The following is a 57,671-nucleotide window of genomic DNA, read 5'->3' as shown; positions in this document are numbered from 1 at the left end:
GCCAATCTTCATCCGCAGTATTTTCGAAATTTGAAACACGACCTTGGCCTGCGTTATTAATTAAAATATCCACGCCACCAAATTCTTTTTGAACTTGATCTGCAAATTTTTTCACATCAACTTTATCTAAAACGTTGCAAGTTGAGGTAAAGACTTTGGCATTTGGGTACCGTGATAAAACCTGTGCTTTTGACTCATTCAAACGCTGTTCGTCACGACCACACCAAGCAACTTGTGCGCCTTCGGCTACCAAAAGCTCAACCGTTGCCAAGCCAATACCAGACGAGCCACCGGTGACTACTGCTTTTTTGCCTTCTAATTGGAAGCTCATTTTCCTATCTCACATCCGTGCGTCATGTAGCGACAATAAAATTTGGTTAAATTGCGCTGCTTGATCCAAATAACTCAAGTGGCCTGCAGCGGCAATTTCGTAGCATGGATTCAACTGAAACTGATCCGCCAATGCTTGAATATCCTGTGGAGGCGTTATGCCATCCGCCATGCCTTTAATCACATGAATATTGTACTGTTCTGGGTTTAAATAACTTTGAATCGCGTCATAGGCCAAAAGATACGATGCATCAGTAAAGCCTTCTAATTGAATGTTTTGCATCACTGTTTCAATCAGCGCTAATGCCTCTGCTGAAGCATTAGCAACCAAATGCGGCCCACGTGATTGCGCCATGCCTGATGCGCCTAAGGTCTGCAGCATTTTTGGACGCTTTTCAAAGACATCCTGCTGCTTTTGTGCATCACTACCTTTATAACCCTGCGCTGCATTGGCAAGGACCACTGCATCTACCATGTCTGGATAGCGTGCATTAAAGGCTGCTGCCTGCATTGCACCTAAAGAATGACCGACCAAAATCATTTTGTTTTGATCCGGAGCTGATCCTAAGTTCAGGCCTAATGCAGTCAACATGCCTTTTAAACGCTGTGCATAATCTTCTGCATTCGGCTGTTCTGGAGCTAAAGGATCTGACTGGCCATAACCCGGTGCATCCCATGCAATCACATGAAAATGATGACTCAAATCTTGCAACTGTTTGACCCATGAACCTGAACCCGAACTGATGCCATGCAGCAAGACCAGAACTTTGCCTGCGCCTGCCTCACGGTAAGATTGCTGTACACCGTCAAACTGAACGGTTTTTAATTCAAACTGTGCCAATTGCTCAACTAAAGTCATCTCTTTTCTTCCTAAAATTAACGCTTGATTTGAGACAGAGGGTGTTCAGGCGGATAGTTCGGAATCGTCGGCTTGCCAGTACCTAGCATTACGCACATTAGGGCATCTTCACTTCCTGGGTTAAATAAGCCGCGGTAAATCCCCGGTGGAATTGAAATCAAGTCACGTTCTTTTAAGCGGGTTGAAAACTTCTCGCCTTCATGTTCGATAAAAAGATCAATTTCACCACGCAGCATAAAGAATACTTCTTCTACATCGTGATGAATATGCAACGGACCTTCGCACTGCGGTGGCAAGACCATAGTTGAAAAGGTAAAGTTTTCTGCAGGCACCGTATTTCCATCATTTGCTACACCTGTTGCACCTGTCCCCATATAACGCATTTGCGCACGACGGTATTTCGGGTCGTAATCTGCTTGAAATTTGAGTGCATCATAATCGTATTGACGCGTTTCAAAGCGAGCGATGCGTCCGCCAATCCATTCTTCTAATGTTTGACCTTCAGGCTGTTTCCAAGATTCAAATTGCTGTACAGACATGATTCTCTCCTTATTTCAGCTCACTGCGATTTCATAAAAGTGGAGCTGGATCTGATCTAAATTGTTCTTACCGTCAGCACCAGTTGCTTTAAGCGTCATGACGGTCATGTATATCGGTTAAATAAAAGTAAAGGCTAATTTCTTGGCTTTAACTTTGGCTCAAGCCTTAATAACGTTTCAGCAATGGCGCGAGGAAGAAGGAACCGATCACGGCGACTGCTGCCAAGAAGGTAATGCCAATATTGAAACTACCGGTTTGCATTACGATCGCTCCAATTAATACTGGTGCCGCTGCACTGGCAAAGTTACCAAGACCATTGAAAATACCGCCTGCTGTTGCGCCTACATCTGCTGTAGTAATACGTGCTAACAGTGCAAATACTGCTGCTACACCGAAGCCCCATGCCATAGCACTTAGAGACATCGCTAGAATCACCATCACAGGATCAGTTGCAATCACCATGGCATACATGAATATCCCTGCAATCAGTAAGCCACCGCTCACTTGAATCGCACGTTTGCCCATTTTGTCCGAAAGGAATGCACCAGCGACTTCACCCACTAACATCGCAATGAATGGAAGACTTGAGTAGGCACCGAATTCTTTTAAGTTAAAGCCTTTGTCTTGAATTAAGTACGAAGGCACCCAGCTGTTTAAACCCCAGAGGTAAGTCATCAATGCAATGTTAAAGATGCACAGTAACCAGAATGAACCGTTGCTTAGCAAAGTCTTGGTATGCGCCACATGGGTACGGAAATTTACGCGTTTACCAACACCTTCCAAATCCACTGTGCGTTTCAACTGTAGGTTACGTAGGCCATACACAATCAGTATCAATACAATGAAGGTCAATGCCCCCATAACAAAGAACGTGGTGTGCCAGTCATAGTGCGCCAAAACAAATGCAGTAATCGGAAAGCCTAGGAATGCGCCAATGGGAGTTCCGAGGAGGAACATTGTCGAAGCACGCGCTTGCTGACGGTCGGTATAGGTTTGCTTCACAATGGTATAAGCCAAAGCAAACAATGGGCCTTCTGCTAAACCGAGCAGAACGCGCAGCGTCATCATCGTAGAATAATCTGTGGTGAAACCCATCAAAAACATCAATAGGCCCCAAGAGGTCACACTCCAAAACAGCATTTTTTTAGGACAGAAAATATCGCCTAAAAAGCTCAGGAACATTGACGAAAAACCGTAAGCCAGCAAAAAGCTCGTCATCAGCCAGCCTAGTTTTGCCTTGTCCTGTGCAATGCCCATCGCATTTTGGAAGGTTGCATCTGAAAACAAGACTGCAATACTGATTTTGTCAAAGAAAGCCAGTACCACGCAGATCATTAAAATGATCGCAGGGGTCCAATGCTTTAATCCTGTTTTTGCATCATTATCCATGGGTAAATCCTTTCATTCATGGGCTAATATTTTTTAAACGCTTATTTCAATTTCATTAAATTAAAGTCTGGATCTTGCAATTGAGCTGGATCCAATTCGCGCTGGCTGGCCATCCATCGTTTTGCCAGTTTGATTAATTTTGAATCATTCACTGCGATCATATTCAGCAGCTGTTGATTTGCATCTAAATAGAAAAAACTAATTTGCGTTTCTGTAGTTTTACGAATCACCACCTGATGAGTTTTTTCAGGCTGATAAGTCCCTAAAATCTGAATGTTGCATTGATACTGATCTGACCATAACCACGGAATATCCTGATAGGCTGTCATCTCACCCAACATTGATTTTGCTGCAGAAATAGCCTGATTTTGCGCATTCGCCCAAGACTGAATGCAGTAACCGAGTGATGGATGAATCGCAACATCACCTGCAGCATAGATGTCTACATCTGAGGTTTGTCCATATTCATTGACCACAATGCCGTCTTTCACATCGAGCTCGGCGAGTGCAGCCAGTTCTTTTGCAATTTCTGCACCTGCACCGACCACCACACAATCAAACTGTTTTAATTTAATGTCTGCATCAAACACTTCAACATGATGATCTGCTGTTTCGATCAGATGCAATTTGGTCGCATTTAAATGAATCGCTGTACCATTGCTTTCATGCAAGTGCTTGAGAAAATCAGAGACTTCTGGGCTGACACTGCGTGCGCAAAGGCGTGAACCGTATTCAAAAATTTCGACCTGCTTGCCCTGCTTACGCGCAGTCGCAGCAATTTCTAGACCAATCCAGCCACCGCCAATCACGGCAATATGTTCTGCAGCTTTAAATTTTTCTGTCAGCTTTTGGCAGTCTTGAATATCACGCATGGTGTATACATTCTGCATGCTCGACCAAGCTGAAACAGGAATACGCGCTCGGCTTCCTGTCGCAATCAGCAATTTGTCATAAGGCAAAACTTTGCCGCTTTCCAAATGCACGGTTTTATCCGCTTTATCTAGTTTGACCGCATGATCTGGCTTGTGCCAAGTCACTGAAAAATCATTCACCTGCTCCTGAGAAAACAGATTCAAGCTTTCTACTTCTGCTTCTTGTGACAGCACTTGCTTTGACAATGGTGGACGTTCATAGAACACCTGCTCTTCATTTGAAACTACGTGAATTTCACCGTCAAAGCCTTGACCACGTAAAGTATGTACTGCCCATCCTGCAGCTTGGCCTGCACCGACAATCACTATTCTGTTCATGCTGATCTCCTTATCACCATTTACCTTAGGCAGGCTTTACTTGACGGCGGGTTTCATGGTCCAAACCACCTTCAATTGCCCATTCGGTAAATAATTCCAAGCTGTGCTCTTCTACACGCGGCTGCCATGCTTCAGTTAGGTAATCATCATTGGTATAGTACTCAAAAGCACCGCCCAATGGTGAGTTCACATACCAAAAGTAAGCCGATGATATTGGGTGACGCCCCGGACCAATAAAGGTTGACCAGTCTTGACGATTCATACTTAAACCGCCGCCAATGACTTCATGAATATCACGGACCACAAATGCGACATGGTTCAAGCCCGCTGGTTTATTCGGCACGGACAATAAGAACAAATCATGATGGAAACCTTCGCCGCGGCAGCGTAAGAATGCACCGCGCTTACGGTAAGCATCGGATAAATGGAAGCCAACTTTCTCAATATAAAATGCTTGTGTCGTTTCCAAATCTGGTGTGAAAAACACCACATGACCAATGGCTACCGGTTCTGCTTTTTCATACACAGGACTAGCTGCATTCACACGCTGTATATTGCCAAATTGGTTAATGCCTTCTGTTTTTGCTTCTGGCAATGCATGCGTTATGCTTTTTTCAAACACAATGGTCATGCCGTTAGGATCGCGGCACTGCACATGCGATGCTGAACTTGCAAAACCCGGCTCATTGGCTAAATTTGCTTTTAAACTGTCAAAATCTTGATCATTTTCAACACCCCATGTTACTTCACGTAGTGTTGAACCGGCTTCAATGGCTGGCGGTAAACGTGCATCAGAGGTATCAAAAAGATACAGTTTGCTGCCATTTTGCGTTTGATATAAATCTGTACCATCAATATCTGTTGCCACCGACTTTAAGCCAAAATCAGCTAAAAATGTCTTTGCCTCTTGGCGGTTTTCGACACCAAATTTAAGGACTTCAATTCCTGTAATCATGTCTTGCTCCTTAATTAAATACGAAACCGCCATTCACAGGAATATTCTGTCCGGTCACAAAAGATGATAAATCTGAAAGCAGATAAATCGCTGTGCCGTTCACATCCTGCGGAAGTTGTTGACGCTGTATTGCTCTTCCATTCACATACAAATCATGGCGTGATTGCGGGACATATTCTGTGGCTTCGACCAGTGTTAAACCTGGGCTGATGGTATTCACACAGATATTATCTGCGCCTAACTCACTTGCCATTGAACGGGTCATCGAAATAATGGCGCCTTTACTTGCAACATAAGCCATCAGTTTTGGTGCGCCCCACAGCGCTGTATCGGAAGCAATATTGATAATTTTGCCCTGCCCTGACGCTTTTAAATGTGGTACGCAAGCTTGAGAAACCAACCAAGTGCCTTTAACATTGACAGTCATCACACGGTCCCAAAGCGCTTCGTCATAGCTCATCATATCTACACCGCCCACCCCGGTCGCCAAAGCAGCACAGTTGATCAAGCCATCCAATCCACCTAAAACACCTACGGCAATTTGTACGGCATTTTGAATCGAATTTTTATCGCTCAAATCAATCATGACAGATGAGACTTTTAAGCCATTTTTCGCCAAGCTTTGCGCTTCATCATGCACTTGATCTGCCAAGATATCAGCCATCACCACCGCAGCGCCTGCTTCAGCAGCCGCTTGGGCGAAATCAAGTCCTAGGCCGCGCGCAGCTCCGGTGACCAAGATGCGCTTGCCGGCTAAAATCTGCACATTAGCCATTTGACGCTTCCTTCATTTCAATGCGATTTTCATCTTTCACTTCACGCAGCGCTAAGATTTTTTTGATTTGCTTTTCCGCCTCTTTTTTCATCAGGCGGCGTAAGCGAGATAAGCCTACATCGTGCTGATAAAGGAATTCGTGTTGACGTGCATTGGGCGCCATGTTTTCTAAGATAATGCGGTCTTGTTCCAGTACATCCCAGTGCAATTGCTCAAGATGGTTACGGTACAAGAAGCGCCATACATTACGCTGCCAGCCAGAGACTTTACGGCAGCGCCAGAAAAATACGCGCGTGTTGTCGGCATCAATTGGAGTTGCAAAACCGACAATCCAAAACTCACCACCCGGACCAAAAGACTTACGGTAAGGAATTGATAAACGCAACCATGCTGCACCCGTTTGACCATATTCAACCCAGTCAAAGTTCACACCAGTTTGGCCTTCTTTTTCAAAGACAAAACCATCTTGGGTTGCGCGGTGCTTCATTTCTGCTGTACGTTCACCTTCCGCCATCGAGTGCGATGTGCAATGAAGGTATGTGCCGTGCATCGGGTCCATCACGTTATCAATGGCATATTGATGATTCACTTTCCAATCCGCCATACATAAGAATGAGCTCCACTCATCACTTGATAGCTGATCGGGCAAATTAAGTTCCGCAGGCGCTTCTGCAGCATCAAGACCAAACCAAATAAAGATTGCATCATTCATTTCTTTGACTTGATATGATTTTACGCAGTCGCTGCCTTTGAGCGGGCAATCATGGACTGCTGGCACATCTTCCACCACGCCGTCATGACGCACTTCTACACCGTGATACCAGCAAGCGACGCGGTTACCCAGATTCCAACCTAGCGATAAACGTGCGCCGCGATGCGGACAGCGATCTTCTAGTGCATGTACAGCGCCTTGCTCATCGCGCCAGACCACAATATTTTCGCCTAAACGGGTAATCCCAACTGGATTTGAGCCCACTTCCCAACTTGCCAAGACTGGATACCATTGATCACGCAGGCCAAGATCCAAATATTGTTCTAAATTAATTTCTGCAGTCATGATGAAATCCTTTTCTTAATAGCCTAGACGCTGCATTTCTTTCGAGAAGCTCTCAGTGGTCCAAACCTCTCCTGCTACTGTTCTAAACCCTTGCTGATTCAGTGCATCGGTTAATGCATCCAGTTCTGTCACATCGTTATTGAAGGCTTGAATTAAATGCTGCACAAAATCCAATTCATATTGGCTCGGCGCGCGGCTGCGGTTTTGCCAAACCAAATGTTCAACCTGACCCGGAATTTGAATATTGTTAATGCCTGCGTCATTCGAAGGCGTTGCGTTAATCCATTTAGCTAGCTTTTCGTTAAATGCTTTCATGTGAATATTTCCTTTTCTTCCTTCAGCCTTAGAGTTGAATTTGAACTTCACCGTTTTCAACGCGTACTGGGTAAGTACATAAATCTCTGCAACCAGGGCCACTTTCCAAAGCCCCTGTTTCCAAGTTGAAAATCGCTTCATGCAGCGGGCACTCAACTGTCAGTCCTTCAATGAAGCCTTCTGTCAGTAACGCAAATGCATGTGGGCAGACATTTTCAACCGCGAAATAATTTTCTTCGATAAGAAAGACACCGATCTTTTTGTCTTCGACTTCAACCGCTTTTGGCTCTTCATCAGCGACTTCATTCACTTTGCAAACAGATATCCAGTTCATATGCTCATCTTCCATGTTTTATATGCAAAACAATATTTAATATTTGAAACATTGAGAATAGGATAATGCGTGAGCAATTTAATTGTCAATTTTTATAAACTTATATATTTCATCAAGATAGTTAAAAAACACATTTTGCAATGTTTTATTTACAAATAAATGTTTTATATATAAACATTGCGATCTGATTTTTAGGCCGCTAAAATAGCCCCAATAGGTTATTTATTTTTATATAAACTTGATCAAAGATGAGCTTGGCAAATGAATTCAATTAATAACGATGCCTCTTTAGAGAAAGAAACTGAATCTTCCAATGACGAGCGCTATTTAGTCCCAGGCTTAATTCGTGGCTTGGCCATTTTAAAATTATTCGATCAACATCATCAGGAAATGACCATTTCTGAAATCGCGGAAAAAATTGATGTAAACCGTTCCAGTGCTTTTCGTTTAATTCACACCTTGGAGCACTGCGGCTACCTGCGAAAAATGTCGCAAAAAACCTATGCGCTCAACAGCAATGTGATGGAACTGGGCTTTAACAGCTTATCTAAATCATCACTGACTGATTTGGCTGCGCCGATCATGCGCGAACTGCGTGACCGAATTAAAATTGCGGTGCATTTATCGGTCTTAGAAGGCACAGATATTGTTTTCGTCAGCAATGTTCAGTCCAATGGTCCATTTACCAGTACCGTGCATATCGGCACACGCTGGCCTGCACATGCAACGGTGATTGGTCAATTGATTTTGTCGCAACTTTCGGAAGCTGAAGTCATCAAGCGTTATGAAAATATTCAAGATTGGAAAATATTTTCGGAACGTACACCGCGTAATATTGAGGCTTTATTAGAACGACTGCGTGAAGTACGCAATCAGCCATTTATGGTGAGCTGGGGACATTTCAATACAGATATGGCCGCTTGTGCTGCGCCTATATATAGTCAGGCAAGTGGGAAAATGAGCGCTATTTTGTCGGTCAGTTGCCCTTTGAGCACCTATACAGAAGCTCAATTCCGTGGAGAAGTTGCCAATACCGTCATAGAATGTGCCGATAAAATTTCAAAATTTATTTACGTCTAAATAGATGGAATCACTTTAAACATCTCGAAATCAAGCATTTTGAGATGTTTTTAAATGACGCTCAGTAGCTCAACATTTAGATAAAATTCATCAATCAATGGTGACTTTATATTGTTGTATTGCCGATACAGTCTACAGTTTCTGTCTTAAGTTTCCACGCGATAAAAATGATTTTGCATAAAGACGCCAAACATAGAAGCAAATAATTGCCGATCTTGTTCAGCTTGAAAAATGCCCCCGAAATAGTCCCGATCTGTGGTTAAAATTAAATCTAAGAATGTTGCCTGCTTGGGAACGGCACCCTTTCTTTGGCAATATGCAAAATATGCACTGACATCTTCAAATAAAATCCACCACTCATGTGGACTTCCAATCTGAACGCCACCTAATGAATGCTCTAGATCAAACATCGCATTAAGCAGATATTGAAAATTTTGCTTTGAACTTTGAAATTGAAATCTCGGATAATCTGTTGTTAGATTTAAATCGATCAAATGTAAATGGACGCTCCGAGCACGCTCTAATCTACTTTTAACTTTTAAATATTGTTGATAACGACGTCGATCTTTTGCTGTGACCAAAGTTAAGCGAGACAAATCCATATTGTCGTGTAAATCACTGAGTTTTACTTCACACGCAATTGCATTTTTAGCAGTACGCTGCGCAGCTTGAAATCGGTTCTCACCGGCTGTTTTAGTCAGTGCTAGTATCGCGTCGATAATATGGGCTTGAAAACCCATAGCACGAAGCTCATCCGTCGTTGTCGCAGTATCTTCTAAAATGTCATGTAATACAGCGACGATTTTAGCATCGGGATGTTGCACATTTTGCATCACACGAAGTGGATGCTGAATATAAGCTTGACCCGCTTTATCGACTTGTTCGAAATGGCGTTCAGTCGCCAATGAAATCGCGTTTTCTAAAGTTGAAATAAAGAATCTCCCCTTCGTGGTCTTTTTTATTTTTCTCCATCATATTAACCAATGAATACATCTATTTATAGCTCTAAGTACGCCCCTAACGACACAGATTGACTCGTAAAATACATATCTACGGTGAATTATTGTGAGCTAGATCTTTTGCAAATAGTTCTATGCCATTCGCGCCAACATTTCCAAAGTAATTTTTTTCACCTCTTCTTTACTTTGCTGAATATGGCTGCGCATTTTCTCTAATGCCGCTGTCACATTATGCCCAAGGATCAATTGTAAAATCTGTTGATGCTCTGCATAAGTGGCTTCAATTCGATAATCTTTAGAAAAATCTAAACGGCGAATAATACGGATTTTTTCACTGACGTCTCGATGCACCTTTGCCATTTCACTATTACCGATTGCTTCAAGCAATTGGCAGTGAAATGCTTCATCTTGCATCGATAAAGTTTTTAAATCATGCAAAAACTGCTCAGGCGGAATACACCACACATTTACTAAGTCCTGTAAAGCCTGTTTGAGCTGCTCTGATTCCATTTTACAGAGCTGCTCAATGGCATAGCATTCCAGCAAAATCCGTAAATCGTACAGTTCTTCGTAGGCTTTAAAATTGAGTGGCTTCACTTCCCAACCGCTGCGAAAATGCACCCTTACATAACCATCTTGCTGTAAACGGTATAAAGCCTGCCGTACGGGTGTACGGCTGACTTCATACAATTCTGCAATTTCAGATTCGGTAAAACGTGCACCAGGTTTGAGCTGAAAATCAAAGATATCGTTTTTTATTTTTTGGAAAACCAGCTCAGACAAGTTGTCTGAGCTTTTCCCAACAATAGCTGAGCTCATGTTTATTCCATATAAACTAGCGGTTCACCGCTATGTACCGTTTGTCCTGCACGGCAAATAATAGCTTTCACGATACCATCATCATCGGCATAGACTGGAAGCTCCATTTTCATCGCTTCAATAATGGCTACAGTCTCACCTTTCTTCACAGACTGTCCAGCTTCGACAAAAATTTTCCAAATGTTGCCGGTCATCGATGCATTTAAAGCTGCATACTGGCTATAGTCGGTATCATCTTGCAGGATTTCCATTTCCGCAGGTGCATCAAACTCATCTTTCCAGCGTTCAACTTCAGTTGTAAATGCCTGCTGCTGCTGTGCTTTAAATTCGGCAATACTGTCCTTCTCTGTTTCCAAAAAGGCTTGATAGGCTGCAAAATCAAATTCAGTTTCTTCAATTTTGATTTCCGCCACACCATTGGCAAAGTCGGCACGGAATTGATCCAGTTCAGCTTCAGTTACTTCATAATATTTAATTTGATCAAAGAAGCGTAAGAACCATTGCTGATCGCCAAACTGTTTGTTCTTTTTAAACTTATTCCAAATAGGCAGTGTACGGCCAATCAACTGATAACCGCCCGGTGAGTCCATGCCATAGATACACATGTACATACCGCCAATACCCACTGTGCCTTCTGCAGTAAAAGTACGTGCAGGGTTATATTTCGAGCTGAGCAAACGATGACGCGGATCAATTGGCACTGCACAAGGTGCAGTTAAATACACATCGCCCAAACCTAAAATTAAGTAATTTGCATCAAAAAGAATGTCTTTGACTTGCTCACGACTGTCTAAGCCATTAATGCGCTGAATGAAATCGACGTTATTTGGCAACCAAGGCGCTTTGGCACAGACACTTTCTTGATAACGTTCCACAGCACCTAAAGTGGCCGAGTCCTCAAATGCCATCGGCAAGTGAATAATACGGGATGGAATCTTGATTTGGCTCAAATCTCCCATCTCATTTTCGAGTCCTAATAAGAACTGGATTAAATTCGCTTGGCTGAAACGCAATCCATCATATTTAATTTGCAGTGAACGTACACCTGGTGAAAGCTCTAAGATTCCATCAATATTCGCTTCACGAATGAGCTGCATCAGTCTATAAACACGTAAGCGCAATGCAAGATCGAGGACATTTTCGCCATATTCCAACAAGATATAACTGTCACCTGCCTGACGATAGACCGCTTTTGGCGCATGTGCATCCGCTTCACGCACAGCCAATATCCCTTCAGGCTTGCATTCAAAATTGACCAACGCTGACTTTTCAGGTGCTTGAGCAAAGTTTTGGATATCGGCAATTTGCTGAACTTCCAATGCATTGGCTTGTTCAACACTCATCGGATAGAAACTAATACTGTCATCTGCCTTAAGTTGACCAATTTTCCAAAGTTCAGCTTTGGCAATCGTCACTGGGCAAACAAAGCCACCGAGGCTTGGGCCATCTTTAGCCAAAATCACAGGGAAATCACCGGTGAAGTTAATCGCCCCAATAGCATATTCACAGTCATGCACATTGGATGGATGCAAACCTGCTTCACCACCATTTTCACGTGCCCAGCTTGGGGTTGGGCCTGTTAAGCGAATGCCTAAACGGTTTGAGTTAAAGTGTACATTCCATGTTGAAGCAAAAAATTCTTCAATATATTCAGGTTTAAAGAAATCTGGTGCACCATGCGGACCATACAGCACGCCAATTTTCCATTCTTTGCCATAGCTTGGAATACGCTCTGCTGCCAAAGCTTGTGGTGCCGCTGTAGCAATTTCCAGTCCATCCAAAGGCAGGCTTGGATTAACCATTTTAATCATGTCACCTGCACGCAGTACTCGCCCTGCATGACCGCCAAAATTACCCAATGCAAAGGTTGAACGGCTGCCTAGATATTCAGGTACATTTAACCCATTGCGGATTGCAAGATAAGTACGGCAACCCGACTCAACTTGTCCAAGTACTAATGTTTGCCCTGCTTTGATGCTGATCGGCTGCCAAAAATCGACATTCACACCATCTAGAGTCGCGCTACATGGCGCACCTGCAATGGCTACAATGCTATCGGCATGAAATTTCAGGCTTGGTCCTTGTAAGGTAAACTCAAAACCTGCTGCCGATTTTGGATTACCGACAATTTGATTGGCCAACTGAAATGCATAATCATCCATCGGGCCTGATGGCGGTACGCCGATATCCCAATAGCCTACACGCCCCGGATAGTCTTGAATCGAACTTTGCGTGCCCGGTTGCAGCACTTCAATTACATTTGGCACGTATTTAAAATCATCCAGTAGACGTGTCCAGATTTGCATATTTTCAAAGCGTGCATCTGATACTACGGTATGTGCATAGTCTAAGTTGGTACTGATGCCATTCAGGCGGGTTTCAGCCAAGGCTGTTTTTAGCTTAGCAATCGCACTGTCTCGGTCTGCCGCATGCACAATAATTTTGGCAATCATCGGGTCAAAATATTGTGAAATTTCAGTGCCTGTAGATACCCAGGTATCTACACGAACGTCTTCAGGGAAATATACATCCGTGAGTACACCCGGACTTGGCTGGAAGTTTTTCACTGGATCTTCCGCATAGATTCGCACTTCAATGGCAGCGCCATTGGGCTGAATATTGCTGAGTTTTTCCCAATCTAAAGCATCACCTGCCGCCACTTTGAGCATGCATTCAATCAAATCTAAGCCAGTCACCATTTCAGTGACTGGATGTTCAACCTGCAAACGGGTATTCACTTCAAGGAAATACACTTCATCACGGGCAGCATCATAGATAAACTCAACTGTACCTGCACTGCGGTATTTCACCAATTGACCGAGCTCTACAGCAGCACGGTGCAATTTTTGACGGGTCGCTTCAGGTAAATGTGGTGCCGGTGTTTCCTCCACCACTTTTTGGTTACGGCGCTGCAATGAACAATCACGCTCACCAAAGGCAACGACTTGACCTAAACCATCACCAAAAATTTGTACTTCTACATGACGGGCTTTATCGACAAAACGTTCGAGAAACACGCCTGCATCTTTAAAGAACTGCTCGCCTAGACGCTTTACACTTTCATACGCATCTTTTAATGATTGCTCATCATCACAGCGGGTTAAACCAATCCCGCCACCGCCTGCGGTACTTTTCAGCATGACGGGATAGCCAATCTCTGCCGCAGATGCGAGTGCTTCATCTAAACTTGCCAATAAACCTGTGCCCGGTGTCATGGGCACATTGGCTGCCGCAGCCAATTCACGTGCACGATGCTTCAAACCAAACTCTAAAATTTGTTCAGCCGTTGGCCCCATAAAGGCGATACCATTTTCCTCACATGCACGGGCAAAATCAGCACTCTCAGACAAAAAACCATAACCTGGAAATATTGCTTCAGCGCCAGTTTGTTTGGCTGCTTGAATCAATTTTTCAATACTTAAATAAGTCTCTGCAGGTTTGATGCCCTCAAGTGAAACCGCCACATCTGCATCTAAGACATGTTGTGCATAACGGTCTGTCTCTGAATATACGGCAACCGACTGAACACCGAGTTTCTTTAATGTACGAATCGCACGAACAGCAATTTCACCACGGTTTGCAATTAAAACTGTTTTAAACATGATTATTTCCCCGAATTTTTTAATTTGATTTTGCTGTTGTTGCTTGCAGTGATTGGATATAGGCGCGCCAGCCGCCAAATTCACTGATATTTTTTGCACCGTTTAGGCCATAAGGTTCACAAATAAAGCCTTTCACCCAACGTCCATCGGCAAGCTCGATATTGCCCATACCCAGTGGTGTTGGAATTTCAGCAACAAATTCACCAAAGCGTGCTTTTGGAATATCCCAAAGCTCGACAATAATTTTTTGACCCGCTTCCTGACGCGCTAAACCTGGTTTTGGCGGTACTGTGCCCGGCAGTGCATAGAGGGCGTAATCGGCAGAAGTCGTTGTGGTTTCAACATGCACGGCTTGGCGTGTTGTCAGTTGGAAATTGAGTGGCATGCCTGTGAGATGTGCGCCTACGACTGCAACTCGAAAATGTTGTGCGGATGGTGCAGACATGACTGAATTTGCTTCAGGCAATGTTTTCGCTACTGCACCGAGTGGTAATTTCAAATGCTTTTGCCATTTTTCGGCAAAATCTGCTAAAGCCGTATCGTGCCAAGCCGGTGCAATGAATGTGATTCCAAAAGGCAGCCCGTCGGCACGAAAGCCTGCAGGTACAGCGATGGCACTAAGGTCTGCTAAATTGGTAAAGTTGGTATAGGTGCCAAAGTGGCTATTATTTTCAATTGGCGATTCAGCCATTTCTGCAAGCGTGTGTATGGTTGGCGAGCTTGGCACCACTAAGGCATCAAATTGCGCTAAGGTTTGCTGAATGTCTCGAGCCAATTCTTGCTTTAAATATTCGGCGTTATAAGCATCAACCGCAGTGTACTGCTGGCCTTTTTGAATAATTTCTAAAACTGTTGGATCAAAGTCGTGTACCGATGTTTCTAATAAGTCTGCAACTGCAGCAGTACGCTCTGCAACCCATGACCCTTGGTAAAGTTGGCTCGCCAATTGACTAAAAGCACTGAAATCAATTTCAGTCAGTTCTGCACCTAAGTTTTTTAATTCAATTAATGCTTGCTGAAATGCAACAACAGATTGAGCATCGCCAAAAAAATCTAATTGTTTTGGAATGGCTAAATTTAATTGTGCGCTGAACTTTGCAGGCGCTGTAGCAGGATTCACACGTGAATAACTGTCGGTTACATCAAAACCTTCCATAACTTCTGCCACTACAGTTGCATCAGCGACGATTAAGGCAAAAATTGAAATGCAATCGAGGCTCTTACAGGCAGGCAATAAGCCTGTATTTGAAAAGCGACCTTTGGTTGGCTTTAAACCAACAATATTATTAAATGCTGCGGGTATACGCCCTGAGCCTGCTGTATCTGTACCGAGCGCAATCGGGACTAAACCGCGCGCCACCACACTGCCTGAACCTGAACTTGAACCACCGCTTACAAAGTCAGAATTAAAAGTATTCGGCACTGCACCAAATGGCGAACGTGTACCCACTAAACCAGTAGCGAATTGATCTAAATTGGTTTTGCCTACAATAATCGCACCCGCTTGTTTTAAGCGTTGCACCACATAGGCATCTTCAGTTTTTATGTCCGTAAATAATTTAAACGCAGCCGTTGACGCAAAGCCCACCACATCAATATTGTCTTTCACTGCAATAGGCACACCAAATAAAGGTAAGGCCCCAGCATTTTCGATTTGTTTTAAAGCGTCAATCTGTGCAGTTAATTGTTCTATAGAGGCAATTGAAATCCATGCTGGATCTGCATGGTCAAATTGCTCAACCAAGGCATATAAGTCTTCCAATTGAATTGTGTTATTCGCGTAGCCCGCTTTCCATTCTGCTAAAGTCCAACCTAAAGTTTTTATTGGGTTCATTGATGTGCTCATTCTTGTATCCAAGTTTGAATACTGTATTGCACACATCATGCCAAAATTAATTTTTTATTATTTTTCAATATCTTATTATAAAAATACCAATCATTTCCCTATTTTATTTAGGCAATATAAAACGATAAGTGTTCTATTAAGTTTCCAAGCTCCACTATTTTGGTGCATGACTTTTATAATCGTGTTTTCAATTGATTCTTTTGATTTAGATGCAGATATAAATACAGTGAACTTGATATTGCCACTCTTAATAAGCTTTCAATTTAAATGTTTTGTATAACTTGGAATAAATAACCAGCGAAACATTTTAAATTTAATATTTTTGGAAACAGATACATCAATGATGGCGAAAGCAATAATAGTCTTAGAGATTGATAGAAGTGAATAGAAATATAAAAAAAGCAGTTGATTTGCAAAATTTAGTTGGAGAATAAAAACTAAAAAATGGTGCGCTCAGCGGGACTCGAACCCACGCCACAGGCTTCGGAGACCTGTACTCTATCCAGTTGAGCTATGAGCGCTTATTTTGGATTGCGCACATCATAACAAAAAAAACTGTAAGGTAAAGCAACTATATAGATGTTAGGTATTTTTCTGCTTAAGCTTTATACAACGTTCTATTTTTAAAATGCAGAATTCCATACGATTTACTTGGTTTATTTGCCCCGATATCGCACAATACTCACACTATTTATAGAGTGAATTATTTATGACTGATGCACTAACGTTAAAGCAGCTGTCAAAAACCTATAAAAATGGGTTTCAGGCGCTTAAAGGTATTGATTTAACAGTACCCGAAGGTGAATTTTATGCACTTTTAGGTCCCAATGGTGCAGGAAAATCTACCACGATTAGTATTATCAGTTCACTAACCCGTAAAACTTCAGGTACTGTCGAAATTTTTGGGCACAATTTAGATACCCATCCCTCGCATGCAAAGCAGTGTTTGGGCGTTGTCCCTCAAGAATTTAACTTTGGTCAATTTGAAAAAACATTTGATATTTTGGTGACTCAAGCTGGTTATTACGGTATTTCTAAAAAGATAGCAGAGAAACGTGCAGAGGAATATTTAGAAAAGCTTGGTCTTTGGGAAAAACGTAGCACCCAAGCACGCATGCTATCGGGCGGTATGAAACGCCGTTTAATGATCGCTCGTGCCATGATGCATGAACCTAAACTGCTGATTTTAGATGAGCCGACTGCTGGTGTTGATATTGAACTACGCCGTTCGATGTGGGATTTCCTCACAGAAATGAACGAAAAAGGTACGTCTATTATTTTAACGACACACTATTTAGAAGAAGCAGAAATGTTGTGCCGTCGAATCGCAATTATTGACCGTGGTGTGATTAAAGAAGACACCAGCATGAAAGGTTTTCTCAGTCAGTTAAATGAAGAAACCTTTATTTTCGATTTAGCCGAACCCATTGAACCGATCCATATTGAAATTATTGGTGTTCGTTTCAACTTAGTTGACCCCGTCACTTTAGAGGTCACTATGGATAAAGCCCATACCTTGAATGATTTATTCCAACTCATGGAATCTCAAGGTATTCAGGTTCGTAGTATGCGTAATAAATCTAACCGACTAGAAGAACTGTTTGTCCGTATGGTCGAAAAAAATCTTGAAGGTGCAGCACAATGAATTTTAACCAACTGTGTATCGCCCTCTACACCTTAGTGTATAAAGAAATTCGCCGTTTCATGCGTATTTGGCCGCAAACTCTTCTCCCACCTGCGATCACCATGAGTTTGTACTTTGTGATTTTCGGTAATTTAGTCGGTTCACGCATTGGGCAAATGGGCGGTTTTAGCTATATGCAGTTCATCGTGCCCGGCTTAATTATGATGGCGGTCATCACCAACAGCTATGCCAATGTGTCATCAAGTTTCTTTAGTGCAAAATTTCAAAAAAGCATCGAAGAATTAATCATGAGTCCAGTGCCGTTACACTTGGTGCTTTGGGGTTATGTGATCGGTGGTGTTTGCCGTGGTGTTTTAGTCGGCTTTATTGTCACTGTGATGAGCCTATTTTTTACTGAATTACACCTGACCAATATCTTCGTAACTATATATACAGTTCTCATTACTTCGCTGCTGTTTTCTCTTGGCGGATTTATTAATGCTGTTTATGCAAAATCTTTTGACGACATTTCGATTATCCCGACTTTCGTCCTGACTCCGCTGACTTATTTAGGCGGTGTTTTCTATGCCATCTCATCATTGAGTCCTTTTTGGCAAAATCTCTCTTTAATCAACCCTGTCGTGTATATGGTCAATGCATTCCGCTACGGTATTTTGGGCCATAGCGATGTGAATGTCGGCATTTCACTGACAGTAATTACTGCATGTTGCGTTGTACTTTATGGCGTGGCGTATCATTTACTTTCTCGTGGTTCAGGAATGCGTGAATAATGAGTGTAGAACAATCCCTTTTAGGTAAAGACACCAACTACCCAACAGAATATCAACCCGATATTCTGTTTCCGATTGCACGTGCCACTGCACGTGAACAATATGCCCATGTGGAAGGCATCCGCCAAGGTACAGACTGGTGGCATGTTTTTGAAATTTCTTGGTTAAATGCTTCTGGTGTGCCTCAAGTCGCTATTGGCCGTTTAACTTTGCCTGCAAGTTCAGACAACCTCATCGAATCCAAATCTTTAAAGCTCTACTTTAATAGTATGAACTTTACCAAATTTGATTCTCAGGCAGCGTTTAAAGCAACCGTTGAAAAAGACTTATCTGCTGCAGCCAATGCGGCTGTGACTATTGATCTATTTCATGTTGATGAAGTTGAAATTTCAAAACCGCAAGGCATCTGTATTGATGACTTAGAACCCACCCAGTTAGAAAATCATCCTAATGCAGCTTTACTCTCTTTAGATGAAGATGCAGCGCAAGAAGAAGTTGAAATTCAACTTTATTCACATTTATTAAGAAGTAACTGTCCAGTCACGGGTCAACCTGATTGGGGAACGGTATTTATACGGTATAAAGGTACTAAGCCTTGTTATCGTAGTATTCTGGCTTATATTATTTCTTACCGTCAGCATAATGGTTTCCACGAACAATGTGTGGAGCAAATGTTTGCCGATATTTGGCAACATTTAAAACCAAGTCAGCTGATGGTATATGCTGCCTATACACGCCGTGGTGGATTGGATATCAACCCTTGTCGTGTATCGGATTTAACATGGATGCCTCGCCCCATTCGATTGGCGCGACAATAAAAAAATTGAGGTTAGTGATGCCATTTTTTGGTTTTATTCCTTCTGAGGAACTTCTAAGCAGTATCCAAAATGGTCACGCGAAAAAAAATTCGAGTGAACCCCTTTATCCTTTACGTGATAAAACAGCTTTGCTGATTAATGAAGAAATCATTGGTGCAACTATATTAGCTCCTGTTCATCTGTTTCCTGCAAGCGATAAGCGCGACACAGCAGAAAAACTGGCTGGCTATGTCAAATCAACAGTCGCCGTATTGTTAAAGCAACTACTAGGTAAATCTCCGAATGATGTGGTGAAACAATCCATTGAATTTTCAGAACGAAGTTTATTTCAAGACGCGACTGGCACTTATCGTGTAGGTCTAAGTTTAGATGCAGGACTAGTCACTAACCTTAAAAATAGTTATGCCGAAATTAAATCGGGTGTAGATATCAATAAAGCTGCTTTTGGTGAACTGTATAAACAGTTTGCTGAAGCTGCAGTGTGTCATTTTATGAATGATTTTAATAAAACACTCGATTTAGGCATGATTAAACGTAAAGCAGCCGATATCGGTTCTTCTGCCGTGATTAAAGCTATTCATATTGCAATTGATAAGATTTTCCCAAATCTAACCAAAGAAGAGCTAGGTGCCCTTGCAGAAGCACATGATGCGATGTTTAACAAATAAATCTCGCTTTTCGTCAAAACCTAGCTTCAGCTAGGTTTTTTTATGGCTAAACGCATAAAATCGAATCCCGATACAATGACTATATAGTCATGCAAACACAGTTCTAGAATTAAACAGATTTTTATTAAAAGAAAGACAGTACATTGATATCCACAATTTTTAAAAATCTACAAAGAACAGGAAGAACCTGAATATAGATCATATTTTAATGTGAGCCGTCATTTTGGCTTAAATTTCAATGCGTCCATTTTAATATTCAATCTCTTTCTTTTTTATCATTCAGTCTATATTTCTACTATATATAGCGACGTTTTCAACAGCATTGAAGCGCTGGCGAACAAAAACTATGTAATGAATAAACCACTGCTTGCATATGGGTGTTTTAGACCGGTACCTTTTTAATCCTGTCCCTTTATTTTTAGATATAACATTGCAACTTTTGTAGCTTCTAAACAGTATTTCGCAACGCGATAAAGTTTACTCGTTCTGCGTTTTTATGACGCATGAGTTTTAGAGTCATCTTTATTTCAAATGATTTGTGAATATTTGCAAGTTATGTAAATGAATATGTCACTTTTCAATATGTTAACTGCGAAAAAACCCTTTGCTTTGTCTTTTTTTGTATATCTATTTATGAAAGCATGCACTGTCAGTGGTATCTTAGTTGCTATTGGTAACCTTTACCTTTAATTAGCTAAGAAACCAGAAGGTCATCACAATTTTCAGGACCTTTACCCCCTCGAAATTTTGTTCATACTCATCGCTAAAGCAACTGGAAATTTTTTATTTATGCTAAATCGAAATTTTTATAAAAAACTATCACATATTGCCATTATGGCCGGTTCACTTTCACTGACCAGTTTTTGTCAGGCCAACGACTTCCAATCTCATCCGGCATATGCAAGCTTTAAACAAAATGCAATGCAAACCTATGGTCTGAGTGAAAATCAAATTGATTGGGCAATGCAAGGTAGTAAAAACCTACCCAATATTATTAGCATTATGAATCGACCCGGCGAATCAAAGCCTTGGTATCAATATAAAACCAATTTTTTAGCTGAAAGTACAATTCAACGCGGCGTTCGCTTCAAAAATCAATATGCCGACACTTTAAATCGTGCAGAACAACAATTTGGTGTGCCTCAATCCGTGATTTTAGGCATTTTGGGTGTTGAAACAGGCTACGGCAGCAATAAAGGTAATTTTATTACCCGTGATGCTTTGGCGACCCTTGGTTTTGGCTATGAACGCCGTGCGCAATATTTCCAAGATGAACTTGCTGCACTGATTGCTTGGTCATATAAAGATGGTGTTCCAACCAACTCTGTCGTCGGTTCATATGCAGGTGCTGTGGGTTATCCTCAATTTATGCCAAGTAACATTCCAAAATTTGGTGTGGACTACGATGGCAATGGTCATGTTGACCTGCGTAATTCGGCTGTCGATGCCATTGGTTCAATTGCAAATTATCTAGCAAATTATGGTTGGCAGCGTAATCAACCGATTGCTTTTGCTGCTCGCTATAGCGGAAACAACCCAGATGCTATTATTGCAAAGGATTTAAACCAGCCAACACCCTATGGTGTACTCAAGGCTCAAGGTGTAACCCCTATGAATCCATTGGTAAAAATCGATGATCTCGATTTAGTCAATGTCATCCAATTGCAAGATAGTTATGGACCAATTTATTACATCACTTATCCAAATTTTCAGGTCATTACAACCTATAACAAAAGCCGTATGTATGCGACTGCACTATGGCTTTTAGGCACTGAAGTTACCAGTCGATAAGACTGGTTTTTTCTTATAAAGCAAAAAAGTCAACAAATATTTTCACCAAAATGAGCATTTATTCGACATTTTACACACCTTGTTACATTATTGATTATTTATTAACCAAATATTGTTAATTTTTTAGACATTTTCAAAGTATTTTAATTAAACACTAGACAGCCTATTAATGGCATGAATATTATCCATCTCGTTAAATATAGTTGCAAAAGTGAAATATCAGACGTGTTTACCTGGATATCAGCGACTTAGTTGAACCAGTAAATATGCCATTGGGAGATAAACAATGCAGTCATCAATTATTAAATATGCCTTAGCGGTTGCCACGGCAGTTGCGCTAAGTCAGTCACAAGCTGAGATGGTTCAGTCATCATCATTCAATCATGATAATGACAACTCTCGTCTTGCAGCTCGTGTATTGAATAAAGAAGCTCAAAGCTTCAATTCAAACTTTACGAATTTAAGTAGCCTTTCAATCACTGAGCGTTCTGGCGATAAAATTCGTCGTCAAACAATCGCTGCTAAAATCGAAATTCCTGAAGATGAGCCTTCAGTGATTGAAAAGTTAAATACTGTTGCATCGAATACTGTTCGTAAGTTCACTCAAACAGGTACTGCTTCTTGGTACGGTCGTCAATTCCACGGTCGTAAAACAGCAAGCGGTGAAACGTTTGACATGAACGCACTTACAGCAGCACATCGTAGCCTGCCACTTAATTGCTTTATTCGTGTTACGAATCGCAATAATGGTAAAAGCGTCGTGGTGAAAGTAAATGACCGTGGTCCATTCCATGGTAACCGTGTTCTTGATTTATCTTATGGTGCTGCTAAGCAATTGGGCATTACCAGTGCGGGTACTGCAAATGTGAGCATTGAGCGCGTAGACGGTCCAAATTCTTAATTCTCCAATGAAGTGACTGCATTTAACAGACCACGCCTAGCGTGGTTTTTTTATTTGTAGCCTCTTAGCCTTTCAAATCATCAGTAATCCTGATTTTGACCCTTCCTCCATTCTTGTTTATATTGGAGTCCTTCCCCATGATTAAGGACTATCATGAAAACAATCAACGAATGGTTTGATGAATACAGCGAAAGTCATCAAAATAAAACCAATAAAATGATTCACTGGATTTGCGTACCCACGATTTATTTTTCAATCGTTGGCATATTGGCGCATTTTAGCGCGCTACTTACTGCTGTCTTACTTGCTTTAGCATTTATCTTTTACGCACGTTTAGACATTGTGCTTGCTGTTGCAATGGCCGCGTTAACGTTAATCATGGCATGGCTAATTTGGGTGTTACCAGTTGGATATGGCTTTTATATCGCGCTCTTTATATTCGCATGGATTGGTCAATTTTATGGCCATAAAATTGAAGGTAAAAAGCCCTCTTTTTTCAAAGATCTCCAATTCCTCCTCATTGGCCCTATTTGGTGCTTAGATACATTTGCAGGCAAAGTACTTAGCAATTGGAAAACACGCTATAAATCGCAAATAAAGAGCATTTAGAGCACGATTAATTTCATAGATCTCTTTTTCACTTATTCCACATCGGTTTTCTTCATATTCGATGCTTAAAACCCTATTGTTTATAGGTGTATTTATCTCTGGTATTTCCAATCATTTTTTCTATTTATACGACCAAAAAGCCAGTGTTTAAACACTGGCTTTTACTCAATATGATTAATCCAATTTTATGTTGATAGCTTCATCTGAATCATGATCATTTAAATGACTAAAGTTAAAAATGACTACGTGATTTTTATTGATAGGTTTTACCTTGATGCTTTAACCAACCATCCTGATGACGTCCATTCGGATCGTGATGTGTCCAATGCATCACACCACCCTTATCTGAATATTCGTATTCACCGTAAAATTGAACTGTATCGCCTTTTTGCAAATCATCAATTCGTGGAGCAAGATCGATATTATGCGCGACCAAAAGCGTTTGACCATTATTTAAGGTCAAAATGAACTTTTGATGGCGACTACCTTCATTATCATCTCGAAGTACCGCTTTCACTCGACCTGTACCCTCAACCTGAACATTACTGAGTTTATTTTTAAATGCATGCGCAATAACATCTTCAGCACTCTGCCCTTTTTGTTGAGCATCTACAGGTTGTACTGATTCTATTTGTGGCTGTGCGTTTTGTTCCGCTGTCGTCTGAACTGGTGCAGATTTTTGTTGTTGTAAATCGATTCCGAAATAAGTGGCTGTAAGCGCAACAATAATTCCGCCGATGGTTAAATTTGTTTTGTTTGCCATAAGATAGTTTAAATCGAAATTTTCAACTCATTATAGTCATTAATATGGATAAAAATAGAATCTATGCACAAGAATGCACACAATATAAAGTTTAAATAGCTTTGAAATCAGTAAAGCTACAGCCATAAAAAAAGCCCTCTAAAACGAGGGCTTTTTTTCTACAAATAATCAGTGATTATTTTGCAGCAGCTTGAGCAGCAGCAACTTCTTCAGCGAAAGAAAGTTCAGCTTTTTTCTCAATACCTTCACCAACTTCGAAACGTACGAAGTTAGCAACAGTAGTACCAGTTGCTTTAAGAACTTCTGCAACTTTCTTATCGTTGTCGATAACGTACATTTGGTTCTCAAGAACAACTTCGTTCAAGTATTTCTGAACTGAACCAGTTACCATTTTTTCAACGATGTTTGCTGGTTTACCAGATTCAATTGCTTTCGCTTCAGCAATTTCTTTTTCTTTAGCGATAAGTTCAGCAGAAACGCCAGCTTCGTTTACAGCAACTGGGTTGAATGCAGCGATGTGCATAGCCAAACCTTTACCAGTTTCAGCATCACCAGCGTATGCAACTACAACACCGATTTTTAAACCATGTTTGTAAACTGCAAGGTTGTCGCCTTCAACGATTTGAGCACGACGTACTTGGATGTTTTCACCGATTTTTTGAACAAGCGCGATACGAGCTTCTTCAACAGTAGTACCATCTTCAAGTTTCAATTCAGCAATTTGAGCAACATCAGTTACACCAGCAGCAAGCGCAGCAGCAGCAACTTTAGCAGAGAAACCAGCAAAGTTTTCGTCTTTAGCAACGAAGTCAGTTTGACAGTTCACTTCTAAAAGGATTGCTTTGTTGCCTTCTTGAGCGATAGTGATCGCGCCGTCAGCAGCAATGTTACCCGCTTTTTTAGCAGCTTTAGCTTGACCAGATTTACGAAGGTTGTCGATCGCTAATTCGATGTCACCGCCCGCTTCTGTTAATGCTTTTTTACATTCCATCATTGCAAGACCAGTACGATCGCGCAATTCTTTAACCATGCTTGCTGTAACTGCAGTCATGTTAATCTCCTAAATACGGTAGAAAATGAATTCTTTTTTAGAACAGAAACGGCCCAGAGCTGTCTCTTGGGCCGTCTGCATACATGACGCTTACTTTGCCACCATCACGTGTCGCAAAAATGACAAGCTTACGTCAAACGCATTAAGCCTCAGAAGCAGGAGCTTCTTCGCCTTTAGCTTGTGCATTTGCTTGTGATTGAGCATATTCTTTACCAGCAAGAATCGCATCAGCCATAGCAGAAGCGTAAAGAGTAACTGCACGGATCGCATCGTCGTTACCAGGGATAACGTAGTCTACGTTGTCTGGGTTAGAGTTTGTATCAACGATACCGATAACAGGAATACCAAGGTTTTTAGCTTCTTTAATTGCAATTGCTTCGTGATCAACATCGATTACGAATAATGCGTCAGGTAAACCACCCATGTTTTTAACGCCGCCAAGAGCGCGTTCAAGTTTTTCCATCTCACGAGTACGTTCTAAAGCTTCACGTTTAGTAAGTTTAGCGAAAGTACCGTCAGTAGATTGAGTTTGAAGGTCTTTTAGACGGTTGATTGACTGGCGAAGAGTTTTCCAGTTAGTCAACATACCACCCAACCAGCGGTGATCAACATATGGTTGACCTGCACGTTGAGCTTGTTCACGAATGATTGCAGAAGCTGCACGTTTTGTACCAACGAACAAAACTTTGTTCTTTTTGCTAGCCAAGTTGTTAGCAAAGTTCAAAGCATCATTTAACGCAGGAACAGTGTGCTCAAGGTTGATGATGTGAATTTTGTTGCGCGCGCCGAAGATGTATTCGCGCATTTTTGGATTCCAAAAACGTGTTTGGTGACCGAAGTGTGCGCCTGCTTGAAGAAGGTCGCGCATGCTTACGTTGTAATCTGCCATTTTCTTTACCTTAAAGTTTGGGTTAGGCCTCCATATACCCGCATTCTCCACCTAAAAAGGCACCCAGAGAAATGTGTCGATATATGTGCGGATTTTATTGCCCCATCGCACAAAGCTCGTGAAAGATATTCACGAAAAAGCATTTGATAAAATGGGCGGCTATTTATACCATAGTCACATACAAATTTCCAAAAGTTTTTAGAGATCATGAACAGTACTTACGAAGCTCCACGTCGATTAATTAAAACGCCTGACGAAATTGAAAAAATGCGCGTCGCGGGTCGACTGGCGGCAGAAGTTTTGGATATGATCAAACCGCATATTGTTCCAGGTGTGACTACCCTCGAACTTGATACGATTTGTCATGACTATATTGTCAATAAACAAGAAGCTATTCCTGCATGTCTAGGTTATGGCGCTGCGCCAGGTCGTCCAGCATTTCAGCACGTAATCTGTACTTCAGTGAACCATGTGGTGTGTCACGGTATTCCATCTGAAAGCAAAAAGTTAAAAAAAGGTGACATTTTAAACATCGATGTCACTGTGATTAAAGATGGTTACCACGGTGATACCAACATGATGTATATCGTGGGTGGTGAAACATCTATTTTAGCGAACCGTTTATGCAAAGTTGCCCAAGAAGCCATGTACCGTGGTATGGCGGTGGTAAAACCAGGCGCAACCATGGGTGATATCGGCTATGCTATTCAACAATATGTTGAATCAGAACGTTTTGGTGTTGTACGTGAATATTGTGGTCATGGTATTGGTACCGTTTTCCATGACGAACCACAAGTTTTACACTATGGTCAACCAAATACAGGCATGATCTTAGAAGAAGGTATGACATTCACAATTGAACCAATGGTGAATGGTGGCGACTGGAAAACCAAACTTCTTGGCGATAAATGGACTGTCGTGACTAAAGATCATAGCTTGTCTGCACAGTACGAACACACGCTACTTGTAACAAAAAATGGTGTAGAAGTGCTAACTGCTCGCCCTGAAGAAGATTTATCGCGTTTTGTTCAATAAGCAAAGTATTTGAAGTATAAAATTTAATTAAAAAAGGTCACACATATTGTGGCCTTTTTTATGCCCTTTTTTTATCCGTGACTTTAAGATTTTTCCATAAAATTTGATTAAAACTTAAGTAACTCAATGTAAATTTTCTCAATTATAGGGTTAGGATGGAATATCACACTTTTTTGCACATTGTTGATTTTGCCACTCCCCATTACTGTGCATTTAAGCTAAGATAGTGTGCTTTTTATTTTTTAATCCCTATAAGAAGGAATACTGCCGTGGACGTACGTCTGTCTGATCGTGTAAATAGCATCAAACCGTCCCCTACACTTGCTGTTACTAACAAAGCTGCTGAATTGAAAGCTGCTGGTAAAAACGTAATTGGTTTAGGCGCAGGTGAACCGGATTTCGATACCCCACAACACATCAAAGATGCTGCAATTGCTGCTATCAACAATGGCTTCACTAAATATACAGCTGTTGACGGTACTCCAGGTCTTAAAAAAGCAATTATTGCTAAATTAAAACGCGACAATAACCTTGATTACGCTGCAAACCAAATTTTGGTTTCTTGTGGTGGTAAACAATCTTTCTTTAACTTGGCACTTGCTTTGTTAAACAAAGGTGACGAAGTAATTATCCCTGCTCCTTACTGGGTAAGCTACCCAGACATGGTGATCATTGCTGAAGGTACTCCTGTAATCGTGAAATGTGGTGAAGACCAACGTTTCAAAATTACGCCTGCTCAATTAGAAGCTGCAATCACTGACAAAACTCGTTTAGTGGTTCTAAACAGCCCTTCTAACCCAACAGGTATGATCTACACTAAAGAAGAATTGCTTGCTTTAGCTGACGTACTACGTAAATACCCAGAAGTTTTAGTTGCTTCTGATGACATGTACGAACCAATCCGTTGGGACGACGAATTCTACAACATCGCAACAGTTGCACCAGACCTTTACGACCGTGTAATCGTTCTTAACGGTGTATCTAAAGCTTATGCAATGACTGGCTGGCGTATTGGCTACGCAGCGGGCCCTGCTAAACTGATCGGTGCGATGAAAAAAATCCAATCTCAATCAACTTCAAACCCAACTTCTATTTCACAAGTTGCTGCTGAAGCTGCATTGAATGGCCCTCAAGACGTTCTTGAGCCAATGATTGAAGCATTCAAACGCCGTCACGACTTAGTTGTGAAAGGTTTGAACGACATCAACGGTATCACTTGCCTTCCTGCTGACGGTGCATTCTATGCATACGCAAACATCCGTCCTTTAATTCGTGCCAAAGGTTTAAAATCTTGCACAGAATTCTCTGCATGGTTGTTGGAAGAAACTGGTGTTGCAGTAGTTCCTGGCGATGCGTTCGGTCTTGGTGGCTACATGCGTATTTCTTATGCAACTGCAGACGAAGTACTTGTAGATGCGCTTGCACGTATTAAGAAAGCTGCTGATTCAATCGAAGGCGTAGATGCTGCGATTGCTTCAATTGCTGCTGAAAAATAATCTGCTTTTAAAAAGCTAGATTTAAAAAACCCGCGAATATCGCGGGTTTTTTATACTCTTCAAAAGAATAAATTAATACTCTTCACTTCAACATGCTTTTGATCAATTTTTTTCGCGGTTCAAACTAAATAACAAAGCTCATCCAGCCCATTTGACTTCCTTCAAATCGACTTAAATATTAAAAAGCCAAACGATAAAACCTAAAACTAACCTTCATATTCAAATCTTTGGTTTGCATTCTTTTTACGTTTTCAGCTATGTTATTTAAATAAGTTCCATTTTAGAACCCAAAATAACCACAAAACTAACCTATCCAGAGATATACCAATGAACATCAAAGAAATGACTGGATTCGAAATTTTAAAGGCAATGATGCAAGGCCAAATTCCACCTGCAAGCATTAGTGAAATTATTCCAATGCAACCCAAAAAGATTGAGCAAGGTAATGTAGAGTTTGTTGTAAAAGCCGATCAGCGCCATTTAAATCCACTTGGTGGTGTGCATGGTGGCTTTGCAGCAACAGTCTTAGATACAGTTACAGGGTGTGTCGTACACTCGGCATTAGAAGCTGGTATAGGCTATGGCACCATTGATCTCAATATAAAAATGTGTAGACCTATCCCTAAAAATCAAGATTTAACCGCAATAGGCCATTTAATTAATATCAGCAAAAATTTAGCAATTTCAGAAGGCAGAATTATGGATAACAATGGAAAGATATATGCTCATGCAACAGCGACATGCATGATTATACGTCCTTAATATTTTTATTTTTCTGCTCGCAATTCAATGCGAGCAGATGATGATTCAAACTTAAATTGCTGAATGTAAGGCGCGAATTAATTGGCCTTCGCTTAGATCAATGCGATTACTGCCCTTTTGAAAGCAGTAATATTTTAAAGCACTATCTAACTCAACACGAAGTTCTTGTTGTTCTGAAATAGACCATACTTTAGAACGATTTGAGCCTGATAACGCATTACCGGCCAATTGGTATAAATACAAATCTTGCTTGCGTTGCAAAGGCACACGACGGCCATCATCTTGATGTTCAAAACGTAAATGACATGGCGTGTTGATCAACCATTTTTCACTAAACCACAGTTGTAATAAATCACCCAATGCCAAGTCACGTCGACCCAAAGGCCAAACGTCAACGTACGCACCTTCCACAGGTGTTTGATATTGCTCTTGATTACTAATAATGGAAAGATAGTTTTCTTGGTAAAAAGAAAAATTTGAAAAAATCTGAGAAATAGTCAGCGTATTCATTCGCTTTCTCCTGTTTAGCCATTTTAGTGCTGGCAAGTTGGGTTTAAATCCACACTGTTTAAACATATGTTTAAACGCTCTTTTGTTGTATTCAGACTATCAATTGAATTTTTTCTTTGCAAGCCTAAGATTCATTTTTTCTAAAAAATCCTTCTTTTTGTTCAAATAAAAAACATCTATCACGCATTTCTCCTCATATTGGTATTTTTAGCTTGACCCTCTTCAAAATCTGCTTATAATCGCATTCAGATTCTCCAATAGCTCAGTCGGTAGAGCGACGGACTGTTAATCCGCAGGTCCCTGGTTCGAGCCCAGGTTGGAGAGCCAAATTCTAAAGCCCATTTATTTAAATGGGCTTTTTTAATGCCTATGATTTACATATAATCTATAAGTCATTGTCATTAAAATAAAAAAAATGTTCATTCAAGTTGATGCTGAATCAAATAAAACTGCCTTAAAACACTATCTCACTGCATTCATTTTTCTTTTAATTTTTATCAGCCCATTTGCAATTTATTTGGTGAGCTGCACACCCGAAAGTGAAATTGAGCAACATTTCAAAACGCCACCCAATTTATATAATAGTGAAACCAACACCCTTCTTGACAGCAGCCTACAATGGTTGATTCCAACTCAGCAGATTCAAAATCACAATACTATTCAGGAAATATCTGAATCTGTATTGAACGAGATGACAGAAGGACAATATTGGGCGAGCACACCGATTACACTGCAAAACCAATCTGATCAACTGTATGTTCATATTGATTTTGCAGGTCAGCAACAAATACGAAAAGATCTTGAAATTTCAGTACTTCCGTTATGCATTGTTAACGAGAAAGAAACGCCATGTATGAAAGCTGGGTTAAATGCAAGTGGACAACTTTTTAACATCTCAACTCAAAAAAATACGCAATATCGCACATTGGAGACCAATAAATCCTGGATGTTTTATGGCCATGAATTCCAAGAAAATTATATTATCCCACCACAAGCCACTCTCAAATTTTTAGTTAAAGCCAACACCCCTGAACACTTAACCCTTCAATGGCTTAGGCTAAGCATCAGTACTAGCCCCATTGTCGAGAAACAGCAAAATTTTATGTTCATGACGCAAAACAGTATGAAAATAAAATATGCACTTGCTCTATTACCACTCTTCATTTTAGCTTTGATGCACATTTTTCAAGGGTTTGAAAGCCTGCGTAATTTATCTATCGGCGCACTTGCAGCACTTTTATTTGCTATCAACACCATCATTTGGGATATCCACTATATGGTCATTGGTTGCCTGATTTTATGTTTTGCAAGTATCTGTTATTGTTTTGAGAGCCGATATTATCGATTGCTCTATTTAACGGGTTATTTACTGATTGCAGGCTATTCGCAGCAATATTATGGTGGTTTTAATAAACACTTTTTCACTCAAACCAGTTTAATTTTATTGATAGGTTTATCGATGTTTTATCTTGAACCAAAAGATAGCTAAATCATTTTGATAAAAAAAGCTCTGCAAATCGCAGAGCTTTTTCTCATTTAACTACCCTTCGCTTTAGATCACATTAAAACTCAAAGTATATTTATATCGTTTTAATGCGTCTCCCTTCATTTCAAAAGGCTGCTGATAGTCAATTTTCAGTAAATACTGACCACGATCTGCTAGATTAAAATTTAAGTTTCCATCTTGATCAGTTTTAAGCGTTTTATAAACCTTTCCTTCACGGCTGTAATCCGTCGTTTGCTGCAAAATTTCAATCTGCAAACCCGCAACCGCTTTTTTCTGATCTAGCACTTTCAGTTGTACTGGCTCATTTTGCATAATGGCATTCGGATGAGTTTTAAATTGCACATCAAAACCATCATGTAAATGATTCACCACTTGTGTAGACGTTACACGACGTGATACAAAAGTTTCAATGATTTCTTGGGTTTGAATGCTTTTGATTTGCGACTTTTTAGACAACTCCGCTGTGTAAATAACATTTGCATTCACAGTTTTTTGAATATCACGCGCACCATTGATTAACGCTTTCCACTGCTTTTGATCATAAGCAAAACGCGCTGTATTTCCCTGTTTTTCACCGCGAATACGATACGTGCCATCCTGCTTATTTTCTAAACTATAGCTGCTGACTGTTTGCGTTTTTGCCCAATCGGCATCCATTAAATGTAGCTTATCACCTGACGGTGTATGCACATGGAAATTAAAGTTTTTAATAGCTATTTCAGAGACAAACGGATTGTCATAAAAACCAGAAAGAATGGCACTGTGATTATTAAAAGTTTGATAGTTTAGAGGCGCAACATAAGGATAATGCGCTTGAGCCTGACCAACCGCACACAAAGCGATACAGAGTACAGTGAATTGTAATTTCATATTGAATAAGTGAGCTTAAATTGTTTGATTCATAGAGATCGTTTCATTTTAGATTCACCCAAGACAAATGTAAATAATTCTTATTATCGTTTATTTTAAGTGCATAAAAAATCCCCCATTTTGGAGGATTATTTTATCAAGCGGCTTTGACTGGCACACCACTATGAAAGCGGAATAAATCATCTGGGCTGCTAATCAGATTTTTTTCAACTTCACGAATATGCTCAATACGCATCTGAATATCTTCTTTCGGGTTCTTCAGCTTATTGGTCGTCGCCACATCCATGGCCAATGCTAAATAGTCCTCATAATGGCGTGATTCAGACTTTAGCAAATAGCGGTAGTACCGCCCCAACTCTTCATCCACATGTGGTGCAAGCGCATAGAAACGCTCACATGACCGTGCTTCAACAAATGCGCCAATCACCAAGATATCAATTAACGCTTCTGGCTCGTAAGTCCGCACTTCTTTACGTAGACCACCTGCATACCGACCAGCACTGATTGCAGTCCATTCCTGACCACGTTTTGCCATCAGTTCCAGCACTTGCTCATAGTGCAGCATTTCTTCACGTACTAGCTGTGCCAGTTTGATTTGTAAATCCGAGAAAAAACTATAACGAAACATCAAATTCATTGCTGTACTTGCTGCTTTCTTTTCACAATTGGCATGATCCTGCATCAGGATATCCAAATTATTTAAAGCTTCATCTAGCCATGCTTTTGGTGTTTCACACCCCAAGAAGCCAATGACTGGCTTCATTAGGGCATCGTAATCAATATTTGACATATACTTTACTTAAAAATTAACGTGCGGCTTTAATCGCAGCTTTCATTTGTTTTACAGACTGTGCCAATCCAATAAATACAGCATCAGCAATAATCGAGTGACCAATATTCAATTCATGAATTTGAGCAATGCGCGCAATCGGAGTGACATTGTCAAGATTTAAGCCATGACCAGCATTCACAATCAATCCTTTAGATGCCGCATATTCAGCACCTCGAATAATACGTTCCAGCTCTGCTTTCTGCGCTTCAGGTGTTTCAGCATCTGCATATGCACCTGTATGCAACTCAATCGTAGGCGCACCACAGGCAATCGCTGCATCAATTTGAGCAAAGTCAGCATCAATAAATAATGAAACTTCGCAACCAATCGCCGCGAGTGCTTGAGTCGCGTTTTTTACATCTTCAAAATGCCCAACCACATCTAGACCACCTTCAGTCGTGACTTCTTCACGCTTTTCAGGAACAAAGCATACATGATGCGGCTGAATCTCTTTGGCAAATTCAACCATTTCATTGGTCACTGCCATTTCAAGGTTCATATGGGTTTTTAATACAGAACGCATACGACGTACATCATCATCTTTAATATGGCGACGATCTTCACGTAAATGCAGCGTAATCCCTTCCGCCCCCGCTTGCTCACAAATGATTGCGGCATTCACAGGATCTGGATAAGTTGTCCCACGTGCATTTCGTAGTGTTGCCACATGGTCAATATTTACACCAAGCAAAGCTGCCATAATTCTTTCCTAATGACGTTGAGTTTGAGAATTCTGTATCCACAATTGACGACTTTTTAATGGACGATCGCCAAGCAAGGAAGTAATCATTTGTCGGTACAACTTAGACAGTAATTGTAACTGTTCAGAATTAAATTCCCCACCTTTTTCATAATCACACATACTTAAAATATGTTGACCTGACAATGTTGCGCGTGAGGCTTTAATGACAGGTTGAAAACCTTCGTTTAAATGAAATTGATAATTTTCATGAGGCTGAATTTGCTGTTGATTTGCATCAGTTGAAAAATCCAACGCAAAACCCAACTCTTCAAGCAGCACATGCTCAAATTGTCTAAGGATTTGCCGTAAGAATAGATCAGGGTTGGCCTGGACAGACATGCATTGAAGTTGTTCCAAGGTGTGTGCATATTGAGCAAATGTCTCATGCATCTCAACCTCTAACGGACATAGCCTCAATAAGACTTCATTTAGATAAAATCCTGAAAAAAAAGCATCACCAAAAAAGAAAATCGGTTGATTGACAATTTCAAGTTTACTGAAATTTTTAAGCTCAGACTTGCCGGATGCTTGCAAGCAAATCGGTTGATACTGGGGAGGTGGCGTTTGCCTGAGAATACCATCAATTCGACCATGCTCCTGAGTAAACAAGTGCACAATATGACTTTTTTCACGATATTTACGATGGTGAATTAAATAACCATGCAGTATCTCATTACGCATGATTTGAAATATTAATCCTTGTCTTTCTTTTTCTTGTCGTCTTCATCTTCATCCCCATCTGGAATGACTGCACCCACAACTGCAGCAGTACCTTTAACCACGCCTTTTGTGGTTTTATAAGCCACTTTGACAGGAACAGTAACGATTTTATGAATACACCCTTGTAGAAACAAAACACATGCCACTACAACTAATACTTTCATCATTACTCTTCCCTCAAAGTTTGTTATTTAACGATTAGATATCGCTATAACCTAAGCTTTTCAATGCACGCTCATCATCAGACCAACCGCCTTTGACTTTCACCCAAAGCGTCAACATGATCTTTTGCTCGAACATTTTTTCCATATCTACACGTGCATCCATACCGATTTTCTTCAGTTTGGCACCCTTCTCACCAATAACAATGGCTTTTTGGCCAGAGCGATCGACAAAAATCGTCGCATCAATATAGGTACACGCCGCTTTAGGACGACCAGTTTTTGGATTAACTGTTGCTTCTTCTGTTTTAAACGACTCAATTTGAACCGTTAAATCATAAGGAAGCTCTTCCCCCAATTGACGCATGATTTTTTCACGGATAATTTCAGAGGCAAGGAAACGCTCTGAACGATCAGTCAATTGCTCAAGTGAATACAGTGGTGGTTGAAATGGTAAATATTTCTCAATCGTGCTGCGCAAATGATCTAAATTTGCACCACGTAATGCTGATACAGGAACAATTTCTGCAAAATTCATTAATTTTGCACGCTCTTGTATCAATGGTAATGCATGGTTTTTATTCTCTAGTGTATCAATTTTATTGATCACAAGAATCACTGGCATATCGGCATTTTTTAGCTTTTCTAACACTAAATCATCATTCTGTGTCCATTTGTCTGCATCAATCACAAACAAAACTAAGTTCACATCACGAAGTGCAGAATGTGCCGCACGGTTCATCATTTTATTGATGGCACGGACTTCTTTTTTGTGCATCCCCGGGGTATCTACGAATACCGCTTGAGATTTTTCGCGTGAGTCAATACCCACAATTTTATGACGTGTGGTCTGTGGTTTACGAGAGGTAATGGAAAGTTTTTGACCCAAAATATGGTTCATCAACGTTGATTTACCCACGTTTGGACGACCAACAATCGCCACAAACCCACTTTTAAAATCGGCTGGAATTTCAGTGCCTTGTGCACTAAAAAACTGACTAATTAAATCGTTACTGTCGCCTTGCGACTCGTGATCAGCATCTACGTGATCGGAATGAGTAGTCATTAAGACTTTTTCTCCAAAATTTCTAAGATTTCTGCCGCTACTGCCTGTTCAGCAAAGCGACGGCTTGAACCTTCACCGTATTTAACAGGGAGCCCTTCAACTGTACATTCAACTTTAAAATGTTGGTTCGGAGCATCACCCTGAATATCTACAACCTCGTAAACCGGGAGAGGTTTTTTACGTGCTTGTAAATACTCTTGCAAACGTGATTTAGGATCTTTCAGTTGATCAGTTGGTTCAATATGATCTAAATATGGCACATACCATTTAAGAACAATCGGTTCCAGAATTTTTAAATCCTGACAATCGACATAGATTGCACCAATGATCGATTCAACAGTATCCGCAAGTATAGACTCACGATGATGACCGCCAGATTTCAACTCACCGGTACTCAAGATTAATTCTTGACTGAGTTTTAAGTCATTGGCAATTTTTCCTAGCGCTTCCTGACGAACCAGTGTCGCACGCATACGCGTTAGACGCCCTTCATTTTCATGCGGGTAGGCATGGTACAGATAATTGGCAATTATCATACCCAATAATGAATCGCCCAGATATTCTAGGCGTTCATAATTGTATTTATGGCTCACCGATCGGTGGGTCAAGGCCAGTTGCAACAATTCAGGTTGTTTAAACTGATAACCGATACGACTTGCTAAACGAGCTTCATTTAGCTTGGACTGAGCTTTGATCAAAACTTTTCTCGAACTTCAACACAATATCAATATTCAATAAGAAAGGTTTTCTTATTTCATAATCCGTTTTTACTTCAAGCCCCTTTTCATTAGAGACTTGAGCAATATCTTTAAAACTAACATCGCGAATACTGTTCATTGAAAATCTTTTATCCATTTCTTGAACAAATTTACTTGGACTAATATTCGCAGGTCCACTTTTTAACTGCTCCTCGATTAACCCATTAATCATTTTGTTATCGAGATACGGTCCCCAAACCGCAATAACAATTTTAGCTAAAAAAGCAAAACCAATCACAGCAATTAAAATTGCAATATAAGACGTTCCCCGTTGATGTCTCATTTTATTTTCCTGATGTAAGACTAATCAATACTGCCATTACGACTAAATGAAGGCAGTTTTAAACCAGGTTCCTTATGCATCCACTTGTAAAAAGCACGTCCAGTGAGGTTTTCTTCAGGCACAAAGCCCCAAAAACGACTGTCCGCACTTTGATCACGATTATCCCCCATCGCGAAATAGTGACCTTCAGGAACCTTAACCTCCCAATATAAACCATTTTCTGTTGAATATTTACCATTTTCAACATAGTTGATAAATGGCGCTTGGCGCGCAACATTGACGCCTTCAAGCTCACGCATGGTAAACGTATGCTTACCCATGGTTTCTTTATGATAAATCGATGTAGGTGTATCAAGTTGATCTTTTTCACGGCTAAATTCTACAGGAACTTTTGCCACCTTTTGACCATTCACACTCAGTTGACCATGATCGTAAACAATATGATCACCTGGTAAACCGACCACTCGTTTAATATAGCTGATGGTTGGTTGTGGTGGATAACGGAATACAATGACATCACCACGCTCAGGTTCACCGACATCAAGAATTTTTTTATTGACGATAGGTAAACGTACGCCATACTGATATTTATTCACCACAATAAAATCACCTGTTTCTAAGGTTGGAACCATAGAGTCAGATGGAATATTAAATGGCTCATATAAGAATGAACGCATCACCAAAACTATCGCTAGAATCGGCCAGAAATCATAAGCCCATGCGATAACGACATTTTCATTCCCTTTACCTTTGGTCTGCCGTTGCTTCCAGACAAACTTATCCAACAGCCAAATTAAGAAAAAAATGACTGTGGCAGGAACAAGGATCAAATTAAAGTCAAAATCCATGAGCTCATAAACCTCTATTTATTATCTTTCTACTTTCAATACAGCAAGGAACGCTTCTTGTGGGATCTCGACGCTGCCCACTTGTTTCATACGTTTCTTACCTTCTTTTTGTTTCGCAAGAAGTTTCTTCTTACGCGACACGTCACCACCATAACATTTAGCCAAAACGTTTTTACGCATCGCTTTTACAGTTGAACGTGCAATGATTTGTGCACCAATCGCTGCTTGAATAGCCACATCGAACATTTGACGTGGAATTAAATCTTTCATTTTTTCCACAAGTGCAATACCACGATGGCGAGCATCTTGTCGGTGGCAAATCATGGCCAAGGCATCAACCTTTTCACCGTTGATTAACACATCCACCTTAACTAGAGATGAACTCTCAAAACGCACAAAGTTATAATCTAACGATGCAAAACCGCGTGAACATGATTTCAATTTATCAAAGAAATCCATCACTACTTCAGCCATTGGAATTTCAAACGTAATGGCCACTTGGTTGGCCATAAACTTCATATTCTTTTGAACGCCGCGACGTTCAACACATAAAGTCATCACATTACCCAAGTATTCTTGCGGTACTAAAATGTGACATTCAGCAATTGGCTCACGTAAATCTTCAACTGTTGAACCATCCGGCATTTTAGAAGGACTGTCGATATAAATGGTTTGACCATTTTTCATCACCGCTTCATAAATTACGGTTGGTGCTGAAGAAATCAGGTCAAGATCATACTCACGCTCTAAACGCTCTTGTACGATTTCCATGTGCAGCATACCCAAGAAGCCACAACGGAAACCAAAACCGAGTGCATCCGAACTTTCAGGTTCAAAGAACAACGCTGAGTCATTAATTTGCAGTTTGTGCAGCGCTTCACGGAAGGGTTCAAATTCACTTGAATCGATTGGGAATAAACCTGCATAGACCTGTGGTTTCACTTTTTTGAAACCCGGTAAGCTTTCAACTTCTGGTGTAGTTGCCAAGGTAATCGTATCACCAACTGGAGCACCAAAAATATCTTTAATACCCGCAATCACGAAACCAACTTCACCTGCTTCGAGCATGTCAGTTTCTGTATGTTTAGGATTAAAAATACCTACTGAGGTGATGATGTGCGTTTGACCAGTTGATTTCATCAACATTTTATCGCCTTTACGCACACGACCTTCTTTAATACGAACTAAAGAAACCACGCCCAAATAGTTGTCGAACCAAGAGTCAACAATTAAGGCTTGTAATGGTGCATTACGATCGCCTTCGGGTGCAGGAATGACATTGACTAGTGTTTCAAGCACCCCTTCAATGCCTAGACCGGTTTTAGCTGAACATGTAGGTGCTTCAGTCGCTTCGATACCAATAATGTCTTCAATTTCTTGAATAACACGCTCTGGCTCTGCTTGCGGCAAATCAATTTTATTTAAAACAGGTAGTACTTCTAAACCTTGTTCAATTGCTGTATAGCAGTTAGCAACAGACTGTGCTTCGACACCTTGTGCAGCATCGACAACCAACAGTGCACCTTCACACGCAGCCAATGAACGTGAAACTTCATAAGAAAAGTCAACGTGCCCAGGTGTGTCAATGAAGTTGAGTTGGTATTCTTCACCGTTAGGATGAGTGTAATACAAAGTCACAGACGTAGCTTTAATCGTGATACCACGCTCACGTTCTAATTCCATAGAATCTAGAACCTGTGCCTGCATTTCACGATCTTGCAGGCCACCACAAGTTTGAATAAATCGGTCGGCAAGCGTCGACTTACCATGGTCGATATGCGCAATGATCGAGAAGTTACGAATGTTTTTTATATCAACAGATTTTTTAGCTTGCGCCATGGGCTACCTTGGAAAAATAAAAGCGCTATGCATGCAATTCTTTATGCATAGCAAAAGCCGAATAGAAATTGCCGAGGATTATAGCAGATGGATTTTTCAAAGTATCGAAAATAATGCATTGCTTTTATGCTAAGCACTTATCCTGCGTGTAGAACTTAACTAGTCTTCGCTTTAATATGAGGATTCATTTAAAAATCAGAAATCATAAGTACTAAAATCAAGCGGATTTAGGCTATCTGCGATGGGTTGATAAGCTTGGGTAAATGTTGGCGACATGCGCTTTGGACGGCCTGTAGCAATTTCAATGCATGCCCACTGTGTATTGGCTGTAAATAATATCGCTTTGTCTTTAGGGCGATAAAATACGTACTGCCGAAACGAATACAATGCATTGATATCATTTAGCCAAGTTCGTAAAATAATCTCCTCACCTTCGAGCGCTGCTTTACGATATTGCACATGATGCTCAACAGCGACCATGGCATGCTTCAATTCAATATATTCTTTTAAGCCTAAACCCAAAGCTTCAATATGTGCTGTCGCGACATCTTGCATCCAACTGACGTACACCACGTTATTCACATGATTTAATGTGTCGATATGTTCAGCTTGAACTGTAATTTTTAAATCAAAGATATCGCTCATAGCGTCCTGCAAATTTTAAATTGTGGCCCACAGTCTACCCATTTTTATCTAAGGGTGAATTGCAAAAACGCTAAAGTTAAAAAACCACTCGCTTGGAGTGGTTTTCATTTAGTAACTCATTACTGAATACGCATGCCCACAATCGCACGCTGTCCCTGACGAATCAAAGAAACACGTGCAATGCTACCATTTTTCAACTCAGAAATAACTTTCACAAAATCTTCAGCATTGTTTACGACTTTATTATTAACTTGGGTGACAACATCCCCCGGCTGAATTCTCGCTTGTGAAGCTATACCACCAGCTCGCACATCTTGAATCAAGACACCGCCTTTTAGACTCAGTTGTTTTAATTCATCTGCGTTTAAGTTGCGGATCGACACCCCAATCACTGGACCTTTTTTCACAGATGTCGTTTCAGCTTTTGCAGGCGTATCATCTGGTGCTGTGATCAAGGTTGCTGAAATATTTTGGCGTTTATCATCACGCAGTACTTCAAGCTGAATACTTTGATTTGGACCTGTACGATTAAGATAATTCAGCAGTTCGCCTGTACGTGAAATTGGTGTGCCATTAAATTTCAAAATGACATCACCCACTTTAAAGCCAGCTTTTGCAGCAGGTGAATTTGGTGCAACTTGAGTAATCAAAGAACCTTCTGGTTTTGAAAGGTTATAAGACTCTGCAAGATTACGATCGATATCTTGTAGCATGACGCCTAAATAAGCACGTGTTACCTTGCCGTTTTTCTTTAATTGGTCTGCAACATCCATTGCAACATCAATGGGAATCGAGAACGATAACCCCATATAACCGCCTGTACCACTAAAGATACGAGAATTTACCCCGACCACTTCACCAGACTGATTAAATAATGGACCACCAGAATTACCCGGGTTCAATGCCACGTCGGTTTGAATGAATGGAACCGAGGTTTCTCCCATCATATTACGCATTTTAGCACTAACGATTCCTGCTGAAGCTGAATAGTCAAAGCCAAATGGTGAACCAATGGCCAACACTGGCTCACCTACACGTAAACGGTCAACATTGCCTGTGCGTAGCTCAGGAAAATTTGAACCTTTGACCTTTAACAAAGCCACGTCAGTCCGCTCATCACTACCCACAACTGTGGCATCAATTTCACGGCGGTCATTCAGTACAATGGTGACTTTCGAGGCATCTTCTACCACATGGTGATTTGTCAATAAATAACCATCTTTACTAATAAAGAATGCGCTTCCATAACCGGTCTTTTCTTGCGGCATTTTTTGCTGCGGAATAACCACCTGATTACCGAAAAAGCGTCGTAATATTTCTGGGACTTGTTGCTGCAAAAGCTCTTCTTGACTAAGCTTTTTAACCACATTCACGCTTACGACAGCTGGGCTGACTTGTTCAACCAAATTGGAAAAATCAACAGGACCCGCTGCCTGAGTCTGCACGCTAGCAACCGTAAACACAGCTGCATAGAGTCCCTTTTGTAAATACGATTTATTCATTGTTAGCATTCACTCAATTGTGCTTATCATTTGAAATACGTTAGTTTTTATCACAATGCAAGTCTAAGCTTCGTAATAAAATGTTTGATGATTATTTATGATAAACAATCTTAAACATTCCTTAAATATTACAGATCTATGAATATTTTTCATTATTTAGTTAATTTATAGTCATTGCGTTTTTAGGCAAAAACAGTTGTGATGATCGGACATTTTTAAAATTAGCTGATGGACATGTCTAATTTAAACACGATACATCAATTTGATGTAATTATTGTGGGAAGTGGCGGTGCAGGCCTAAGTTTAGCCCTATCGCTACCAGATCATTTTAATATTGCTGTTTTAGCTAAATCGACGCTGACGGATGCCAGCACATATTATGCCCAAGGTGGTGTTGCTGCCGTCCTCGATAAAACAGATTCCATTGAACAGCATATCAATGACACCATGATTGCCGGTGCGCATTTATGTGAAATGGCGGCGGTAAAACAAACCGTTGAAGGTGGTAAATCTTCTGTCGATTTTCTACTGAATCAGGGTGTGCAATTTACTTTAGACGAACAAGAACAGTTACATCTGACACGTGAAGGTGGTCACTCTCAACGGCGGATTATCCATGCAGCAGATGCCACAGGTCGTGCTATTTCCACAACATTGGTTGAACGTGCGCAAGAAAAAGCCAATATTCATATTTTTGAAAATTTTATTGCAATCGATTTAATCACCGCACAAAAATTAAATCCTGAAACTGAAAACCGTGCTCTCGGTCTGTATGCTTTAGATGAAAAAACCGAAAAAGTACATACCTTTTTAGCACCCTTCACTGCCCTTGCCTGTGGTGGTGCCATGAAAGCATATTTATATACATCAAATCCCGACATTGCGACGGGTGATGGTATTGCCATGGCGTATCGTGCAGGCTGCCGTGTTGCCAATATGGAGTTTAACCAATTCCATCCAACCTGCTTATATCATCCTCAAGCTCGCTCTTTCTTAATTACCGAAGCGATGCGTGGCGAAGGTGCCTATTTACGTCTTCCAGATGGTGAACGCTTTATGCTGCGCTTTGATGAGCGTGCCGAATTAGCACCACGCGATATCGTAGCGCGCGCGATTGATTATGAAATCAAACGTCTAGGAATCCGTCATGTTTGGCTTGATATCACCCATAAACCTGCAGAATTTGTCAAAGAACATTTCCCAACATTGTATGCACGCTTAATGGAACTCGGTATTGATATTACCAAAGAAATGATTCCGGTGGTTCCAGCAGCACACTACACCTGTGGTGGCGTTGTGGTTGATGAAAACAGTCAGACCGATATTCCAGGCCTATATGCCATTGGGGAAACCTCTTATACCGGCCTACATGGTGCAAACCGTATGGCGAGTAACTCCTTACTGGAATGTTTCGTTTATGGCATGAGTGCTTCAGCACATATCACTGCACAGCATCAAGGGACTTATCAGGCGCCTCATGTCCCAGAATGGGATGACTCGCAAGTGACCAACCCTGATGAAGACGTGGTGATTTTGCAGAATTGGGACGAGCTTCGCCAAACCATGTGGAACTACGTGGGTATTGTCAGAACAACCAAGCGGCTTCAACGTGCGCTCCATCGTATTGAAATGCTCAATCGTGAAATTACCGAGTATTACCAAGATTACCAAGTCAGTAAAAATCTGATTGAACTCCGTAACTTGGTACTGGTATCAGAAATGATTGTGCGCTGTGCAATGGAACGTAAAGAGTCTCGTGGCTTACATTTTACTTTGGATTATCCAGAACAAGCCGATGAACTGCGTAAAACAGTGTTAACACCACCTGATTTCACGGTTGATTGCCCTGTAGTAAATACTGAGTTAGTCCCTTAAAAACTTTTAAATCAAAAAAAGCCGCACATGAAGTCGGCTTTTTTTGATTTTACTACCCATAAATGTGTAGTGCAGCTTTGAAAGTTTCTAAGTGTAGATTGACAAGATCATTCATATTTTGATAGCCCCCAGCCAATACAAACATCAGCGGAATATCTGCACGTTTAGCCAAATTGAAGACCATTTCTTCGCGTTTCTGTATCAAAGCGGTGCTAAACCATGATGAGCCAAAAGGGTCAGCTTGATGACAATCCATTCCTGCTTGATAAATGATTAAATCTGCACCCCATGCTTTGGCATGCTGTATTCCTTCATGTATAGCCAAAGTATATTGTGCGAAATTTCCACGATCTTTATGCACATGCCGTGTTAAAGAACGTTCATAAGTAGGACAACCAAAATGTAGCCCATAAATACTAAAATTAAAAAGGTTCTCTAACCGTCTAGTAAACTCAGCTGTGCCGTTCCCCCCATGTTGATCGCAATCGAGTACAAAGATTTTTTTATTCGGATTCTGCTGTGCCACCAAAGCCAAACCATTGAATGTGCAAAATGATCCGCCATATTCATACACTGCATGATGAAAACCCTGTGCAACATTTGCTGCAATGCCTTTTTGCAAAGCCAAATCTGCTGCCATCAACTGCCCTGCATTGATTCTCAACACGGCATCTCGAAGCTGAGTATTCCAGGGCTTAAAACCTGAAAAGGTCGCAAGCTTAGCGGGCTGCCCTGTCATAAAAGCATCCACATAAACAGGATCATGTACTTGGCTTAAAATTTCAGCGTCGATACACTCAGGCTCATGTATTCTGATGTTCTGCCATTGTTCTAAAGCTGTTCCAACCGCCAATAATTTTTCCATACTATTGGTATGGGTATGAGCAAAATATTTTGGCGAAAAGCATACATCTAACATGATGGAAATACTCAAAGTTGCGCTATCGCCACATCTATTAATTGCTGAAGCTCAGTCGTACCTGGACTATACAGACCATTATCCACTTGCTGCTGAAAATGTGTACTGAATGCACGTTTTCGATTTTGTGGCGACACAGCCAAAGTCGTTAAGCGTAAAAACCACCACCCAGAAATGGCCTGATAAGGAATCACAAAGCCTTTAAACTCACGATTCCCCCGTTTTTCAACTAATTGTTCTGCATCATAATCGACGGAAAAAAGTGAACCGGCTGGAATACGGACACCATTCATGAGTACAGGTTTCAAGCTGATACAAGAATGGTTATCCCCCATATTTAATTTTTCCATAAATAAGGGCTGACCGTATTCATCTACAAAAATATTAATTTCACCGCTACGAAATACACGTCGATGTGCAATTTTTAAAAAGAAATTTTCAGCCATTGGACAAGAGCCAACTTTTGGCTTATTAGCCAGTGCTTGTACTTCAACGATTTGGTTTTCAGTTGACGATTTTGGCAAAATCAGATCTTCAATCAAGGTACAAATAAGCTTACTTTCTTCCAAATTTGCATGTTGCTGAATTTGACGCAAACTTTTTTGAAGATGTAATTCTTTCTGTAAAACCTCGTAAAAGTCTGTAAATTGTTTCAATTGCTGAATATTTTGATTTAAATTTTGATTTAAATCTAGATGACGCCAACCTGACAAATCTAAATGATAAGCACGACTTTGATCTAAAATTTTGCGTAAACCATGCGTGTCATATTGATCAAAGAGTTTGAGATCTTGAAATTCATGTGATGCACGCGGCACATTAATATATTCAGCTAACACACGTGTGGCTTGGGTATAGCCACAGCCACGCCGTTCAGTTTGATGTGAGTAATGCTCATTCAACATTTCTGTCAATTTTTCTGACAAAGGATATGCATGCTCCTGAAAGAGCCGAACAACTTCATGTGCAGTAGCAGTCATGTATTTAACCAATCAAATCTGTGATTCAATTATAGATTTAAAATAACACTTATGAGTTAATTGATTTCTACTAAGCTATTGAAATTATGCAAATAAAAATACACTACGCAGAAAATTCACCAACCAATGCACAATTTATTTAGACAGACTGCTGCATTTTAATCCAATCTAATTGATCAACTGCATATTTTCAGTTCAATATCGCTGCGGAGGAATCGAATAGCTACCGGTAATATGAGCCACAGGCTCTTCAACACCCTCTGAATAAACCAATACCTCACCATAAATTATACTTTTACCGACTTTAAGTAATCGACATTCTCCCCGCAAATCTTTATTCGCCTCAGGCTTCCTTAAAAAGTTAATATTCATACTTGTGGTGACTGCAAGTCCGACAATTCCAATCTCTGCAAGTATTGCCACATACAATGCAAAGTCCGCCAAAGTCATCATAGTCGGGCCTGAAACAGTATTGCCAGGCCGCAAATCTTTTTCAGTCACATGCCAAATTAAAGTGGCAGCCTTTTCACCAACTTCAACGATAGTGCAATGCTTTAAGCTTGGCGCAAATTCAGTCTTAAGGAAATTGATAATCTCCTGTTTTGTAGCATGCATAAAAAATCATCCATAACTTATGCTATGAATGATTTTTAAATCAATTACCTAACAAATACTATGGCATTTTAGATCTGCTGTAGTTGCGATAATGCCTGTTGGAATACATGCTCAGGTGTTTGGGTTGCGTCAAGGCGTTTCATTCGTTCAGGGTGCGTTTGATGAATCTCAGCAAAACCTGATCTTACTTTCTCAAAGAAAGTTGCTTTCTCTTGCTCAAAACGATCTAAAGCACCACGCTCTCTTGCTCTTAACATTCCTGTTTCAATCGGTGCATCAAGCCAAAAAGTAATATCTGGCATACGCGCAACAAAACTTGCATTTAAGACATTGAGCTTGTCACGATCTAAACCACGTCCTGCACATTGATAAGCAAAACTCGAATCGGCAAAACGATCACATAAAACGATTTTACCTTCTGCCAATGCAGGTAAAATCACGCGCGCCAAATGCTGTGCGCGTGCAGCATACATAAGTAACAACTCTGTATCATCACTCATTGCTTCATCATGATTGACGGCCAGAAGTAATGCACGAATTTGTTCAGCCATAGGTGTACCACCCGGCTCACGTGTAAGTACGACATTTTTACCCAAATTTTGGAAATGATCATGTAGTTTACGAATGAGTGTAGTTTTACCCACACCTTCCGTGCCTTCAAAACTAATAAACATGCTCACTCCTTAGTTTTTCGCACGAATTACCGATAAATACTCTTGTACCGCTCGGTTATGGTCTGACAAATTACTGCTAAATTTATGACCACCGTTACCTGTTGCCACGAAATAGATGTTATTTGACGCATCTGGATGCATCGCGGCTTCAATGGCTTTTTGACTTGGCAAAGCAATCGGTGTAGGCGGTAAGCCATTGATCGTATAAGTATTATATGCTGTAGGTGTACGTAAATCTTGGCGAGTGATATTGCCTTGGTATTTATCACCCATACCGTAAATCACAGTTGGATCTGTTTGCAAACGCATCCCTTGTTTGAGACGACGCACAAATACACCAGACACTTGTTCAAGCTCACTATCAATACTGGTTTCTTTTTCAATAATCGATGCCATGATCAAGGCTTCATATTTATCTTTATACGGTAAATCATTAGCACGATTTGCCCAAGCTTGATCTAGCGATTTCATTTGACGTTGGTACAAATCTTTTAAAATTTTACGATCAGACTCGCCTTTTGCAAAGAAATAAGTATTCGGAGCAAATAAACCTTCTGGGTGTGAATAAGGAATACCTAGTTCCTGCAAAATCTTTGAATAAGGCAGATTGCTAATGTCATGCGTTACCAATGGGTCATTTTTTAAAGCATCAATGAGTTGCTTAAATGTCGTCCCTTCGATCACTAAAATTCGATTCATTTGCGCATTTTCAGAGTTAGAAATCAGTTTCATGACTTCACGTACGCTCATGCCTTCATGGATTTCATACACACCTGCTTTTAAGGTGTCATTGATCATGAACTTTTGGTACAACTTCAAAATAATAGGAAAATGAACTTGTTTCTCTTTGGCCAGTCGGTCAATAAAACCTGAATAGGTATCCCCTGCACCAATCGCCAACATTTGCTTTTTGCCTTCCACGGGATAGGCTTTAAATAAACTCGACCACAGTAAAATCGCCACAAGTACAACGATACCAAGTAGCACAACCAAACATGCTTTAAATGGAAAACCTGCTTTGGCAGATTTTTTCTTATTTGTTTTTTTAGACGCGGTGGACATATTAACGAATCTGACTTAATTGAAGTGTTCGGAAAAGTTCAATACAAGCTTGAACATCTAACTCAACTCCATTCAGAGTTGATGCAATTTTCATGGGACTTAAAGCATTACAGAAAAAAACACTCTGAAAATGCGTAATTTCATCCATATTGACGTGACGTTGAGTACATGGAATCTGAAGCTGCTGCATCCGTTTTAAAATTTCTGCACGCATGACACCATGCACGCCATTATAACGAAGTTCGGGCGTAATCCATCCTTCATTTGTACGAATAAAACAATTACTGCTCACACCTTCAACAACTGTACCTTGCACATCCGTCACCAAAGCTTCGCCCCATGGAGTTTGATCCAACTCTGCTTTGAGCATGACTTGTTCTAATCGATTTAAGGACTTTAAGCCCACCAAACTTGGCATGGTTAACCCAATGGCTTGATGTAATACACCACTTTCGACAGTTTCGTACTCAAAATCAGCAACGGTTTTAGGGTAATAAAACACCCAAACATCTGCTGGGTGCTCAGGTAAACTATAACCACGCTGACCAATACCACGACTCAACACAATTTTTAAAGTGCCATTGACGACATCTTGTTTACGTAACAATTTTAAAGTGTCTTCAATAAGGTTTAAATCTGCATTTAGCTTTAATCGCTCATTGCTCAGTTTTAATCGTGCAATATGCAAAGCTAAAAGTTCTATTTGTCCTTGGCGAATACGTGCCGTGCTAAAACAGCCATCGCCATAGTGAAAGGCGCGATCAAGTAAATTAACTTGTTCTATTTGCTGCGCATTTTTAAAACACTGCATACGTCGTCATCCCAATTACATCACTTGATTTTAAAAAATAATTGCTCAGCATATATTTCTTTTTTGTTCATATTAAATTCTTTTTTAATTATTTTTTCTGCATTAAAACTACAGATATTCTTGCCTGATCCAACAAAACATGTATAAAAATTGAGGACAACATGAATCTATCGAAATTAAAACTTGGGGTTTTGGCTGCATTCATTTCTGCCACAGCATTTAGTGTATCTGCCAAAGATTTCTTAAATGTGTCATATGATCCAACCCGTGAATTGTATGACAACTTCAATAAAGACTTTAGTGTTTATTGGAAAAAAACCACAGGCCAAGACATTAACTTTAAACAATCTCATGGTGGCTCAGGCAAACAGGCTCGTGCAGTTATTGATGGTCTAGATGCAGATGTCGTCACTTTGGCTTTGGCTGCAGATATTGATGAAATTGCTGCACGTGGTTTAGTTGCAAAAGACTGGCAAAAAAATTCCCGCAAAACTCAACGCCATATACATCGACCATTGTGTTCTTAGTGCATAAAGGCAACCCGAAAGGCATTAAAGACTGGGGCGATTTAATTAAACTGGGTGTCGACATTATTACCCCGAACCCAAAAACATCGGGTGGTGCGCGCTGGAACTATCTAGCAGCGTGGGCTTGGGCCAAACATCAAGCAGGTGGTAATGATGCAAAAGCCCAAGAATTTGTCCGTCAAATTTATAAGCAAACCAAAGTCCTCGACTCAGGTGCTCGTGGTGCAACAACTACATTCGCTGAACGTGGTATTGGTGACGTGTTATTGGCTTGGGAAAATGAAGCACATTTGGCAGTTCGTGAACAGCCGGGTAAGTTTGAGATTGTGACCCCTTCATTTTCTATCTTGGCCGAGCCGCCTGTTGCGATTGTAGAAAAAAATGCCAAGAAAGATGGCAATGAAAATTTAGCCAAAGCGTATTTAAATTATCTGTACTCACCTGCAGGTCAAACCATTGCTGCACAGAACTATTATCGTCCACGTAATGCGGCAGTTTTAGCAAAATATAAAAATGTTTTTAAACCTTTAAAACTCGTCACGATTGATAAAGAGTTTGGTGGTTGGAGCAAAGTGCAGAAAAAACATTTTGAAAATGGTGGTGTCTTTGACCAAATCGTGAAGATCAATAATTCAAAATAATGCTTTAAATACTGAAATGCATCTTCCTTTCGCATAAGGTCGATGCTTTTTTTTCATAGACATGCCTTTTATCTTTTTTATTCATATAAAATTCGTTTTTAATTATTTTTTATGCATAAAGATTGGCGCTATTCTTCACCCATGTTACAGATAAAGTAAAAATTATTGAGGTTCACATGATTATTTCCGCAAAATTAAAATTGGGTGTTCTTGCTGCAGTCATTTCGACGGTTTCTTTTGGCGCAGCTGCAAAAGACTTTTTAAACGTATCTTACGACCCAACGCGTGAACTCTATGAAAGTGTGAATAAAGACTTCAGTAAATATTGGGAAAGCCGTACAGGTCAAAAAATTAATTTTAAACAATCTCACGGCGGTTCAGGTAAACAAGCACGTGCCGTCATTGATGGCTTAGATGCCGATGTGGTGACTTTAGCACTGGCAGCAGATATTGATGTGATTGCAGAAAAAGCCAAACTTTTACCTGCAGATTGGCAAAAGAAACTTCCGCAAAACTCAACGCCATATACCTCAACGATTGTGTTCTTAGTACGTAAAGGCAACCCAAAAGCGATTAAAGATTGGGGCGATCTAGTTAAACCAGGCGTGGGTATTATCACCCCAAACCCGAAAACCTCAGGCGGTGCACGTTGGAACTATTTAGCTGCGTGGGCTTGGGCAAAACATCAAGCGGGTGGTAATGATACAACAGCTCAAGAATTTGTCCGTAAAATTTATAAAAACACCAAAGTGCTCGATTCAGGCGCACGTGGTTCGACTACGACCTTTGCTGAACGTGGTATTGGTGATGTATTACTGGCTTGGGAAAATGAAGCACATTTAGCGATTCGTGAACAACCGGGTAAGTTTGAAATTGTGACCCCTTCACTTTCAATTTTAGCTGAGCCACCTGTTGCTGTTCTAGAAAAAAATGCAGAGAAAAAAGGTAATCTTTATTTAGCCAAAGGTTATTTAAACTTCCTTTATTCACCACGTGGTCAGCAAATCGCAGCTCAGAACTTTTACCGTCCACGTAACGCTACAACGCTTGCACAATACGCATCAGTCTTTAAGCCACTTAAACTCGTGACCATTGATAAAGAATTTGGTGGTTGGGATAAAGTTCAAAAAGCACACTTTGAAAATGGCGGCGTGTTTGACCAAATCGTCAAAGCCAACAATGGAAAATAAGACCATTCATTGACTGAATCAGGAGAACTTGACATGACACATACAGTAATTGTCCCGGGTGTAGGCGGTAGTGAACACGTACATTGGCAATCTTGGTTACAACGTCAGCTCATGTCTAGCTCTCGTGTTCAGCAAAAAGACTGGAATCATCCTGTACTAAAAGACTGGATTAAACAATTTGTTCAAACCGTACGACCTTTACAGGGTGAAATTCAAATTGTGGCGCATAGCTTTGGTTGTTTAACCACGGTGGCAGCATTGGCCTTGCATCCAGAACTCAATAAAAAAATCAAAAATTTAGTTTTGGTTGCGCCAGCCAATCCAGCTCGCTTTGGTGAAAATGGCTTTGCACGCGACAGTACAACGGATTACAAAGCATTTTTTCATCAGCTGAGTATTCGTGTGCCGACAACGATGTTGATTAGTGAAAATGATCCTTGGCTTGGCTTTGAAGATGCAAAACAACTTGCTGATGCTTGGAAGCTTTACCCTGTGAATATGGGTGCTGTGGGTCACATTAATGTTGCATCAGGTTTTGGACCGTTTCCTGAAATTTTCAATTACTTAATTTCAGAAAACCACATGAAACATATCAGCTTTACTGATGAAAACAAGTATTTATTTCAATTTGCTTTTTAAGTACTGAGCATTAAGCTTGTCGCAAAATCATTTATTCAATTTTGCTGACCTTTTAAGTCAGCTTTTCTCATTTTGAGGAGTCATCATGTCGCAGCGATCCCGAGTGCTGCCAGGATTTGGTCTTTCTCTAGGCTTTACCCTAGCGTATTTATCCTTAATTGTGCTCATTCCCCTTTCGGCCGTATTTATTAAATCTTTAGGTATCGGTTGGGATGGACTATGGGAAATTTTAAGCTCAGAACGTATTTTAAAATCGTTACAACTGAGTTTTAGTGCCGCCATTATTGCTGCGTTAGTCAATGTGGTTTTCGGTTTGCTCTTAGCATGGTGTTTGGTTCGTTATACCTTCCCGGGTAAACGTATTGTTGATGCTTTGGTTGATTTGCCTTTTGCATTGCCAACTGCCGTTGCGGGTATTGCATTAACTTCGTTATATGCACCGACTGGTTGGATCGGTCAGTACCTTGAACCCATTGGCATTAAAGTCGCATATACCCCGATCGGTATTACCTTGGCTCTCATCTTTATTGGTATTCCTTTTGTGGTTCGCACTGTACAGCCTGTACTGAGTGATCTAGAAACTGAACTTGAAGAAGCAGCTTCGGCACTGGGCGCAAACCGCTTTCAGATCGTGACCAAAGTGATCTTACCTATTCTATTTCCTGCGCTGTTAACAGGTTTTGCTTTGGCCTTTGCACGCGGTGTGGGTGAATATGGTTCGGTGATTTTTATCGCAGGTAACCAACCCTTCAAAACTGAAATTGCCCCATTGATGATTATCTCTCGCCTTGAAGAATATGATTATGCAGGTGCGACCACGATTGCTGTTGTGATGCTGGTGATTTCTTTTGCCATTTTATTCTTAATTAACTTGGTTCAAGCATGGGCAAGTCGCCGTACAGGGAGAACTGCACGATGAATACGAACAGTAATGCGCTTGCGGAAAAATTACAGTCGCGTGATGCAACGCGTGAACCGACATGGGTTCGTTATACCCTGATCATCATTGCTTTAATTTTCTTCTTAAGCTGCCTGATTCTGCCATTGGTTTTGGTTTTCGTTGAAGCCTTTAAACAAGGTGTTGGCGTTTACTTCCAAGCACTGGTACATCCAGATACATTATCAGCAGTAAAACTTACGCTACTGACAGCTGTGATTGCCGTACCGTTGAACGTCGTCTTTGGTGTAGCTGCGGCATGGTCTGTTGCCAAGTTTAATTTCCGTGGTAAATCTATTTTAACCACGATTATTGATATGCCATTTTCAGTCTCTCCAGTTATTGCTGGCTTAATGTTGGTATTGATTTTCGGTACTCAAGGTTGGTTAGGCGGCTGGCTGATGGATAACGACATCAAAATTTTATATGCCGTTCCAGCCATTGTCCTTGCTACTGTGTTTATTACCGTTCCTTTTGTGGCACGTGAGTTGATTCCATTAATGGAAGCTCAAGGGACTGAGGAAGAAGAAGCAGCTATCGTATTGGGTGCTTCAGGCTGGCAGACTTTCTGGAAAGTGACACTTCCAAATATCAAATGGGGCTTAATCTACGGCGTGATTCTATGTAATGCACGTGCAATGGGTGAGTTTGGTGCTGTTTCTGTAGTTTCAGGTCACATTCGTGGCGAAACCAACACCTTACCGCTACACGTAGAAATCCTTTATAACGAATATACCTTTAGTGCTGCTTTTGCTGTGTCTTCACTATTAGCGCTCTTGGCGATTGTGACCCTGATTTTAAAAACATGGGTTGAACTACGTCAGGAACGACAAGACAAGCGTAAAGAAGATTCACAAGTTTCTTAAGGAATGACCTCATGAGTATTCAAGTAAAAAATATTGAAAAACACTTTGGTGCATTCCATGCACTTAAAAATATCTCTTTAGATTTCCCTGATGGCCAGCTCGTTGCGCTGCTTGGCCCATCAGGCTGTGGCAAAACCACCCTGCTCCGTATCATTGCAGGACTTGAATCTGCCGATAGCGGTCAAGTCATTCTAGAAGGTGAAGATGCCACTAAAGTTCATGTCCGTGAACGTGAAGTTGGTTTTGTATTCCAACATTATGCACTGTTCCGTCATATGACCGTATTTGACAACATTGCTTTTGGTTTACGTGTACGTCCACGTGCAACACGCCCATCTGAAGCCGAGATCAAAAAGCGGGTTACTCGTTTGCTTGATCTTGTTCAGCTTGGTTTCTTGGCTGACCGTTACCCTGCTCAACTTTCAGGTGGTCAACGTCAACGTATTGCACTAGCACGTGCTTTAGCGGTTGAACCGCGTGTGTTATTACTGGATGAACCTTTTGGTGCATTGGATGCCAAAGTTCGTAAAGAATTACGCCGCTGGTTACGTACCTTGCATGACGAACTCCACATCACCTCTATTTTCGTGACCCATGACCAAGAAGAAGCGCTTGAAGTGGCCGATCAAATCATTGTGATGAATAAAGGCAACGTAGAACAGATTGGCTCGCCGCGTGAAGTTTATGAAAAACCTGCAACACCGTTTGTATTTGACTTTTTAGGTCAAGCCAACCGTTTTGAAGGTCAAAATAGCAATGGCCTTTTTCAAATTGGTGAAGACCGAATTTTGTTGCCACAAAATGCCAATGCACCGCAAGGCAATGTCATTGCCTTTGCTCGTCCGGATGAACTGCGTATTCATGCACAGCCGCAAGAAAATGCCATCCAAGCGACTTTTGTACGTGAGCTTTGGATTGCAGGTAAAGTCATTGCTGAACTGCATGACCGCCAAGGCAATCTGATCGAAATTTCATTAACGGCTGATGAAGCGAAAGCACATCAATTCCGCCCAAATCAAACGGTATGGTTAAGTGCAACGAACTTGCATTTATTTGAAAACCAAGTTGCATAAAACAAAAAGTTGGGGCCGTCACAAGCCCCACTTGCTTTTAAGGTAAAATAAAATTATGAATTTCCAACAATTAAGAATTATTCGAGAAACCGTACGTCAGAATTTTAATTTAACAGAAGCATCTGCTGCACTTTACACCTCGCAGTCTGGCGTGAGTAAACACATCAAAGATTTAGAAGATGAACTTGGTGTACAGCTGTTCATCCGTAAAGGTAAACGTCTACTCGGTTTAACCGAACCAGGCCAGTCATTATTGGGTATCGTTGAACGCATGCTCGTGGATGCTGACAATATTAAACGTCTGGCAGATGACTTTAACAAAGTAGATGAAGGGACATTGACGATTGCGACCACACATACGCAAGCACGTTATGTCTTGCCGCCGATTGTGAACCAATTTAAAAAAGAATTTCCAAAAGTTCATCTAATTTTGCAACAAGCAAGCCCTATTGAAATTACAGAAATGCTCCTTCAAGGTGAAGCGGATATCGGGATCGCAACCGAATCATTAACCAATGAAGATAACCTGGCAAGCGTGCCTTACTACAACTGGCAACACAGCATCATTACGCCTAAAGAGCACCCACTGACCCAAAAATCAAATATCACCATTGAAGATTTATCGAACTATCCAATTATTACCTATCACGGTGGTTTTACAGGTCGTTCAAAAATTGATAAAGCCTTTGAAGATTCAGGCTTTGATGTTGATATCGTGATGTCCGCACTTGATGCAGACGTTATTAAAACCTATGTTGAACTTAATATGGGAGTGGGTATTGTCAACGATGTGGCATATGACCCAGAACGTGATTACCGTTTAAAACAAATTCCTACCGATATTTTTGGTGTTAATACCACTTGGATTGCTGTTCGCAAAGGACATTTACTACGCGGTTATGGCTATGAGTTTATTTCTTTATGTTCACCAGATGCTGACATCAAAGCGTTGAAAAAAGTCGCTTACCCAGAAGACTGATAGACCAATTGACGAATTAAAGAGGACACCTGCTGTCCTCTTTTTTTGGTAAACACATATTTTATCTAGGTTTTCTTGGCTTTATTTTTAATTGTGATTAAAATACGTTCAACACAATAAAAATTAAAACTTCATTACTTCCGACCCATAAGCCAGGACTTTATGAAAAATCAATTCGTCGCAGTGGCAGTCGGTATCGTCTGCCCCATACAAATCATGTATGCAGCAGGGATAGAAAACTCAGATCAATCGATCTCGGCCTTTCTTGAACCCGGAAATTATACTGAAGCCAGTTTCGCTTATGTTGATGCTCAAATTAACGGGAAAGTACAGAACCAAGCTTCAATTAGTGAACTAGGTGTAACTGATTTTTCTACAGGGAATCTCGCCCATCAACAATTTTCTGGGAAATTGGCACTCAAAATTCAACCACATGAAAATATTTCTGCGGGAGTAATTTATGAGCAACCTTTTCATACTGATATCAGTTACCAATATAGTCCTCGCTTACCAGATAGCTCAAATATCGATATTGAAAGCGCCGATATTAACTTTAGAACGCATAACCTAACTGGACTGGTAGGCTATCAACCCAATAATAATTGGAATATTTATAGCGGTTTAAGCCTACAAACATTTAAAGGTGATTTAAAAATTTCTGGGCAACAATATGCTGCTCTCAATGGCTACCATGCCGATTTTAAACAAGATGAAGCGCTTGGTTGGCTGCTCGGTTTAAGCTATCAAATCCCTGAATACGCTATTAAAACTAGCCTAACCTATCGTTCAAAAATCAAACATGAAAATAAGACCTCTGAATCAACTTTATATTCAAATGGTCCTTTTCAATTAGTACCAGACACCCATACCTCCATTCAAACGCCACAAAGCGTCAATTTTGATTTTCAAACAGCCATTAGCCCACACAATGTTGTATATGGCACAGTTCGGTGGATTAATTGGAAAGATTTCAACATTCAGCCACCGCAGTTTAATGCCGTGCTTCAATACGCAGCACTCGATCCACATTACCGTGATTTAGCTGATATCCAATTGGTGGAATATCAGAAAGATCAATGGTCAGGAAAGTTAGGGATTGCACATCAATTGAATCCGAGTTGGCTCGCTGCTGCAGAGTTTATTTGGGACAACGGGACAGGAAATGCGGCGTCTACCTTAAACCCAAGTGATGGCTATCGAGGTTTAGGTTTAGGTATGATGCATAAATTTAACCCGAACAATTTTCTAGCGACTGGCTTGTATTATCTGAAACTCTCAAAACCATCGAATACTGAAACATCTCATATTTCAGGTCTTGCAAGTGTCTCAGACAATGATGCCATGATCTATGGTCTGAAATTTGGTCACAGATTTTAAACGCTTTCTAAAAACAAAAAAAACGAGCCGAAGCTCGTTTTTTTTTGTTTCAGTAAGAACTTACCAATGGTAGCTCACACCTACTTTACCTACTGGAAGCCATTCATATTTGTCATCTTGTTCGATGCTACGTTCATGGTCAGCAAGTAATTCGCGGTCAGCAGCAGTACCACCAACAGCCGTTAATTTTGCAGTTGGGTTACCAGTGTAATAAGCACCTACTTCACCGAATACGCCCCAGTTTTTATTTAATTTTGGTGCAAAACCAAAACCTAGGTATGGTGCGATATCGTTATCGTAAGACACTTTACCGTTTAGACGTTCGAAAGAAGTTTCTTTACCATCAATTTCGATTTCACCGCTTTTCGCTGTAGATTTCAAACCATATTCAGTGTCGATATAACCTACACCCGCAGCAACATAAAGACCTTGAGCCCATGGATTAGCACTTGCACCCCAAGGACGTACTTCTGCATTTAAGTAACCAACTTTGTTATCCATATCCATGTCGTATTTTACGCCATCTACAGATAAGTCATCTGACCATGAAATATCACCACCGTTATAACCTAATGCAAGGCCGACGTATGGGTTCGCAGTCCAAAGTAACGCACCACCATAACCAGTCGTACCCACTTCTAGACGAGCGCCAGTTGGGATAAGTTGGTTTTGATCAAATGCATAGCCATCATGAACTACAGAGGTATCTGCCATTGCAGTACCTGCAGCAGTAAGTAGAGCAGCTACTGTTAATAAACGTAATGATTTCATGTGTTTCTCCTCAAAATAAACTGTTATTCAGATTTCTACAGTCTTGTTATATGGCACATGTTAAAAGGAAACTCCGCTTAACTTTTATGCAAATTTACTGATTTTTTGTTAACTTTTGATACATTTAGATTTTAATATTGATTA

56 protein-coding genes, 2 tRNA genes and 2 pseudogenes (1 of these 60 only partly in view) are annotated in these 57,671 nt (G+C 40.7%); 22 read left to right on the top strand and 38 right to left on the bottom strand.

Annotation, left to right across the window (positions count from 1 at the left end; all coding sequences use genetic code 11):
- The 10 genes from FTV27_RS01470 to FTV27_RS01425 all read right to left on the bottom strand — a co-directional run.
- Positions 1 to 331 carry the 5' end (the start) of an SDR family oxidoreductase gene (locus FTV27_RS01470; protein WP_180076849.1) on the bottom strand. It extends 464 nt beyond the left edge of the window, so 331 of the gene's 795 nt are visible here — the first part of the coding sequence; it begins with the start codon at positions 329 to 331; its stop codon lies beyond the left edge, outside the window.
- 9 nt (positions 332 to 340) lie between these two features.
- The gene (locus tag FTV27_RS01465; protein ID WP_180076848.1) at positions 341 to 1,189 is read right to left on the bottom strand and encodes an alpha/beta fold hydrolase; all 849 of its coding nucleotides are present in this window, start codon (positions 1,187 to 1,189) and stop codon (positions 341 to 343) included.
- 17 nt (positions 1,190 to 1,206) lie between these two features.
- Positions 1,207 to 1,728, bottom strand: coding sequence for a cupin domain-containing protein (locus FTV27_RS01460; RefSeq protein ID WP_180076847.1), 522 nt, complete (start codon positions 1,726 to 1,728; stop codon positions 1,207 to 1,209).
- Positions 1,729 to 1,894: 166 nt separating this feature from the next.
- Positions 1,895 to 3,118 carry an MFS transporter gene (locus FTV27_RS01455; RefSeq protein WP_180076846.1) on the bottom strand — a complete coding sequence of 408 codons (1,224 nt, stop codon included), beginning with the start codon at positions 3,116 to 3,118 and terminating at the stop codon, positions 1,895 to 1,897.
- Positions 3,119 to 3,159: 41 nt separating this feature from the next.
- A complete protein-coding gene (locus FTV27_RS01450) occupies positions 3,160 to 4,368 on the bottom strand; it encodes an NAD(P)/FAD-dependent oxidoreductase (RefSeq protein WP_180076845.1) in 1,209 nt (402 codons plus the stop codon).
- A gap of 25 nt (positions 4,369 to 4,393) precedes the next feature.
- Complete coding sequence (locus FTV27_RS01445; RefSeq protein WP_180076844.1) at positions 4,394 to 5,323, bottom strand: VOC family protein; 930 nt, start codon at positions 5,321 to 5,323, stop codon at positions 4,394 to 4,396.
- Between the two features lie 10 nt (positions 5,324 to 5,333).
- Positions 5,334 to 6,098, bottom strand: a complete 765-nt coding sequence (locus FTV27_RS01440; RefSeq protein ID WP_180076843.1) for an SDR family oxidoreductase — start codon at positions 6,096 to 6,098, stop codon at positions 5,334 to 5,336.
- Entirely contained in the window at positions 6,091 to 7,155 is a 1,065-nt protein-coding gene (locus FTV27_RS01435; protein WP_180076842.1) for an aromatic ring-hydroxylating dioxygenase subunit alpha, read from the bottom strand. The genes FTV27_RS01440 and FTV27_RS01435 overlap by 8 nt, the downstream gene beginning before the upstream one ends.
- A 15-nt stretch (positions 7,156 to 7,170) precedes the next feature.
- Positions 7,171 to 7,470, bottom strand: coding sequence for a recombinase-like helix-turn-helix domain-containing protein (locus tag FTV27_RS01430; RefSeq protein WP_180076841.1), 300 nt, complete (start codon positions 7,468 to 7,470; stop codon positions 7,171 to 7,173).
- A gap of 28 nt (positions 7,471 to 7,498) precedes the next feature.
- Positions 7,499 to 7,804 carry a non-heme iron oxygenase ferredoxin subunit gene (locus FTV27_RS01425; RefSeq protein ID WP_078190446.1) on the bottom strand — a complete coding sequence of 102 codons (306 nt, stop codon included), beginning with the start codon at positions 7,802 to 7,804 and terminating at the stop codon, positions 7,499 to 7,501.
- A 261-nt stretch (positions 7,805 to 8,065) separates the two neighbouring features.
- Here FTV27_RS01425 and FTV27_RS01420 point away from each other — a divergent pair, with 261 nt between their 5' ends.
- Positions 8,066 to 8,884 (top strand): IclR family transcriptional regulator, encoded by an 819-nt coding sequence (locus FTV27_RS01420; RefSeq protein WP_180076840.1) that lies wholly within the window; start codon positions 8,066 to 8,068, stop codon positions 8,882 to 8,884.
- Positions 8,885 to 9,405: 521 nt separating this feature from the next.
- Here the strand turns inward: FTV27_RS01420 and FTV27_RS17135 are convergent.
- The 5 genes and pseudogenes from FTV27_RS17135 to FTV27_RS01395 all read right to left on the bottom strand — a co-directional run.
- A pseudogene (locus FTV27_RS17135) lies at positions 9,406 to 9,816 on the bottom strand (guanosine-3',5'-bis(diphosphate) 3'-pyrophosphohydrolase); the annotation flags it as partial.
- Positions 9,817 to 9,975: 159 nt separating this feature from the next.
- Positions 9,976 to 10,662, bottom strand: coding sequence for a GntR family transcriptional regulator (locus tag FTV27_RS01410; RefSeq protein ID WP_180076839.1), 687 nt, complete (start codon positions 10,660 to 10,662; stop codon positions 9,976 to 9,978).
- A 2-nt stretch (positions 10,663 to 10,664) separates the two neighbouring features.
- Positions 10,665 to 14,264, bottom strand: a complete 3,600-nt coding sequence (gene uca / locus FTV27_RS01405) for an urea carboxylase (RefSeq protein WP_180076838.1) — start codon at positions 14,262 to 14,264, stop codon at positions 10,665 to 10,667.
- A 19-nt stretch (positions 14,265 to 14,283) separates the two neighbouring features.
- On the bottom strand, positions 14,284 to 16,098 hold the full coding sequence (gene atzF, locus FTV27_RS01400; RefSeq protein ID WP_180077047.1) for an allophanate hydrolase: 1,815 nt from the start codon (positions 16,096 to 16,098) through the stop codon (positions 14,284 to 14,286).
- A gap of 457 nt (positions 16,099 to 16,555) precedes the next feature.
- Positions 16,556 to 16,631: transfer RNA gene (locus FTV27_RS01395), tRNA-Arg, on the bottom strand.
- Between the two features lie 188 nt (positions 16,632 to 16,819).
- Here FTV27_RS01395 and FTV27_RS01390 point away from each other — a divergent pair.
- From FTV27_RS01390 to FTV27_RS01360, 7 genes are all read left to right on the top strand, one after another.
- Positions 16,820 to 17,755 (top strand): ABC transporter ATP-binding protein, encoded by a 936-nt coding sequence (locus FTV27_RS01390; protein WP_111883996.1) that lies wholly within the window; start codon positions 16,820 to 16,822, stop codon positions 17,753 to 17,755.
- Positions 17,752 to 18,525, top strand: coding sequence for an ABC transporter permease (locus tag FTV27_RS01385; protein WP_180076837.1), 774 nt, complete (start codon positions 17,752 to 17,754; stop codon positions 18,523 to 18,525). Before FTV27_RS01390 ends, FTV27_RS01385 begins: the two co-directional genes overlap by 4 nt.
- Positions 18,525 to 19,343 carry an NADPH-dependent 7-cyano-7-deazaguanine reductase QueF gene (gene queF, locus FTV27_RS01380; protein WP_111883994.1) on the top strand — a complete coding sequence of 273 codons (819 nt, stop codon included), beginning with the start codon at positions 18,525 to 18,527 and terminating at the stop codon, positions 19,341 to 19,343. The genes FTV27_RS01385 and queF overlap by 1 nt, the downstream gene beginning before the upstream one ends.
- Positions 19,344 to 19,360: 17 nt before the next feature.
- Positions 19,361 to 20,011 carry a hypothetical protein gene (locus FTV27_RS01375; RefSeq protein ID WP_180076836.1) on the top strand — a complete coding sequence of 217 codons (651 nt, stop codon included), beginning with the start codon at positions 19,361 to 19,363 and terminating at the stop codon, positions 20,009 to 20,011.
- A 789-nt stretch (positions 20,012 to 20,800) separates the two neighbouring features.
- Complete coding sequence (gene mltB / locus FTV27_RS01370; protein ID WP_078190309.1) at positions 20,801 to 21,802, top strand: lytic murein transglycosylase B; 1,002 nt, start codon at positions 20,801 to 20,803, stop codon at positions 21,800 to 21,802.
- Positions 21,803 to 22,088: 286 nt separating this feature from the next.
- Positions 22,089 to 22,703, top strand: a complete 615-nt coding sequence (locus FTV27_RS01365; RefSeq protein WP_078190310.1) for a septal ring lytic transglycosylase RlpA family protein — start codon at positions 22,089 to 22,091, stop codon at positions 22,701 to 22,703.
- Positions 22,704 to 22,856: 153 nt separating this feature from the next.
- Positions 22,857 to 23,312 carry a DUF962 domain-containing protein gene (locus tag FTV27_RS01360; protein ID WP_180076835.1) on the top strand — a complete coding sequence of 152 codons (456 nt, stop codon included), beginning with the start codon at positions 22,857 to 22,859 and terminating at the stop codon, positions 23,310 to 23,312.
- 253 nt (positions 23,313 to 23,565) lie between these two features.
- On the opposite strand, the gene FTV27_RS01355 is transcribed toward FTV27_RS01360, so the two are convergent.
- The 3 genes from FTV27_RS01355 to rpsB all read right to left on the bottom strand — a co-directional run bounded on the left by FTV27_RS01355 (position 23,566) and on the right by rpsB (position 26,015).
- Positions 23,566 to 24,075: a DUF3465 domain-containing protein gene (locus FTV27_RS01355; protein ID WP_180076834.1), complete on the bottom strand. Its 510-nt coding sequence runs from the start codon at positions 24,073 to 24,075 to the stop codon at positions 23,566 to 23,568.
- A 175-nt stretch (positions 24,076 to 24,250) separates the two neighbouring features.
- Positions 24,251 to 25,126 (bottom strand): translation elongation factor Ts, encoded by an 876-nt coding sequence (tsf, locus tag FTV27_RS01350; RefSeq protein ID WP_180076833.1) that lies wholly within the window; start codon positions 25,124 to 25,126, stop codon positions 24,251 to 24,253.
- Between the two features lie 142 nt (positions 25,127 to 25,268).
- Positions 25,269 to 26,015, bottom strand: coding sequence for a 30S ribosomal protein S2 (rpsB, locus tag FTV27_RS01345; protein ID WP_078190314.1), 747 nt, complete (start codon positions 26,013 to 26,015; stop codon positions 25,269 to 25,271).
- Between the two features lie 207 nt (positions 26,016 to 26,222).
- Between rpsB and map the strand changes: the two genes are divergently transcribed.
- The 3 genes from map (at position 26,223) to FTV27_RS01330 (ending at position 29,308) form a co-directional block, all read left to right on the top strand.
- The gene (gene map / locus FTV27_RS01340; RefSeq protein WP_180076832.1) at positions 26,223 to 27,050 is read left to right on the top strand and encodes a type I methionyl aminopeptidase; all 828 of its coding nucleotides are present in this window, start codon (positions 26,223 to 26,225) and stop codon (positions 27,048 to 27,050) included.
- Between the two features lie 269 nt (positions 27,051 to 27,319).
- Positions 27,320 to 28,546, top strand: a complete 1,227-nt coding sequence (locus FTV27_RS01335) for a pyridoxal phosphate-dependent aminotransferase (protein ID WP_111883988.1) — start codon at positions 27,320 to 27,322, stop codon at positions 28,544 to 28,546.
- 327 nt (positions 28,547 to 28,873) lie between these two features.
- Entirely contained in the window at positions 28,874 to 29,308 is a 435-nt protein-coding gene (locus FTV27_RS01330; protein WP_180076831.1) for a PaaI family thioesterase, read from the top strand.
- Positions 29,309 to 29,359: 51 nt separating this feature from the next.
- On the opposite strand, the gene FTV27_RS01325 is transcribed toward FTV27_RS01330, so the two are convergent.
- Positions 29,360 to 29,818 (bottom strand): hypothetical protein, encoded by a 459-nt coding sequence (locus tag FTV27_RS01325; RefSeq protein WP_180007643.1) that lies wholly within the window; start codon positions 29,816 to 29,818, stop codon positions 29,360 to 29,362.
- Positions 29,819 to 30,069: 251 nt separating this feature from the next.
- Here FTV27_RS01325 and FTV27_RS01320 point away from each other — a divergent pair.
- Together FTV27_RS01320 and FTV27_RS01315 are read left to right on the top strand one after the other, a co-directional pair.
- A tRNA-Asn gene (locus FTV27_RS01320) sits at positions 30,070 to 30,145 on the top strand.
- 88 nt (positions 30,146 to 30,233) lie between these two features.
- Positions 30,234 to 31,307 carry a hypothetical protein gene (locus FTV27_RS01315; protein WP_180076830.1) on the top strand — a complete coding sequence of 358 codons (1,074 nt, stop codon included), beginning with the start codon at positions 30,234 to 30,236 and terminating at the stop codon, positions 31,305 to 31,307.
- Positions 31,308 to 31,370: 63 nt separating this feature from the next.
- On the opposite strand, the gene FTV27_RS01310 is transcribed toward FTV27_RS01315, so the two are convergent.
- The 12 genes from FTV27_RS01310 to FTV27_RS01255 form a co-directional block, all read right to left on the bottom strand.
- Positions 31,371 to 32,195, bottom strand: coding sequence for a DUF4198 domain-containing protein (locus tag FTV27_RS01310; protein WP_180076829.1), 825 nt, complete (start codon positions 32,193 to 32,195; stop codon positions 31,371 to 31,373).
- Positions 32,196 to 32,331: 136 nt separating this feature from the next.
- Positions 32,332 to 32,985, bottom strand: a complete 654-nt coding sequence (locus tag FTV27_RS01305; RefSeq protein ID WP_078191997.1) for a tRNA-(ms[2]io[6]A)-hydroxylase — start codon at positions 32,983 to 32,985, stop codon at positions 32,332 to 32,334.
- A gap of 16 nt (positions 32,986 to 33,001) precedes the next feature.
- On the bottom strand, positions 33,002 to 33,727 hold the full coding sequence (pdxJ, locus tag FTV27_RS01300; protein WP_180034351.1) for a pyridoxine 5'-phosphate synthase: 726 nt from the start codon (positions 33,725 to 33,727) through the stop codon (positions 33,002 to 33,004).
- A 9-nt stretch (positions 33,728 to 33,736) separates the two neighbouring features.
- Positions 33,737 to 34,453: a DNA repair protein RecO gene (gene recO, locus FTV27_RS01295; protein WP_180023562.1), complete on the bottom strand. Its 717-nt coding sequence runs from the start codon at positions 34,451 to 34,453 to the stop codon at positions 33,737 to 33,739.
- Positions 34,454 to 34,461: 8 nt separating this feature from the next.
- Positions 34,462 to 34,656 carry an NF038104 family lipoprotein gene (locus tag FTV27_RS01290; RefSeq protein WP_180076828.1) on the bottom strand — a complete coding sequence of 65 codons (195 nt, stop codon included), beginning with the start codon at positions 34,654 to 34,656 and terminating at the stop codon, positions 34,462 to 34,464.
- Positions 34,657 to 34,687: 31 nt separating this feature from the next.
- A complete protein-coding gene (gene era / locus FTV27_RS01285; RefSeq protein WP_067765139.1) occupies positions 34,688 to 35,716 on the bottom strand; it encodes a GTPase Era in 1,029 nt (342 codons plus the stop codon).
- Positions 35,716 to 36,414 carry a ribonuclease III gene (rnc, locus tag FTV27_RS01280; protein ID WP_111883979.1) on the bottom strand — a complete coding sequence of 233 codons (699 nt, stop codon included), beginning with the start codon at positions 36,412 to 36,414 and terminating at the stop codon, positions 35,716 to 35,718. The genes era and rnc overlap by 1 nt, the downstream gene beginning before the upstream one ends.
- The gene (locus tag FTV27_RS01275; protein WP_180076827.1) at positions 36,386 to 36,757 is read right to left on the bottom strand and encodes a DUF4845 domain-containing protein; all 372 of its coding nucleotides are present in this window, start codon (positions 36,755 to 36,757) and stop codon (positions 36,386 to 36,388) included. The genes rnc and FTV27_RS01275 overlap by 29 nt, the downstream gene beginning before the upstream one ends.
- A gap of 20 nt (positions 36,758 to 36,777) precedes the next feature.
- A complete protein-coding gene (lepB, locus tag FTV27_RS01270; protein WP_180076826.1) occupies positions 36,778 to 37,605 on the bottom strand; it encodes a signal peptidase I in 828 nt (275 codons plus the stop codon).
- Positions 37,606 to 37,626: 21 nt separating this feature from the next.
- On the bottom strand, positions 37,627 to 39,444 hold the full coding sequence (gene lepA / locus FTV27_RS01265; protein WP_111883977.1) for a translation elongation factor 4: 1,818 nt from the start codon (positions 39,442 to 39,444) through the stop codon (positions 37,627 to 37,629).
- Positions 39,445 to 39,639: 195 nt separating this feature from the next.
- A complete protein-coding gene (locus FTV27_RS01260; RefSeq protein ID WP_180076825.1) occupies positions 39,640 to 40,089 on the bottom strand; it encodes a thioesterase family protein in 450 nt (149 codons plus the stop codon).
- 119 nt (positions 40,090 to 40,208) lie between these two features.
- On the bottom strand, positions 40,209 to 41,591 hold the full coding sequence (locus FTV27_RS01255) for a Do family serine endopeptidase (protein WP_111883975.1): 1,383 nt from the start codon (positions 41,589 to 41,591) through the stop codon (positions 40,209 to 40,211).
- A 228-nt stretch (positions 41,592 to 41,819) separates the two neighbouring features.
- Here FTV27_RS01255 and nadB point away from each other — a divergent pair, with 228 nt between their 5' ends.
- Positions 41,820 to 43,466, top strand: a complete 1,647-nt coding sequence (gene nadB, locus FTV27_RS01250) for an L-aspartate oxidase (RefSeq protein WP_180023353.1) — start codon at positions 41,820 to 41,822, stop codon at positions 43,464 to 43,466.
- Positions 43,467 to 43,518: 52 nt separating this feature from the next.
- On the opposite strand, the gene FTV27_RS01245 is transcribed toward nadB, so the two are convergent.
- From FTV27_RS01245 to pabC, 6 genes are all read right to left on the bottom strand, one after another.
- Positions 43,519 to 44,385 carry a histone deacetylase gene (locus FTV27_RS01245; RefSeq protein ID WP_180076824.1) on the bottom strand — a complete coding sequence of 289 codons (867 nt, stop codon included), beginning with the start codon at positions 44,383 to 44,385 and terminating at the stop codon, positions 43,519 to 43,521.
- An 11-nt stretch (positions 44,386 to 44,396) separates the two neighbouring features.
- Positions 44,397 to 45,365, bottom strand: a complete 969-nt coding sequence (locus tag FTV27_RS01240) for a hypothetical protein (RefSeq protein ID WP_180076823.1) — start codon at positions 45,363 to 45,365, stop codon at positions 44,397 to 44,399.
- A 195-nt stretch (positions 45,366 to 45,560) separates the two neighbouring features.
- Positions 45,561 to 45,980: a PaaI family thioesterase gene (locus tag FTV27_RS01235; protein WP_180076822.1), complete on the bottom strand. Its 420-nt coding sequence runs from the start codon at positions 45,978 to 45,980 to the stop codon at positions 45,561 to 45,563.
- A gap of 68 nt (positions 45,981 to 46,048) precedes the next feature.
- Positions 46,049 to 46,654: a dTMP kinase gene (gene tmk / locus FTV27_RS01230; RefSeq protein WP_180076821.1), complete on the bottom strand. Its 606-nt coding sequence runs from the start codon at positions 46,652 to 46,654 to the stop codon at positions 46,049 to 46,051.
- Between the two features lie 9 nt (positions 46,655 to 46,663).
- Positions 46,664 to 47,716 carry an endolytic transglycosylase MltG gene (gene mltG / locus FTV27_RS01225; protein ID WP_180076820.1) on the bottom strand — a complete coding sequence of 351 codons (1,053 nt, stop codon included), beginning with the start codon at positions 47,714 to 47,716 and terminating at the stop codon, positions 46,664 to 46,666.
- A gap of 1 nt (position 47,717) precedes the next feature.
- A complete protein-coding gene (pabC, locus tag FTV27_RS01220) occupies positions 47,718 to 48,527 on the bottom strand; it encodes an aminodeoxychorismate lyase (RefSeq protein WP_180007631.1) in 810 nt (269 codons plus the stop codon).
- A 161-nt stretch (positions 48,528 to 48,688) separates the two neighbouring features.
- Between pabC and FTV27_RS01215 the strand changes: the two are divergent.
- The 8 genes and pseudogenes from FTV27_RS01215 to FTV27_RS01180 all read left to right on the top strand — a co-directional run bounded on the left by FTV27_RS01215 (position 48,689) and on the right by FTV27_RS01180 (position 56,756).
- A pseudogene (locus FTV27_RS01215) lies at positions 48,689 to 49,695 on the top strand (sulfate ABC transporter substrate-binding protein).
- Between the two features lie 176 nt (positions 49,696 to 49,871).
- A complete protein-coding gene (locus FTV27_RS01210) occupies positions 49,872 to 50,885 on the top strand; it encodes a sulfate ABC transporter substrate-binding protein (RefSeq protein ID WP_218949479.1) in 1,014 nt (337 codons plus the stop codon).
- Between the two features lie 33 nt (positions 50,886 to 50,918).
- Positions 50,919 to 51,524: an alpha/beta hydrolase gene (locus FTV27_RS01205; RefSeq protein ID WP_180076819.1), complete on the top strand. Its 606-nt coding sequence runs from the start codon at positions 50,919 to 50,921 to the stop codon at positions 51,522 to 51,524.
- A gap of 85 nt (positions 51,525 to 51,609) precedes the next feature.
- Positions 51,610 to 52,443 (top strand): sulfate ABC transporter permease subunit CysT, encoded by an 834-nt coding sequence (gene cysT, locus FTV27_RS01200; RefSeq protein ID WP_078190342.1) that lies wholly within the window; start codon positions 51,610 to 51,612, stop codon positions 52,441 to 52,443.
- Positions 52,440 to 53,327 carry a sulfate ABC transporter permease subunit CysW gene (gene cysW / locus FTV27_RS01195; protein WP_078192018.1) on the top strand — a complete coding sequence of 296 codons (888 nt, stop codon included), beginning with the start codon at positions 52,440 to 52,442 and terminating at the stop codon, positions 53,325 to 53,327. The genes cysT and cysW overlap by 4 nt, the downstream gene beginning before the upstream one ends.
- A gap of 11 nt (positions 53,328 to 53,338) precedes the next feature.
- On the top strand, positions 53,339 to 54,400 hold the full coding sequence (locus FTV27_RS01190) for a sulfate/molybdate ABC transporter ATP-binding protein (protein WP_180048716.1): 1,062 nt from the start codon (positions 53,339 to 53,341) through the stop codon (positions 54,398 to 54,400).
- A 55-nt stretch (positions 54,401 to 54,455) separates the two neighbouring features.
- On the top strand, positions 54,456 to 55,379 hold the full coding sequence (locus tag FTV27_RS01185) for a CysB family HTH-type transcriptional regulator (protein WP_078192020.1): 924 nt from the start codon (positions 54,456 to 54,458) through the stop codon (positions 55,377 to 55,379).
- A 162-nt stretch (positions 55,380 to 55,541) separates the two neighbouring features.
- Positions 55,542 to 56,756 carry an OmpP1/FadL family transporter gene (locus FTV27_RS01180; protein ID WP_180076818.1) on the top strand — a complete coding sequence of 405 codons (1,215 nt, stop codon included), beginning with the start codon at positions 55,542 to 55,544 and terminating at the stop codon, positions 56,754 to 56,756.
- Between the two features lie 60 nt (positions 56,757 to 56,816).
- On the opposite strand, the gene carO is transcribed toward FTV27_RS01180, so the two are convergent.
- Entirely contained in the window at positions 56,817 to 57,527 is a 711-nt protein-coding gene (carO, locus tag FTV27_RS01175; protein WP_180023341.1) for an ornithine uptake porin CarO, read from the bottom strand.
- Between the last annotated feature and the right edge of the window lie 144 nt (positions 57,528 to 57,671).

Origin of the sequence: Acinetobacter sp. YH12251, assembly GCF_013417465.1 — a bacterium.
GTDB lineage: Bacteria > Pseudomonadota > Gammaproteobacteria > Pseudomonadales > Moraxellaceae > Acinetobacter > Acinetobacter amyesii.
The sequence above is the reverse complement of the archived record's forward strand: the minus strand, read 5'-3'. Positions and strand labels throughout refer to the sequence as shown.

Excerpts from the sequence above, each read along its gene's own strand:
- FTV27_RS01465 (WP_180076848.1), bottom strand. The coding sequence starts at position 1,189 with ATGACTTTAGTTGAGCAATTGGCACAGTTTGAATTAAAAACCGTTCAG.
- FTV27_RS01460 (WP_180076847.1), bottom strand. The coding sequence starts at position 1,728 with ATGTCTGTACAGCAATTTGAATCTTGGAAACAGCCTGAAGGTCAAACA.
- FTV27_RS01455 (WP_180076846.1), bottom strand. The coding sequence starts at position 3,118 with ATGGATAATGATGCAAAAACAGGATTAAAGCATTGGACCCCTGCGATC.
- FTV27_RS01450 (WP_180076845.1), bottom strand. The coding sequence starts at position 4,368 with ATGAACAGAATAGTGATTGTCGGTGCAGGCCAAGCTGCAGGATGGGCA.
- FTV27_RS01445 (WP_180076844.1), bottom strand. The coding sequence starts at position 5,323 with ATGATTACAGGAATTGAAGTCCTTAAATTTGGTGTCGAAAACCGCCAA.
- FTV27_RS01440 (WP_180076843.1), bottom strand. The coding sequence starts at position 6,098 with ATGGCTAATGTGCAGATTTTAGCCGGCAAGCGCATCTTGGTCACCGGA.
- FTV27_RS01435 (WP_180076842.1), bottom strand. The coding sequence starts at position 7,155 with ATGACTGCAGAAATTAATTTAGAACAATATTTGGATCTTGGCCTGCGT.
- FTV27_RS01430 (WP_180076841.1), bottom strand. The coding sequence starts at position 7,470 with ATGAAAGCATTTAACGAAAAGCTAGCTAAATGGATTAACGCAACGCCT.
- FTV27_RS01425 (WP_078190446.1), bottom strand. The coding sequence starts at position 7,804 with ATGAACTGGATATCTGTTTGCAAAGTGAATGAAGTCGCTGATGAAGAG.
- FTV27_RS01420 (WP_180076840.1), top strand. The coding sequence starts at position 8,066 with ATGAATTCAATTAATAACGATGCCTCTTTAGAGAAAGAAACTGAATCT.
- FTV27_RS01410 (WP_180076839.1), bottom strand. The coding sequence starts at position 10,662 with ATGAGCTCAGCTATTGTTGGGAAAAGCTCAGACAACTTGTCTGAGCTG.
- uca (WP_180076838.1), bottom strand. The coding sequence starts at position 14,264 with ATGTTTAAAACAGTTTTAATTGCAAACCGTGGTGAAATTGCTGTTCGT.
- atzF (WP_180077047.1), bottom strand. The coding sequence starts at position 16,098 with ATGAACCCAATAAAAACTTTAGGTTGGACTTTAGCAGAATGGAAAGCG.
- FTV27_RS01390 (WP_111883996.1), top strand. The coding sequence starts at position 16,820 with ATGACTGATGCACTAACGTTAAAGCAGCTGTCAAAAACCTATAAAAAT.
- FTV27_RS01385 (WP_180076837.1), top strand. The coding sequence starts at position 17,752 with ATGAATTTTAACCAACTGTGTATCGCCCTCTACACCTTAGTGTATAAA.
- queF (WP_111883994.1), top strand. The coding sequence starts at position 18,525 with ATGAGTGTAGAACAATCCCTTTTAGGTAAAGACACCAACTACCCAACA.
- FTV27_RS01375 (WP_180076836.1), top strand. The coding sequence starts at position 19,361 with ATGCCATTTTTTGGTTTTATTCCTTCTGAGGAACTTCTAAGCAGTATC.
- mltB (WP_078190309.1), top strand. The coding sequence starts at position 20,801 with ATGCTAAATCGAAATTTTTATAAAAAACTATCACATATTGCCATTATG.
- FTV27_RS01365 (WP_078190310.1), top strand. The coding sequence starts at position 22,089 with ATGCAGTCATCAATTATTAAATATGCCTTAGCGGTTGCCACGGCAGTT.
- FTV27_RS01360 (WP_180076835.1), top strand. The coding sequence starts at position 22,857 with ATGAAAACAATCAACGAATGGTTTGATGAATACAGCGAAAGTCATCAA.
- FTV27_RS01355 (WP_180076834.1), bottom strand. The coding sequence starts at position 24,075 with ATGGCAAACAAAACAAATTTAACCATCGGCGGAATTATTGTTGCGCTT.
- tsf (WP_180076833.1), bottom strand. The coding sequence starts at position 25,126 with ATGACTGCAGTTACAGCAAGCATGGTTAAAGAATTGCGCGATCGTACT.
- rpsB (WP_078190314.1), bottom strand. The coding sequence starts at position 26,015 with ATGGCAGATTACAACGTAAGCATGCGCGACCTTCTTCAAGCAGGCGCA.
- map (WP_180076832.1), top strand. The coding sequence starts at position 26,223 with ATGAACAGTACTTACGAAGCTCCACGTCGATTAATTAAAACGCCTGAC.
- FTV27_RS01330 (WP_180076831.1), top strand. The coding sequence starts at position 28,874 with ATGAACATCAAAGAAATGACTGGATTCGAAATTTTAAAGGCAATGATG.
- FTV27_RS01325 (WP_180007643.1), bottom strand. The coding sequence starts at position 29,818 with ATGAATACGCTGACTATTTCTCAGATTTTTTCAAATTTTTCTTTTTAC.
- FTV27_RS01315 (WP_180076830.1), top strand. The coding sequence starts at position 30,234 with ATGTTCATTCAAGTTGATGCTGAATCAAATAAAACTGCCTTAAAACAC.
- FTV27_RS01310 (WP_180076829.1), bottom strand. The coding sequence starts at position 32,195 with ATGAAATTACAATTCACTGTACTCTGTATCGCTTTGTGTGCGGTTGGT.
- FTV27_RS01305 (WP_078191997.1), bottom strand. The coding sequence starts at position 32,985 with ATGTCAAATATTGATTACGATGCCCTAATGAAGCCAGTCATTGGCTTC.
- pdxJ (WP_180034351.1), bottom strand. The coding sequence starts at position 33,727 with ATGGCAGCTTTGCTTGGTGTAAATATTGACCATGTGGCAACACTACGA.
- FTV27_RS01290 (WP_180076828.1), bottom strand. The coding sequence starts at position 34,656 with ATGATGAAAGTATTAGTTGTAGTGGCATGTGTTTTGTTTCTACAAGGG.
- era (WP_067765139.1), bottom strand. The coding sequence starts at position 35,716 with ATGACTACTCATTCCGATCACGTAGATGCTGATCACGAGTCGCAAGGC.
- FTV27_RS01275 (WP_180076827.1), bottom strand. The coding sequence starts at position 36,757 with ATGAGACATCAACGGGGAACGTCTTATATTGCAATTTTAATTGCTGTG.
- lepB (WP_180076826.1), bottom strand. The coding sequence starts at position 37,605 with ATGGATTTTGACTTTAATTTGATCCTTGTTCCTGCCACAGTCATTTTT.
- lepA (WP_111883977.1), bottom strand. The coding sequence starts at position 39,444 with ATGGCGCAAGCTAAAAAATCTGTTGATATAAAAAACATTCGTAACTTC.
- FTV27_RS01260 (WP_180076825.1), bottom strand. The coding sequence starts at position 40,089 with ATGAGCGATATCTTTGATTTAAAAATTACAGTTCAAGCTGAACATATC.
- FTV27_RS01255 (WP_111883975.1), bottom strand. The coding sequence starts at position 41,591 with ATGAATAAATCGTATTTACAAAAGGGACTCTATGCAGCTGTGTTTACG.
- nadB (WP_180023353.1), top strand. The coding sequence starts at position 41,820 with ATGGACATGTCTAATTTAAACACGATACATCAATTTGATGTAATTATT.
- FTV27_RS01245 (WP_180076824.1), bottom strand. The coding sequence starts at position 44,385 with ATGTTAGATGTATGCTTTTCGCCAAAATATTTTGCTCATACCCATACC.
- FTV27_RS01240 (WP_180076823.1), bottom strand. The coding sequence starts at position 45,365 with ATGACTGCTACTGCACATGAAGTTGTTCGGCTCTTTCAGGAGCATGCA.
- FTV27_RS01235 (WP_180076822.1), bottom strand. The coding sequence starts at position 45,980 with ATGCATGCTACAAAACAGGAGATTATCAATTTCCTTAAGACTGAATTT.
- tmk (WP_180076821.1), bottom strand. The coding sequence starts at position 46,654 with ATGTTTATTAGTTTTGAAGGCACGGAAGGTGTGGGTAAAACTACACTC.
- mltG (WP_180076820.1), bottom strand. The coding sequence starts at position 47,716 with ATGTCCACCGCGTCTAAAAAAACAAATAAGAAAAAATCTGCCAAAGCA.
- pabC (WP_180007631.1), bottom strand. The coding sequence starts at position 48,527 with ATGCAGTGTTTTAAAAATGCGCAGCAAATAGAACAAGTTAATTTACTT.
- FTV27_RS01210 (WP_218949479.1), top strand. The coding sequence starts at position 49,872 with ATGATTATTTCCGCAAAATTAAAATTGGGTGTTCTTGCTGCAGTCATT.
- FTV27_RS01205 (WP_180076819.1), top strand. The coding sequence starts at position 50,919 with ATGACACATACAGTAATTGTCCCGGGTGTAGGCGGTAGTGAACACGTA.
- cysT (WP_078190342.1), top strand. The coding sequence starts at position 51,610 with ATGTCGCAGCGATCCCGAGTGCTGCCAGGATTTGGTCTTTCTCTAGGC.
- cysW (WP_078192018.1), top strand. The coding sequence starts at position 52,440 with ATGAATACGAACAGTAATGCGCTTGCGGAAAAATTACAGTCGCGTGAT.
- FTV27_RS01190 (WP_180048716.1), top strand. The coding sequence starts at position 53,339 with ATGAGTATTCAAGTAAAAAATATTGAAAAACACTTTGGTGCATTCCAT.
- FTV27_RS01185 (WP_078192020.1), top strand. The coding sequence starts at position 54,456 with ATGAATTTCCAACAATTAAGAATTATTCGAGAAACCGTACGTCAGAAT.
- FTV27_RS01180 (WP_180076818.1), top strand. The coding sequence starts at position 55,542 with ATGAAAAATCAATTCGTCGCAGTGGCAGTCGGTATCGTCTGCCCCATA.
- carO (WP_180023341.1), bottom strand. The coding sequence starts at position 57,527 with ATGAAATCATTACGTTTATTAACAGTAGCTGCTCTACTTACTGCTGCA.